The sequence below is a fragment of the Gallaecimonas zhanjiangensis genome (assembly GCF_057624825.1).
Genome location: NZ_CM172603.1, coordinates 3,564,323 through 3,621,588 on the forward strand (window position 1 = coordinate 3,564,323; position 57,266 = coordinate 3,621,588).

Here is a 57,266-nt window from a genome sequence, read left to right on the forward strand (position 1 = left end):
CAGAACAGGACTTTTCCTCATCGGCGATCCCAAGCAGGCCATCTACGGCTTCCGGGGCGCCGACATCTTTACCTATTTAAAAGCCCGCCGCGCCACCGCTGGCCGCCACTACCACCTGGACACCAACTACCGCTCTACCCAGGGGCTGGTCAGCGCCGTCAACCAGGTGTTTAGCCACCAGCCCAACAGCTTTTTGTTTGACGAAATTCCCTTTGAGGCCGTCAACGCCAATGGCCGTAAAGAGCAGTTGGTGATGAACGGCGCGCCGGTACCGGCCATGACCGGCTGGCACTTGGCGCTGGATAGCGCCGTGTCGGGCGGCCAATACCGCAAGCTGATGGCCGAGCGCTGCGCCAGCCAAATGGTGGCCATGCTCAATAGCGACGCTGGCTTTAAAAGTGAAGACACACTCACGGCGCTACGCCCAGCCGATATGGCAGTACTGGTGCGGGGCCGGGGCGAAGCCGACGCCATTCGCGCCGCCCTTTTTGCCCGTGGCGTGGCGTCTGTGTATTTGTCGGACAAAGAATCGGTGTTTGCCGCCCAGGAGGCGCGGGATTTGCTGGCGCTGCTGGCCGCCTGCGCCGAGCCGGAAGACGGCCGCATGCTGCGCGCCGCCCTGGCAGCGCCGGTGCTGGAGCTGAGCCTCGGTTGGCTCGATACCCTTAACCAGGACGAACTGCTTTTTGAGCAGCAAGTAGAGCGCTTTAAGGGCTACCAGCTGCGCTGGCACCAGCGCGGGGTGCTGCCGATGCTGCGCCAGCTATTAAGCGATTTTTCGATTCCGGCGCGCCTCCTGGCAAGCCCAGGCGGTGAGCGGTCCCTAACCAACCTGTTGCACCTGGCGGAATTGCTGCAAGGGGCGGCGGCCAAGCTCGACGGCGAGCAAGCGCTGATTCGTTATCTCGCCGAAGCAGTGGCCGACCCGGCCGCGGGCGATGAAGAAATTCTGCGCCTGGAATCGGACGCAGACCTCGTCAAAGTCATCACCATCCACAAGTCCAAGGGCCTGGAATACCCGCTGGTGTTCCTGCCCTTTGTGATGGGCTACCGCGCAGAAGACCGCCAGGGCCCTTACATCCGCTACCACGACGACAGCGGCAAGGCGGTGCTGGATATCGAAAAAACCGACGGCGCCTACGCCAAGGCCGAAAAAGAGCGGCTGGCCGAAGACATGCGTCTGTTGTACGTGGCGCTCACCCGCCCCCGCCACGCCTGCTTTTTGGGGATAGCGCCGGTGAAAATGCAGCGCCACGGCAAAAAGGGCGAGAACGACCTGCACCGGGGCGCCTTCGGGTATCTGTTAACGGGCGGTACTCCCATCGACAACGGCGCTGTCGGTGAGGCTTTTGCCAGGCTCGCCGCCGGCTGTAGCGATATGATGCTGACTGAAGCGCCTGAAGCGACCGATATGCAGTACCAGCCGAAAACCCAGCCATTGGCGCTGGTGGCAGCCCGCGAATTTAAGGCGCCACCGGCCGAGCGCTGGTATATCGCCTCTTATTCGGCGCTGCGCACCCAGGACTGGCAAAGCGATATCGCCACGCCGCTCGCCGAAAACCTCAATAACCCCGACGAGGAACAAGAGGCGCAAAGCAAGGCGCTGTCAGACTCCATCCACCAGTTCCCCCGTGGCCCCGGCCCCGGCACCTTCCTCCATGGCCTCTTTGAATGGGCCGCCCTGGAAGGCTTTGGCAAGGTCACCGAGCCCCAGGCGCAAAAACTGCTGGCCCAGCGCCTTTCGCAAAGAGGCTGGGAGCAGTGGCTGACGCCTCTGGCCAACTGGTTTGTGGCGCTTATCAATAAACCGCTGCCGCTGCCAAACGGCGAGGCGGTGGCACTGGGCACCCTTAATAGTTACCAGGCAGAGATGGAGTTCTGGTTCTCGGCCAAGCATGTGAACCTTGAGAAAATGGATCTCTTGGTACACCGCCACACCCTTGGCGGCCATGGCCGGCCCATGCTCAGCCCCGGCGAGCTGAACGGCATGCTCAAGGGCTTTATCGACTTGGTGTTCGAGCACAATGGCCGCTACTACGTGCTGGACTACAAATCCAACCACCTAGGGGACGGCGACAGCGCCTACAGCCAGCAGGCCATGGCGGAGGCCATTCGCGAAAAACGCTACGACCTCCAATACGTGATTTATCTGTTGGCCCTGCACCGCTTGTTAAAATCGCGCATCCCCGATTACGACTACGACCAGCACCTGGGCGGCGCCGTGTATTTATTCCTGCGCGGCGGCCACTGCTACTTAGACAGCCCCCAGCGCGAACTCATTGAGGGCCTAGACGCCATGTTCGAGGGAGACACCCATGCTTGAGTTACTGGATGCCTGGGTAGAACGGGGCTGGCTGCGCCGCATCGACCGCGCCCTGGTGCGCTGGCTTAAAGAGCTGGAGCCAAGCACCCCAGAGCCGCTGCTGCTGGCGGCCGCCCTTTGCTCCCACCAATATGGCCGTGGCCATATCTGCCTGGATTTAAGCGCCACCTTATTGGACGCCGACGCCACCCTCTCCCTGCCGCCCGAGGGCGATGTGGGGGAAGAGATGCCCACCAAGCCGTCTGAGCTTTTAGAGGGCGTCCAGCTTGAAAGCTGGCTGGCGGCCATCAAGGGCTCGCCCCTGGTCAGCAGTGAGGCAAGCCCGCTGGTGTTGGTGGAAAACCGCCTTTACCTGCGCCGCAATTACAGTTTTGAGCAAGCGGTGGCTGGCCATATCAGCAGCCGCCTTGCGCCCATGGAAGTGAGCCCCGAGCTTAAACCGCAGCTGGACGCCCTCTTTAGCGCGCCGGGGCTCGATTGGCAAAAGCTCGCCTGCGGCCTTGCCTTTCGCATGCCCTTTACCATCATCACCGGCGGCCCCGGCACCGGCAAAACCACCACTGTGGTGCGCCTCTTGGGCCTCAAGCAGCAGTTGGCGCTGGCCGGCGGCCAGAAGCTGCGTATTGGCCTTGCCGCCCCCACCGGCAAAGCAGCGGCAAGGCTGACCGAGTCCATTCGCGGCGCCGTAGAAAAGCTGGCGCTGCCAGATGCCGTAAAAGCAGCCATTCCGGTGGAAGTGACCACCCTTCATAAGCTCTTGGGCGTTATTCCCCAAAGCCGCCACTTTCGCCACCACCATCAAAACCCGCTGCATCTGGATTTACTGGTGGTGGACGAAGCCTCGATGGTGGACTTGGAGATGATGAGCGCCCTGTTGGACGCCCTGCCCGCCTCGGCGCAGCTTATTTTGCTGGGGGATAAAGACCAGTTGGCTTCGGTAGAAGCGGGCTCGGTGCTGGGGGACTTGTGCCAAGGGGCCGATCTGGGCGGTTACGACGCCGACACCCAGGGCTTTTTAGAGGGCCTTTGCGGCGAAAGCCTGGCGGCCTTTACCCAAGGGCAAAGTACTCTCGCCCAATGCAGGGCCATGCTGCGCGTCAGCCACCGCTTTGGTAGCGATTCTGGCATAGGCCAACTGGCGCGGGCGGTGAACCTCGGGCAAAGCGAGGCGGCGCTAAAGCTACTGCGTGAAAACCGAGACGATTTAAAGCTCTTGCCCATCAAAGACGACGGCGTGGCTCTTTCTCGCCTCGCCATCGAAGGTTACCGGGGTTATCTGCAGGTGCTAAGCGCCGAGCGCGTTAGCGACCGCGACACCTGGGCCGCCAAGGTGCTGGCCGCCTTTGGCCGCTTTCAAATGCTCTGCGCCCTAAGAAAAGGCCCCTTTGGGGTCGAAGGACTCAACCAGCAAATTGCCGAGGCCTTAAAAGCCAACGGCCAGCTGGAAAACGACCACGGCTGGTACGAGGGCCGCCCGGTACTGGTAACCCGCAATAACTACACCCTGGAACTGATGAACGGTGATGTAGGCATTTGCCTGCGGGTAGTGGAAGCCGACGGCAGCCAGCGGCTAAGGGTCGCCTTCCCGGTGGTGGGCGGCATCAAATGGGTACTGCCCTCGCGCCTTTCTGATGTGGAAACCGTGTTTGCCATGACGGTGCATAAATCCCAAGGCTCGGAGTTTGACCACACCGTGCTGGTGCTACCCGACACCCTAAGCCCGGTACTCACCCGCGAGCTGGTTTATACCGGCATTACCCGCGCTAAGTCCTGTTTTACCCTGGCGGCACCGAAGTTGGGGTTACTGGCGGCAGCGGTGGAGAGGAAGGTGGAACGTGCTTCTGGGTTGCGCGAAGCGTTTGGGTAAGTTTGCTGCCACCAGCAGGTTCGGTTTTTAACTGAAAGTTGCTTTATACGCCGGTTCCCGCACCGGCAGGCGGGGTACTTTTGTTTTGGCAAAAGTACCCAAAACCAAGGCCCATGTTCCGCTTATTCTTCGCCTCTGGTCGTTCCCGGTACACCGGTTCATACGCGCTCCCGGCACGTACTCACCTGCCTCGACGTCCCTGTCTCGGCTGCCCCTCCTCTCCCGACGGCTCAGCGCTTCACTTAACGGGCGGGAGAGCTATACCAAATAGTCCAAGAATCACTTCGGGCCAGCATCATTTAAAACATTGATTTATATGAAAATTAAATGAAAGTAGCTCTATGCTCTGCTCATAACTCTTGACACCACTACAACCAGCCTCTAAGCGATCCATAACTTCTTCAAAAGTTTTATTACCTACAGTTTATCCTTATAATTTAAAGAGTTAAAGTGCATGTAAGCAGAGTTCCGCTGCTGGTAGATACAGCACAACTAAGAATCAGAATGGGACATTGGGAACCACACCTAAGGGCGGTAGCGTCTAAAGAGACTACTCCCAACAAGAGCTATCTTACTGATTACTATGCTCTTATTTTTTCTACTTTTCTTTGCTGGCAGGTACGCCAGACACTTATTGATAAGAGCTATCACTACGAATGAGTCACTTACTATAAACTACTTTCACGCCTACCTACGTACGTACTTTTCAATCTTCAGATACCTATTTTTTAATCCTTTGTTAAAGGATATAAGTTCAACTGGCTTAGTGTCTCATTCGAGATACTAAATATCGATATATTTTATATACCGGCAAAAGCTATCTAGCAGTATATACTTGCAATTAACTCTAAAACCTCTACAAAAAGTTTAAAATATGGAAGCTATGATGACAGAAAAAACTGACAGTTGGGTTTTAAAAAACCCTTATTTCTTAAGGAAGATAGAAGTTAGCGGTCTTTTTTCAAAATGGAATATATGTTGGAATCTAAAAGACGTTAATGTGTTGGTTGGGCGAAACGGGAAAGGTAAAAGTACTCTACTACGATTGATTGATTTCACATTGAAGAATGGAGACATTCAATCAAACCAGATTACTTCACTACTGGATAAATTCACATCCATAACACTTACTTTTAATAATGGAAAAGTATGTAAAGTTTCCGAGGTTGAAAATGATATAAACGAAAGCATAACTAAATATATTCTTCAAAGTGTTTTAAAAAATAAGGATTTAAAAATCAGTGAAGAAGAAAGAAAAAGATTGAAAGAATTCATTTCAACAACTTCTGATTCAAAAACCAAGGCTAAATCACTGAGATTTGAAAATGACTTCACTACCAAAAGCAATAAAGATAGAGAACCAAGATTCTCTTTGAGTGATAATTTGTCAGTGGATTTTATTTCCACTTTCGATATGCTTTTACTTGATAGGAGAGATTATGATGAATATAGTGGAAAGGCAATATCTCAACTTGACATAATGATAGATAAAGAAATTAGCAGACTAGCTTCACTCAACCTCTCTATTATTAATGATGTTTCAAAGACATATGAAGATAATAAAAACAAAAGCTTTAACGTCATAAAGAATAACAAATTAAGCTCACTAAATATCTTCATAAAGGAATTGAATGGATTCTTTAATGACGATGGAAAATCTTTCTCTATCGAAAAAAATGGTAGTATTTCAGCATCTCTGGATGGAAAAAAATTAAACCTTAACGAGTTATCATCAGGAGAAAAGCAAATTCTTTTCCTTTTGTTAAAAATAGTGAACAGCTCTGCAAAACCATCAATAATAATTTTAGATGAACCAGAAATATCACTACATTTAAACTGGCAAGAAAAATTAATATCAACAATAAGAAAAATAAATAAGAACATCCAAATTATCATTGCCTCACACTCCCCCGGCGTCGTTATGAATGGGTGGATGGATTGCTTAGTTGAAATAGAAAAAGTGTCTTCTCTTATTGAGGAGTTCGACAAATGAAATCGACGTTCACCGACCAAATTTTTTCTAGTAATTTTAATAAAGCTTACGCTAGAATAAAAAACGACAGGATTGGTCAGATATTTATAGAAAATGAAATTGACAAGGATTTCTGGACGAAGTTCATTGGAAAAGACATATGCTCTAGATTTAATTTCAGTGTTGCTAGAGGACCAGGTCAACTAGACGATTTATCCAGAGGGAAAAGTAGATTCAAAGATCACTACAGCAATGCAAGCGAGTCAGTAATTTTTGCTGTTGATGCAGACTTTGATATTTTCCTTTCAAATAAGAGTGATATATGCAACGAACTTAAAGTAAATCCTTACATTATACATTCTATTGGTTATAGCAAAGAAAGTCTGACAAATTCTTATGTATGCCTTAATAGCTGTCTGAGTAAATATTTTTACTTTCAAGAAAATCCATATAAATTTGATTATTTCTTATCTAAATACTCAATAAAAATATACCCGTTTTTATTAAAGTATTTATATCTTTTAGATATAGAATCAACAACGATAGGACATGCTGACTTTCATAAAATGATCATTCCAAGAGATTTAATTAATCCATTCTTTGACGACAAGTGGGATCTTTTTGATAAATCCCTTGAAATTCTCAACCAGAGATTAGATATAAATGAAGACGATAAATTCAAGGAATTCATTAAAAACACTAATGAATTAGGATTAAATGAAAATAACTCTTATCAATTCATTGATGGTCATGACTTAGAAGATCGAATGATTAAACCTATAGTAGATGAAATAAAGAGAAGATTAATAAGCAAGGAGATTGAAACTGTCAAGGCGAGTGGTTTTAACGGCACTGACCTTGGGAATAAAATAAATGAAATAAGAAATTATTTTAAAGAAAAAATAAATTTTTTATCACTTAGAAACTGCGCAGAATATTGGCTAGATGATAATTTATATAAAAACCACAAAAAAGTTATCTCTACTTATTAATCGTTGTATATATAGTCAGCGCTAAATTTACACCTGTTGTATTGAACAAGGACATCCTCTCCACCATCTCAATAAAACCATCACGATAACGAAGCTACCGGCTTTGGACCTTTAGCCCGTTAAGCGCAGCAGCGCCTCACTGACGGGAGCGTGAGCTGACGCGAGACATGGATGCGAGGCGGCCAGCTTAGTCGAGCGGAGGACGCGTCGGGGCGAAGCTTGCACGGTGAAGCACAGCTTCGCAGCTGTTGAGCGTGAGCACAGGACGTGCGAACCGGAATGAGCCGCCACGGCAGGCTAACAACACACTGACTATCTGAACTCATTGGCGGAACGTGGGCCGTGGTTTTGTCTGGGCACCCCCGCTGACTTTTGGCCTCAAAAGTAGGGCGCGTGTAGGGGCTCCACCCTGCATTCAGAGCTTTGATCAGCTCTTCCAGAAAGTAATTGGTGGCACTGGTATTGAGAAACTTGGCCATAGCGTCTTCCACTGACTTGGCCCGGGGCGGGTGAGTACGGCAGCCTGTCCCTGGCACTTGTTCACTAGGCATTAAGGTGACAAGGCAAGCAGAAAAAAGCAAGAAGTACGCAACAGACCTGTCTTGTTGCCCAGTGTGGCTACTGAAGTTCGCGGGGCGTAAACCAATGCTTGTGGCCTGCGTTTAGGGCCTTTGGGGCTTCTTTAAATGGAGCGCCCTATGCCTGCTGAATAAGCTGACGAGACAAATTGCTGTGCCTTAAACGCCAAGACAAATAGCAAGTGTTAACCAGGAAATCTGCATGAACTTACGGCATCGAATCGTGAACCGTGCCTTTTGGCAGCGAGAAGCAATGGGCTCCGAGTAGGTCTTGCAAGATTAAACTTCACTCTTGTCTTGAGAATAAAGTCCCGGATAAGCTAAACACCCTTCATGCAGGGATGACCTTAGATGCTAAGTAAGCTATTTATCCTTATTCTCGCCCTTAGCACTCCAGTGCAGGCAGAGCTTTTTGAAGCCATTGACTGCACATCAGGCAAAGACCTCAACTTGGAACCAAACAAAAGGTACCAAAAACCTGCAGCCAAGTTTCAATATGACAAAACTGGTTATGCCGCTTTCTTAGCAAAGTCCAATGATGACGCCAGCATTAGGACAGTGAAAACTCGTATCACAGATATCAATACCGGCAGTTATCAAGTAACCCAAGTGCATATAATGCCTTATGCCTCAACAGTGAAAGAATTGGAGCATTACGAGGTCACCCCCTTTGTCACCTTGCGTCTTGGCAAGATGTTGCTAACAGGAGCCGACTTCGGGGAGCGAGGAGGTGAAGTGATGTTGCTAAGTGATTCGGGTAAAGCCGAGCGACTGGCTGAGGTACGAGTAGATAATATCTATCAAATGCCTTTTGGGGTAATTGTGGTCAGTACTGACCCAGGAATACGCGGCGATAAAGGTGACATCTGGTTACTGAACAACGATTCCAAACTCACCTCCTTATTCACAATCACACAACCCTATAAAAGCCACCAATTGTTAAATGGAGACATACTGCTTGCCAGTTACAGAAACCACTATGAACTTCTCACTCAAAGCGGAGAACTCAAAAGGGTGACATGTAAGTGACTAAATACAAGCTGTGCTGCCTTCGTGGAGTGCTACGCAAGCCGACTTGATAATTCAGCTATAAAAAATACTAATAACAAGAAGATATCTACTTAACTTGAGTAAACTACCATGGGTAAACTAGTTTTCTACGCCTCAGCGCTGCTCCTTACGGGGTGCCTTTACCAAGGTGAAGGCATTGCTGTTTTCGGCATAGAAAATGACACTCCTTATCCAGCACACTATACCGTTACCTGGGATAACACTTCAGCACTGTCACAAGGCAAACTTGGCCAGGGCGAACATATTGAATGGACCTCGGGAATGCGCTCACATAGCCAGAGCGACTCAATGGTAAAATCTGTATCTTCCGTACAGATAGACTTCCCGAATGGCTGCGCCGTTACGCTTAGCCAAGGAGAGATTTACCAAAGCACAATCCAAAGCCAATACACGTTTCTTTTTTCAGAGGCGTTGAAAAAGTGCCCGTAGCATTATCCAGCAAACCATGTGGCGAGTCGTCAAACCGGGTCAGTTGAAGAAACACGGCACCTAAATAGCTGTGCCGAATAGTAGATAACTCTGAGCAGCCCCGGAGTCCATGTTTTCGAGGGCTGTAGCAGCATGGAATGGCTCACAATTAGGAACTGTTATTTATAGTCACTGGCAAGAACAAGCTATTGCGCCTTGCCAACACTCCAGATTTCACTGACCTGAGTCTTTCCATCCAGTGGTGTAAATTCCTCCAACCGCCCAAGATACTGAACGGTGTAGGAAACCGGATAACGGGGCTCATCCGGCCTAATTATCAAACCGCACTGATAGGGATTTGGACGGCGCTTAGTTTTTTGCAGCGTCTCGGAAAATCTCATATGATCTTCAACGAGCCCTTGATGCTTGCTGGTATTTTCCTGCTCTAACCGCCCTAGCAGTAACTCCGTCGCAGTATCAACACGCTTCGCCATGGCCTCTTGGGCATATCCCTCAGCCAAAACCGGCAGGGAGAAAGCGACCGACAATACGGCTATCAACAACTTATGCATTTATTCCCCTAGTCCCGCATCAACTGCCCATCAGCTGAAAGATATACTCCTTTTTTAAAGGGAACAATATTCCTATATCGCTCTAAGCGTTAATTTTCACAAACCCCAAAACTATCAAAGCCATGCTGGTTGTTAGCAATACACTCCCATTCCTCACTGGCTTTTTTATCGGCTGGCACATCAAAACCCTGGCCTACAATACGCGAGAGCGTTAGCTGTGCGACCTTGTTGTCTTGCTCAGCGGCGCGTCTTAACCAATAGTATGCTTGGAGATTATCTTGTTTAATGCCGTCATCACCATGCAGATAAAAAGTACCAAGCAAGTATTGCGATGTTTCCAGCCCTGCACTTGCACTCTCTGTAAGTAATTTAACACCTTTATCTGTATCCAATGGTACAGCCCCCGGTGCAGACTCTTGCAGGTAAATCAACGCCAATAACTCTTTGCTTCTTGGCTCTTTGTTTTTTGATGCTTCGAGCAGCTTAAGGGCTTTAGGGATATTCACCGGGACATTTCGGCCCTTTAATAACACTTGGGCATAAACATATTGTGCTTGTGGGCACTGCGCAGCTGCGGCATCAACAATCATGGCAAGCCATTTATTAAAATGACCTTCGTCTCTTGAAAAAATCGTATCTTCCATACTTGATAGTGACTGACAGGCCTCCTCGCTTCCATCTTTAAGTTGTTGGCCGCTAGCACCTTTCTCTGCGAAAATCAGCAGAATGAACAATATGAAAAAAAGTCTTACATGCACCGACACACTCCCCAAAAATTGATGAATTCAACCCTTAGAAATTAATCAGAAAAGGAATTAACTCTCACTAAGTTCATAAACTCATCGAAGTTTTTGCAGACATATTTGAAAGCTCGATCATCGGGCAGTATAAAATCCAGATTAGCAAAAATAACAGCGGGTTCGCCATCAGTAAGCTGATGGTAATCTAAGCAAAGTCGGGTTTGCGGGCTACAGATAGCAAAGACAACAATATGTGAAAGATCTACTGGGCAATCAGTTCTAACTTGATCGGTATTGGCATCGATAGTATAGCTATTGCGATCATGCTTACCACGACAGCAACAAAAATTTTGCATTCTAACGATAGGGCCACCATTCACTCTCATCTTGAATTTACTTGGCCGAAACCCCTGTTTAGTCCGTAGAACCTCTTTAAGGAGTTCAGGAAAGGAGTGGCCTATCGCTTTTTCTTCTTCAGCTATTTCAATATCAGTAGCGCCAGGTATTTCCAGATAGTCATAATATTCCATAGTTTGCTCCTTGCTAAAGGTTAACGACCTTCCAATGTCTTTATAAAAATAATATGACGCCACTAAAGATACCCGATTAAGTTGATTTTTAGTAGCTTAGAATAAATATTTAACACGCATTTTCTGCACTTATCTGGCTATCAAATTTTTTCTCATCAAAGCTAACACCACGCCCTTGCGTATGCCCTGCGCAAAAGGAGGTTCACTTTGCCAACCCTTATTCTCTTCTTTGACGGCTATTGCCCGCTTTGCGTTAACGAGGTGCAGCATTTGCGCCGCCTGGACAAGCGCTGCGCTTTGCAGTTTGAAGATATTCAGCACCCAGACTTTGCCGAGCGGTGGCCGCAGATTGATAAAGCCGAGGCTGGCCGCATTTTGTTGGGGCTGGATAATTGGACACTTATCAAAGGCCTGGATGTGACCCACAAGGCTTGGTCTTTGGTGGGGCGCGGCTGGTTGACGGCGCCGCTGCGCTTGCTACGCGGCCTAGCTGACCGGCTTTATCTGTGGTTTGCCGCCAATCGCTACCAGGTGTCGGGTTGGTTGCTGCCCGGCTCTCGCTGCACCGAAGGCCGTTGCCAGCCGCCACGATGAATAATGCCCTGCCGGGCAATGCAGGGCGCTTTTATCGAGCCCAACAGTCACCCAAACATACGCTCACCAGTGTGAGCCGCCTGAACCGCTCCCCGTATCTCTTCACTCCCCCACCATTATCTATTCAGATACCACCAAAAACTTGCCTTAACCTATTGATATAGCTAACATCAAACCAAGATAAATCTATTCAAGTATCTATTCACGAATCTCGTCATGACCGATGCTATCCGTACCCTGTTGTTAACCGAAGGCCGCAGTACCACTGAACTGGCAAAGCTCAGTGGCTTGAGCCAGCCCACCGTGTCGCGCCGCTTGCGCGACATGGGTGAGGCGGTATTGGCGGTAGGTAAAGCCAGGGCCAGTCGCTACTTTTTAAGGCGCACTGTCAGCGGCCATAATCACTGGCCACTATATCGGATAGACGAAAGCGGCAAGGCGGCGCTGCTGACCACCTTGTATTCGGTATACCCGGCCGGATATCTGAGCCTTTCGCCCGACGGCAGTTTTGAGTGCTTTGAAAGCCTGCCCTGGTGGCTGGCAGATATGCGCCCCCAGGGCTTTATGGGCCGGGCCTTAGCCAGGCAAATCACGGCAACGCTGCACTTGGCAGAAGACCCTCGGGATTGGAGCGATGACGAGGTGTTAATCGCCCTTAGTACTCAGCCTCGCGATACCTTCGGCAATCTGTTGGTGGGAGAAAAGGCGTATCAGCAGTGGCTGCATGACGCGCCAACCGCCATCAATAAACCCGCTCTGCAAGGGCTTGCTGAGCAGGCCATGGCCGGTGAGCCGGTGGGGTCTTCGGCGGCCGGGGAACAGCCCAAATTTGCCTGCTATTTAGACGGTGAGCATTGCCTGGTGAAGTTCTCTGCGCCCCTTGCTAAAGAACAGGCCAGGCGCTGGGGCGACTTGCTGATTTGCGAGGCACTGGCGCTGGCCGTGCTTGATGAGGCCGGGCTTCGCAGCGCCCATTGCCACATCATCGAGCAAGCTAACCGCTATTTTCTGGCCAGTAAGCGCTTTGACCGCTGTGGCGCACTTGGCCGCCGGGGGCTGATATCGCTGGCCATGCTAGATGCGCAGTTTGTCGGTGACGCTACCAGTAATTGGCCTCGGCTGGTGGCAGCCCTTGCCAGGCAAAATGTGGTATCTGAACAGGCCGCTATTGATGCCAGCAGGGCCTGGTGCTTTGGCCGCCTTATCGCCAACAGCGACATGCACCACGGTAATCTCTCTTTCCTTTATGACGGCCAAAAGCCACTGAGCCTGGCCCCCATCTACGACATGTTGCCCATGGCCTTCGCCCCTAGCCGCCAAGGCGATATGCGTGACGAGCCACTGGCGCCCGTATTGAGCGCCGAGGTTGCCGGCGAGCACTGGCGCTGGGCCTGGCAACCGGCCCTCACCTTTTGGCAGCGGGTTAGCAAGGATTTAGGGGTCAGCGAGCCCTTTCGGCAACTGGCAATCGAGCAAGGCGCTCAGCTCCTTACCCTGAAAGACGCCCTTGAGCGCATGGCATAAGACAGCCGATCCACTCCCTAGCGACGGCCCAGCCCAGCTAATCAACTAGTTACAAAACGGCGCTACCGGCTAGCAATTGTTGCAGATAAGCTGGCGCTCAAACTGATTGTGAAGAGAAGCCAAGGATGAAGTGCCCCAAGTGCCAGGTTGAGGTGAAGCATTACTTTGCGGTGTTATCGGGCCCTGGCCGATTCCCCTGCCCCCACTGCGCCAGCACCGTGGCGCGGCGCATCAATATGCTGAAGGTGGGGCTTATCGGGCTGCCGTTGCTGCTGCTCTATATCTTTTTGCTTCAGCCTTTGCTGACGGCGGCGGGCATTGAATTTCACTATGCCGCGCCGCTGATTTTTGCCTTTGCCATGCTGAGCGCCGTTGAGCTAAAGCGCTACTAGGCTGGCGGCTGGGGCATCTATATCCATGGCTTGGGTCATGCTGCTGTTTACCCTGGCCAGCGCCGCCACCGTACTGGGTAAGTCGCCGGCCAAGGCCATGGCCTAAGGGGAAAGGGCGGTTAGCCGCGCTTTGGCACCTGAATTTGCAGCTCGCCGCGCGGGAAATCCAAGGCGTAGCCTTGCAGGAGATCCAGTACATCCACCCCCAGGGTGAGCATGGGTTGCGAGGTGTCGTCACCGGCGGAGAAATACACCGGCACATGGCTAAGGCGCATGCCGCCAAGCTCGATGCTGTCCAGCTCGGCCTTTTTCACGCCTTGGCCGCTGCTGGTGGCGCCGGTGATCTGCCCGCCGTCGCTAAAGTGCGGGTCGTCTTTGTTCCAGCCAAGGGCGTTTAACAGGGCGGGGTTGGCCAGGGTTACCGCTGCGCCGGTGTCGATAAGGGCATGAACCTCAATGCCATTAACCTTAACCGGCACTACCAGCAGGCTGCCGTCGCGGGTTTCCCCCTTGATGGTGATATCCCCTTTGGGCGCCGGGCCAGACACCTCGGCACGTAGCTCTTTGCCTTGGGCATCAAAAACCAATTTGCCCCCGGCAAAATATTCCATGCCGATGATGCCAGCTGCCGGGGTGGAGTTGGGGTTAGGGAGCTTTAAAAGGCCCACTTGGCGCTGGTCAAAAAAGCGGGAAGAAAAGCGCTCTACCGGATACATCTGCGCCTGAGTGGAGCCGGTGGCACCGTTGATGCGAAGGCCGCTGTCCATGGTGCTAAGGCCCAGCTTGTCGCCCAGCCGTGGCGACAGCAGGCTGCTTTGCGCGGCGGTATCGACAACAAAAAAATAGGGCCCTTGGTCATTCACATAGGCCTGGGTAACAGGGCGGCCACGGTTGTCGTAGCGCATCTCCTGGGCGTTGCCCGCCAGGGGAGAAGCAGACAGAGACATCAGCAACGTCAGGGTTGACAGCATGGGGTAAGCATCCGGCGATAAAGGCAGGGCTCAACGCTATCGCCAAATGCTTACCCCAATCTGGCCTACCCCAGGAAGTGGTTAAGGAGCAGCAGCGCCACCGACACGTTAATGGCACCGCCGATGCGGGTGGCGATTTGCGCGAAGGGCATCAGCACCATGCGGTTACCGGAGCTCAAAATGGCCACATCACCAGTGCCGCCCTGGCCGCTTTGGCAGCAAGAGACAATGGCCACGTCGATGGGGTACATGCCCATCTTGCGGCCCACCACAAAGCCGGTGGCCACCAGCGACAACACCGTCACCACTATGACCAGCAGGTTGGAGAGGGTGAAGGCCGCCATCAAAGATTGCCAGGGGGTAATGGCTACGCCGACGGCAAAGAGGATGGGGTAAGTGACAGCTTGTTGGAAGAAGCGATACACCATGCGCGAGCCTTCCAGCATTTTGGGCGACACCCCCTGGCACAGCTTGATCAGCACGGCGGCAAACAGCATAGCCACCGGCGCCGGCAGGCCTGTCCACTTCTGGGCCAGCATGCCCACCATGTACAGCAAGATGGCAAGCAGCGCCCCGGCGGCGATGGTAGACACATCAAACACCGGGTTGCCCTGGTCGTTGAGGTTGGCTGCGGCGTCATGTTTATCGCCCGGCAGCAGCCGGCCTTCGCCGGTCAGGTGCGGGTAGCGTTTGCCCAGTTGGTTCAGCACCCCGGCGGTGATAATGGCCACCAGGCTGCCCAGCATCACCATCGGCAGAATTTGGCCAAAGGCCACGCCCTGCTCCATATGCAGCACTGTGGCATAACCGATGGAGAGCGGTATTGCCCCCTCCCCTACGCCACCGGCCATGATGGGTAACACGATAAAGAAAAAGGTGTGGAAAGGGTCCATGCCAAGGGCCAGCCCCGCCAGCATGCCCAGGGCCATGCCTACCACTTCGCCACAGGCCATGGGCACGAAGATCCGCAAAAAGCCCTGAATAAGCACCTTGCGATTCATGCTCATGATGCTGCCGACAATGATGCAGCAGATGTAGAGGTAGAGAATGTTGGTGGATTTAAAGTAGTGGGTAACCGAGCTGACCATGGCGTCGGGCAGCAGCTGGTAATAGACCAGCGCCGAGGGGATAAAGGTGGCACAGATGGCCGCCGCCCCCAGTTTACCCAGCAGCGGCAAGCGCTTACCGAACTCACCGCAGGCAAAGCCGAAGAAGGCCAGTACCGCCGTCATCACCACCATATTGCTGGGGAACTCGCCGTCCAGGCCATCGATGAGGATAAGCACCCCGGCCAGCACAAAGATGGGCAAGGGGATGATGCCGACTTTCCAGTTATCGAGAATATGCCACCACTTCTGAGCCCAGCCGTTGCCGGGCGCAGAAGCCTGCGTAGAACTGTTGGGAATGCTCACTGCAAAAGCTCCGCTGCCGTAAATTGAATATTTTTATGGGTTGTTGGCAATCTAGAATTTAAATTCTTGGCCGACAATTCGACTAATAGCTAGTGGTATAAATCTATTTTTCGGCGATTAAAAGCCAATAAATTTAATGCACAAAATAAAGAAAATGCACTTAAATAAAATAAGAACATTCCATAAACAAAAGCCGCCACATTAAAAAACGTGGCGGCCTTTTTTATATCCCTGATGATGTTAGCAGCCGATGACCATCCGGCTTTTATCGCCCAGCAGTGGCTTGAGCAGTTTAATCAGCAGCACGGTGCCGTAGAGCAGGAACAGGAACAGCAGCAGCGACAACCCAAGACTGGCCAGCACAGTTTGGTGCTCACCCAGGTAGCCGTGCTTGAGTAGATAATAGTGGCCGTTGCCCCAAGCCAGGGCCAGCAGCGGGTGCAGGAAGAAAATGGCAAAACTGAGGTTGGCCAGCATGCAAAGGTGGTCCGATATTTTTTGCCAGGTCAACCGCTCGCAAAGGCCGATAAGCAAAATGCACAGCCCCATCTTCTGGATAAATTGCAGGTCTACCCCGCCGTATTTAAACGGCGCCTTATGGTAATTACCCAGGTGTACCCAGACTTCAGATTGCAGCCAGACAGTGGCCACCAACGCCAGCAGCGACAGTGTAAAAAGGTAACGGTAGTACTGGCGAAACCAGGGCAGGTACTGGGAATAAAGCATGCCCAGCAAGTAAAAGGGGGTGAAGTACACCATCGATTGCAATGGGTCGACGTTACCCAATGGCCGGTGCATGAAAATGGCGGTTACCGAGAACACCAATAAGGTTGTCAGCTGCGCCGCAGCGGGCAGCCGAATGTAGTGCATGTGCAGCGGCGAGCACAAAAAGGTGAGCATGATAAAGGGAATGTACCAGTGCGGGAAAAGCACATAGCCGTTTTTCACTTGCTCCCAGCCACGGCCTACCGCCGCCTGCCAGGTGCTGCCGTCAATCAGCATTGACCCCGCCAGCCCCACCAGCAGCCCCACCAGGGACACACATAAAAAGGGTAAAAAGACGTTTTGGGCCTTTTTCACCATGAAGTCTTTGTATTCAAAGCGCTTGTAAAAAATGCGGTGGAAAAAGAAGCCGGAAATAAACACAAAAACACCGGTGCCGCCACGCACCAGGTTTTCCAACCACACCGGGAACCCGTGGTTGGAATTAACCACAGAGTGGCCCAGCAAAATCACGACAATAGCCAGCCCCCGCAACAGATCGAACTCGATCAAACGGCCGCTTGGGGGTGCCGCCACTTTGGCAGCACTTTCAGAAGGAGGGGTGATCACAACAGCGCCATTCACAGTTGACACATCCAGGACCCACAACAAAAAAGAGGCTTAATACTACTCTTTAGCGCACCCGCCACCAGTGGTGCGCCAAGAATATTTTTAAATTTAGAGAGTCTTATCAGACGCGCCGCTAAAAAACGCCGCGCCAGCCAGCTACCGTTAAGCAAACCCTACAAATATTTAACCATTTCAGACAGTTGCAGCCTACTGTGGCGAAGAGCTAGCCCCGCCCAGCAATGCCTGGTATTGCCCGCATACCCGGTTACGCTCCGCCACCTTGCTTTTGTCGGCCATGGCCTGGACCCGTAAGTCTCCACATTGACGCTTCAAGGTTGCCACCTGGCCGGCGCCGTAATCGCTGATCTGCGCCACCATCAGCCGGAAATTGGCTGCCGCCTGGCAAAACATGTTTTTATGGCGCTGCTCCTGTACCTGCTGACAGAGTTCGCCAAAAAGGGCCTTGGCGTTTTGAGTGCAGTGGCTGTAGCGGCTGGCATCTTGCTGCTGGTCAAAACACACCGAGTGGCTGTCGACACGCCACAGCAGGTGGTTAAAACGCACGGTTTCGCCCCGGTAGGCCACCGCTTCGTTAACCACGGTGGTGTTCATGCCGTCCTGCCAGTAGCGGGTCAGCCATTCGGCGGGCAATTGCAACACGGATGTTAATGCCAGTAAGGCTAAGGTCATGGCGTTCTTCCTTGAACAAAAAATAAGGGCCCTGGCCAGGGGCCAGGGAGCGGGCTCAAACCAGAAAATCCATCTATTTGTTTACTTTCAATGAGTTGAAATCAATTCCAGCAACACAAACAGGCATTTGCAAATACCCGCTTACAAAGCTGCGGTTTACAGCTGGCGTCTGCTGATGTTTCATAACAGGCTCATTAATGAAGCGCAAATGTTAAGGAATAAACATGAAAAGCAAAATGCCCTGGGTGGTGGCCGCCATTGTGCTGGCTTACGCTGCCTACGTTGGCATGGTGCTGATCTTTTATCAGCCCTCGGTAGACAACATGAGCTGGGAAGACCGCCAGGCCTATAACCAGAGCAAGTTGGCCGAATTGAAACTGGGCCTGAGCACCGAGCACATCCACCAGTTGATGGGCAGCGCCGATTTCAGTGAAGCCAAGTTCAGCCAGGGCAAAGCCCTGACCATTCTGTTTTATCGCACCCACCAGACCAAATCCGATGGCATCACCACCCGTGACGAATGCACGCCGCTGCTGTTTAGCGACGACAAACTGATTGGCTGGGGCCAAGACACCTATCAGCAATACCTTGCCGCCCTGGCCGACCAACCTGCTGAGGCTTCCGCCAGCCTGACCGCCAGCCACTAAGGGGTTAGCTAGCATGGCCATCGGCCAGGTCTTTTTGCCGGCTTTTTCAATCAAACCTCCACGGCGCGCTATTAATTAAGCAGCAAAACATGGACGGGGAAGGCCTTCCCCTTACCGGCAGCTAGCGGCTGCGGTTTGCTAAGCGCCTGTCACAACGGAGGTGAATTGATGAACGCCTTATCCCTAAGCCCTCAGGGCCTGGATCTTTTAAAAAGCATCGAGACCCTGGCCCTCAAACCCTACGACGACCAAAACGGCAATGTGATCCACCAATGGGTGCCTGGCGCCACCATCGGCTACGGGCACCTTATCAGCGAGGCGCAGTGGCCCCTTTACGCAGAGGGCTTGAATGTGGCCGGCGCCGAGGCCCTTTTTAAAAGTGACCTGGCCCCTTTTGAACAAGCCGTAAACCGCCTGGTTACCCGCACCCTCACCCAGTACAAGTTCGATGCCTTGGTGATTTTGATGTTCAACATCGGCATTGGCGCCTTTAGCAGCTCGTCGGTGCTCAAATTGGTGAACGACCCCGCCACACCCACCCCTTATGCGGATTTAGAGGAGGCGTGGAAAGCCTGGAATAAATCCCAGGGCAAGTTCAACCAGGGCCTGGCCAACCGCCGCGCCGCCGAGTGGAACCTCTACAGCAAGGGCATTTACCAGCGCTGGTAAATGAGGCGAAAGCCTATGGCCCGGCACTGCGCCGGGCCACAGGTATTCAAACGAGAGGGGTTAGACGGAGAAGCGTTTGACCTGCCCTGCCAGTTGGTTGGAATTACTCAGGGTTTGCTGCACCGACTGGCTGACCTTGCTGGAGATCTCTTTTATCCGCCCTGACATCTGCGCCAGTTCGCTGAGGTTCTCGTTGATGGTCTCGGCCACCTTGCTTTGCTCTTCGACGGCGCTGGCGGTCTGGGCGCTAAGGTCGTAGATACGCTCCGAAGCCCCTTGCACCCGCTCCAGAGCCGCTTTGGCCGCCTCGGTGTGCTCTACCGTGTCCCTGGCCATGGTGACATTGGCGGAAATGGCGCTGACCGCCTTGCCAACGCCGTTTTGCAGCTCGTTGATCATGGCCTGGATATCGGTGGTAGACGCCTGGGTGCGGCTGGCAAGGGTGCGCACCTCATCGGCCACCACCGCAAAACCCCGGCCCTGCTCGCCGGCCCGGGCTGCTTCAATGGCGGCATTGAGGGCCAACAGGTTGGTCTGCTCGGCAATGCCGACAATCACATCCAGCACCGAGATAATGCGCTCAGAGCTTGCCGACAGTGCATTGATAACCTCGGCAGCGTCGCTTATCTGTAGTGACAGTTCCTGCAGCTGGCTGGTGGAGTTGTCCAAAGACGCCATGCCGCTGCGGGTCATGCTGGCCAGCTGCTCGACTTCGGTTACGGTGCCAGTGGCGTTTTGGGCCACTTCGCGGGTAGCGGCGCTCATCTCTTCAATGGCGGTAACGATAAGCTCCAAAGACTGGTTTTGCTTGTCGCTAAGGTCGGCGGATTGGTCGGCCCCTTTGCCGATATCTCCCATTTCCCTGCGGATACCGTCGCAACCGGCCTTAACCTTCATGATGAGCCCGGCCAGTTTGCCGACAAACTCGTCCACCTCGCGGCTCAGCTCGCCGGTTTCGTCCCCGGCCTTGTTGTTGATGCGCCGGCTAAGGTCGCCGTCCCCCGAGCTTATCTCCCGCACCCCACGGGTGACCTTGTTGATGGCCAGGGCAATGTTGCGAGGCGCCAGCCAGGCCAGGGAGATACTGCTCAGCAGCACCAAGCCAGCCAGTACCAGCACCACCTTTTTAAAACTGTCGGCATAGGCGTTGCTTTGCGCCTTTTCATCGGCAGCGATGGCGGTTATCAGCTCTTCAGATTTGTCATAAAGGCCGCGCAGGCGCGAAAAATGCTGGCTATTGGCGCCAGCCAAGAGGGCCGAGGCCTTGGCAAGGTCAGTGTCTTGCAGCGCCATCACTTCTTCACTGCTTTGCTGCCAGGCACGGTAAAAGGCGTCAAAGTCCCCCAACAGCTGCTGCACCTGTGGCAGGCCAGCGGCCATCTGGCGAAAGCTGTCCATCCGCTCGAAAGCCTGGCGGGCATTGCTGCGGGCGTCTTCGGCCAGGGCCGGGCTGTGGGCAGGGTCATAGACCAGGTTACTCAAAGCCAGGCGCGACTGGTAGAGGTCCCGGTCGGCGTTTTGGATAAGGCTAACTCCCGGTGCATAGCGCCCAACATTGTGCTGAAGGTACGACACCAGCAGGTAAGTACCCACGACCACAACCAAAAACACGGCACTCATTACCGAGAATGCCAGGGTGTACTTGCCTCTGATGGTGGTAAAAAGCCCCATGATGAAAGATCCTTCTTCCGTGATTGTGTGGCAGGTGGTGCCGGTGGCAGGATAAGGGCCTTTTCATGGGCCCTGATGGTTAAATAGACAATCCCATGTTTAATTCAAGGCGATATGCCAAATATGGCGCCAAAAGTGCGGATTTAAGGCAGAGGAACGACAACTGGCCATGCTGAAATACCTGCAGGGGTATCCCGAATCTATTCAAGCTCAAGCCCGAGATCTCATCGATAACGACAAGCTCGGCCTCTACCTCGAGCGAAAATACCCCGAGCGCCACCAGGTGCAGAGCGACAAGGCACTTTACCAACTGGCGCGGGAGCTAAAAGAGCAGTACATGCGTAACGCCCCGCCACTGGCCTCGGCGCGCTTTGATGCCAAGCTCAGCCCGGTCAAACACACCCTGGGGCTGCACACCTACCAGGCCCAGGTGCAGGGCAGCAAAATCAAAACCCGCAACAGCCTGACCATCGCCGCCCTGTTTCGGGAGGGGCCGCCGGAGTTTTTAAGCATGATATTGGCCCACGAGCTGGCCCATTTTCAGGAAAAGGACCACAACAAGCGCTTCTACCAGCTGTGCTGCCATATCGAACCGGCTTATCACCAGTTGGAGCTGGACACCCGGCTCTGGTTGACCTGGCGCGACAGCCAAAAATAAAGCCCCGCATTGCGGGGCTTTTTTCAACCTTTCTTCAAAAGGTAATCAATCAGCTCGAAGTAGCGTTTAATCGCATCACCCTCGCCTTCCGGGGGCGTCAGCAACTTGTATTTACCGGCCACCACCACGGTAGGCACCGCGGTCAGGTTGATGCTTTGCTCCTCTTTGAGGGTGCGCTGCAGGTTGTTCATGGTTTCGAAGCTGGTCATGGCTTCGTTAAAACTCTTCTGGTCGATATTGTGGCTCTTTAAGAAGCCGTTGATATCGTTTTGGTCGGGCAGGCGCCGCTCTTTGGTCTCCAGATTGTGGTAGAAGTCCATCAGCGGGGCAAACAGCTTGCCGTTGCCGGTTTCATAGAGTGCGAAAAAGATATGGGCATCCAGCACCCAGCGCTTGGGGCCGATACCGGGCTTGCGCACGATTTCGACGTTGGGATGGTCTTTTTCATACTGGAGCATGTAGGGGTTGAGGGCCTGGCAGTGCGGGCAGCCCAGCCACAGGTATTCAACCAAAAAGGGTTTGTCGGTATCGACGGTGACAGGGGTCTTCAGTACCTCGTAATCGGTACCTTCTTTAAAATCCACCCCGGCAGCAAAGGCCTGGCCCATGGCGGTAAATACCAGAACCAGGCCGGCCAATAGCATCTGATGACGTTTCATAACAGCTTCCGATGATAAAAACCTTATGCTGCCCAATAGTGCCGGCAGATACCAGTTTTTGTTCGCCGAGGCTGCCGGGTCAGTCTTGGCGCCGCACCTGGCTGGCCAGCCGCTCCACCGCTTCTACCGCCCGCTGGGCGCCACCGCGAATACCGAGGATCATGGCATCAGCCTGGCGGGCCAGCTCGGCGCCCTGGGTGGCGTTATCCAGGCAGCCTTCCATATCGGTAATGGCGCCGTCTGTACCCTGCTGAATTTGGGTGATCATCTGGGCGATTTGCGCCGTGGACTCGGAGGTGCGCTTGGCCAGCTTGCGCACTTCATCGGCCACCACCGCAAAGCCCCGGCCCTGATCGCCAGCGCGGGCCGCCTCGATGGCGGCATTGAGGGCCAGCAGGTTGGTCTGGGCGGCGATATCGCCGATGGTCTCGATGATGGAGGTTATCTGCCGAGACTGCTGGCCAAGCTCACCCAAGGACTGGGACGATTGCCCAAGGCGCGCGGCGATGTGCTGCATCTGCGCGGCTGCCTCTTGGATGATACCGGTACCCTTTACCGCCATTTGCTCTGTTTCTACTGAAATATCAAAGGCCTGGGAAGCTTGCTCGGCCTCTTGCTGGTGGCGCTGCACCTGATTGGTGACATCGGAGGCAAACTTGACGATGCGGGTCACTTTGCCTTTGTCGTCGACGATGGGGTTGTAGCTCGCTTCCAGCCACACCGCGTCGCCACGGGCGTTGCGCCGCTCAAACTGGCCGGAGATAAACTGGCCGCGCTTGAGTTTGTCCCAAAAGGCGCGGTACTCGGCACTGCGGGCATAGCCTGGCTCGCAAAAGAGGCTGTGGTGCTGGCCCTGAACCTGCTCCAGGCGATAGCCCATGGTGGCCAGGAAGTTGTCGTTGGCGTCGGTGACTCGCCCTTCGGTGTCAAAGGAAATAACCGCCATCGCCTTATGCAGGGCCGACAGCTGGCTGCGGGCCACCTGGCCACTGCGGACTTTCTCGGTGACATCAAAGGCCAGCTTGACGATGCGCTGCACCCGGCCGTTTTTGTCCAGCAAAGGGTTATAGGAAGCTTCAAGCCATAGGGTCTCACCGGCCCGGTTGCGCCGCTCAAAGCGCCCGGCGGCAAACTCGCCCCGGGCCAGCTTGTCCCAGAACTGGCGGTATTCGGGGCTGGTGGCAAAGGCCGGCTGGCAGAACATGCGGTGGTGCTGGCCCTCTATTTCTTCCAGCCGGTAGCCCATCAGGTTCAGGAAGTTGTCGTTGGCCTGCAATACCCGCCCGTCAGGGGTAAAGCTGATCAGCGCCTGGGCGCGGCTCAGGGCGGTGATGATGGCCTCCTTGTCTGCCAGTGACCGCTCCATGGTCTCGACCTTTTCTTGCAGTAAACGTGAGCGACGAAGCAGCATAGCAGGGGCCCTCAGAGTAAGGAGGCGAAATTGTAGAGAAAACAGGCGGGTTTACAGCTGGTTTTATTTTGTTCTGCGATCAACTTGGCATTTTGTAAACATCGAGATTTAGATAAGCCTTAACGATGATTGGGGTCGATACGGCGCCCGGCCGGATAAGGATCATCGCCCTTGCCGCCATAGCGGCGGCTCCTCGGGTTGCGCCAGGGCCACCTGGTTGCGGCCGCCATGCTTGGCCATATACAGCGCTTTGTCGGTGCGGCTCAGCAGCCCGTCCAGCCCCTCATTGGGGAGTAAGGTAGCTGCGCCGATACTCACCGTCAGCTCAAGCTGGGGCGCCAACCGCTTGGCTACCGCCAGCCTCAGCGCCTCGGCATAATGCAGCAGCTCGTCTTCTGCCATGGCCGGCAGCAACACCGCAAACTCCTCGCCGCCCAGGCGCACCGGGTAACCGGGGGCGCTGCTTCTGCCGAGCAACGCGCCAAGGTCACGAAGCACCGCATCGCCAGCGCTGTGGCCAAGGCTGTCGTTCACCGCCTTGAAATGGTCGAGATCCAGCATCAACAGCGATAACCCCTGGGCCTGCATCCGCTCAGCCTGTATTTGGAAGAAGCGGCGGTTACCAAGCTGGGTAAGGGGGTCAAAATGGGCCAATTGCTCCAGCTGCCCCTGCACCCGGACAAAATGCTCAAGCAACCGAAAAAAGCCTAGGGCGGTAATGGCCATGCCCAGCACCCGCACCATGTCCTCTCCCCAGGTGGCCAGCCACAACGGCTGGCGGGTGATTTCGTCCATTACGTCCACGCTGGCGCTCATCACCCACAGGCTAAAGCCCAGGGTCAGCAGCAAATAAATGGGTTTGGGCAGGTCCACCATCTGGGTAAAGACCAGGGTGACCAGGATGATAAGAAACACCAGCAGCTCGGCAATGCCGCTTGGCATCCACAATTGGCGAATGGGCAGATGGGCCAGCCACAGCCAATGGGCCGCCACCAGCAACACCAGGCAGCAAAGCAGCAAGGCCAGGTAGAGGCAGCGGCGCGGGGTCAGGGATTTTCGGGATAACAGCATTGCCAATTCCATAGCGGCAGATGCCTGCAAGCATTGTCCCGGCCGGGTTCTTATGCAAGTCGGGCGCTCTTTACTTTGCTATTGGCACAAAGCTGTATACTATCCGCGCGCCCCTTCGCCCCGCCAACCCAGGAACCGCCGTGAGCCACAACGATTTCTCCACTCTGCCTTTAAACGACGCCCTGGTGGCCAACCTGGCCGGCCTTGGCTACCAGTCCATGACCGCCATCCAGGCCCAGAGCCTACCGCCCATTTTGGCCGGCAAGGACGTGATAGCCCAGGGCAAGACCGGCTCCGGCAAGACCGCCGCCTTTGGCCTCGGCCTTTTGCATCACCTGGACGTTAAGCAGTTTCGTATTCAGGCACTGGTGCTGTGCCCCACCCGCGAACTGGCCGACCAAGTAGCCAGCGAGATCCGCAAACTGGCCCGCGCTATTCACAACATCAAGGTGCTGACCCTCTGCGGCGGCATGCCTTTTGGCCCGCAAGTCGGTTCCCTGGAGCACGGCGCCCATATTATTGTCGGCACCCCGGGCCGGGTGGACGACCACCTGCGCCGCGGCACCTTGCAGCTCAATCACTTGCGCACCCTGGTGCTGGACGAAGCCGACCGAATGCTGGATATGGGCTTTAGCGAGGTGATTGACGGCATCATCCAGCAGACCCCGGCCAGCCGCCAGACCCTGATGTTCAGCGCCACCTTCCCGGCCGAGATTGAAGCCATTGCCCGGCGGGTGATGCGCAGCCCCGAGCGGATAGAAGTCAAGGCCGGCCACACCCCGCTCAGCATCAACCAGCAATTTTTCCTGGTGGCGGACGACACCCAGCGCCGCCAGGCGGTGCAGCTGCTTATTCAGCAATATCGCCCGGCCTCGGCGGTGGTGTTTTGCAACACCAAGCGCGAAACCCAAGACTTGGCCCAAGCCCTCAGTGGCCGCGGTTTTAGCGCCCTGGCCCTGCATGGCGACCTGGAACAAAAGGACCGCGACCAGGCCATGGTGCGCTTTGCCAATAAAAGCGCCACGGTGCTGGTAGCCACCGATGTGGCGGCCCGGGGCCTTGACGTAGAAGCGCTGGATCTGGTGATCAACTACCACCTGGCCTTCGAGCCTGAAGTACACGTACACCGGGTGGGCCGCACCGGCCGGGCCGGCAACCAAGGGGTGGCCTGCACCCTGTTCAGTGCCAAAGAGAGCCACCGGTTGATGGCCCTGGAAGAAAAGCTGGGTATCGAGGTGGCAGAATCGCCCCTGCCCGACGCCGATCTGCTGCGCCAGCCGCCCTACAGCGCCGAGATGGTGACAGTGCAAATTGACGGCGGCAAACGCCAGAAACTGCGCCCCGGCGATATCGTTGGCGCCCTCACCCGCGACAAGGCCCTGGAGGGCGATCAGGTGGGTAAAATCCAGGTCTTTGAAGACTGGGCCTTTGTGGCGGTGCCGCAGGCCAAGGCCCAGGTGGCGCTCAAGCAGCTTGGCCACAGCATCAAGGGCAAGCGCTTTCGGGCACGGCTTATCACCAGCTAAGGCTTTGTTAATACAAGGCCCCCATGCTGGGTTTCTGGCAGCCGTGCCAGAAACCATTAACGGGTACGCCTTATGAATATCAATGCAACCAATAATGCCCAGGTTCAACAACTGGCCACGCAGCAAGCCCAGGCACAGGCGCCGGTGCAGCCACAGCAAAGCGCCGCCCCTGACAACGATGGCGACAAGGATGATGGCGTTATGACCAGCTCCCGCCCCCAGGGGCCGCTGGGTAACACCATCGATGTCGAAGCCTGATTGGCTTTAGTCACAAAAAAAGCGCCCTAAGGCGCTTTTTTTATTGGGGTTTCGGGCCTGAAGGCCGGCGCCGACGGCGCCTTTGCTGGCCTTCACCGGCCGGGCCTTGCTGGCCCTGACGCTGGCCACGGTGCTGGCCTTGAGTCGGGGCGTCGCTCTTGGGCGAGCGCTGGCCGTCTTGGTGGGCCTTGGGCTTTTTCGGCTTTTTGGGGCGCTGCGGCCGGGTATCAAGGCTGGTCTCGGGCAGCAGGTTTATCGGCTCAAATTCCGGCAACTTCTCGCGCGGCAGCACCTGGCCTATCAGCCGTTCGATGGCTTTGAGCTCTTTCATCTCTTCGCTGCACACCAAAGACACCGCGTGGCCGCTGGCGCCGGCGCGGCCGGTGCGGCCGATACGGTGCACGTAGTCTTCAGCGACGTTGGGCAGGTCAAAGTTCACCACTTGGGGCAGTTGGTCGATGTCCAGACCGCGGGCGGCGATATCGGTAGCCACCAGGGCGCGCACGGCGCCAGCCTTGAAGTCGGCCAGGGCTTTGGTACGGGCGCTCTGGCTCTTGTTGCCGTGGATGGCGGCGGCGGTGATCTGGGCGCTTTCCAGCTGTTTGGCCAGGCGGTTGGCACCGTGCTTGGTGCGGGTAAACACCAGCACCTGCTGCCAGTTGCCGTCGTCAATGAGCTTGCACAGCAGCGGCGCCTTGCGGTTTTTGTCCACCGGGTAAATGGCCTGCTCTACCCGCTCGGCAGTGCTGTTGGGCGGGGTAACGGAGATCTCTACCGGGTTGTTGACCAGGCCCTTGGCCAGGGCGCGGATATCGTCAGAGAAGGTAGCGCTGAACAGCAGGTTCTGGCGCTTGGGCGGCAGCAGCGCCAGGATCTTCTTGATATCGTGGATAAAGCCCATGTCCAGCATGCGGTCGGCTTCGTCCAGCACCAGCACTTCAAGCTGTTTAAAGCGCACGGCGTTCTGCTGGTACAGGTCCAGCAGGCGGCCAGGGGTGGCCACCAGCACGTCGGCGCCGCGGCGCAGCCCCATCATCTGCGGGTTTATCTTCACACCGCCAAATACCACTTGGCTGCGCAGCGGCAGATGCTTACCGTAAGTTGCCACGCTCTCGCCTACCTGGGCGGCCAGCTCCCGGGTGGGGGTCAGCACCAGGGCACGTACCTGGTTGCCCTGCACCTTGTTGCCGCCAGCCAACAGGTGCAGCAGCGGCAAGGTGAAACCGGCAGTTTTACCGGTGCCGGTTTGGGCCGCTGCCATCACGTCCTTGCCTTCAAGAACGGCAGGAATGGCCTGGGCCTGGATCGGGGAGGGATGCTGATAGCCTTGTTCGGCTACCGCATCAAGAAGAGCCGGGTTCAATCCCAGATCAGCAAAAGTGAGGCTTTGGGTCATCAAACAGCCAGGGCGATAAAAAGGATGGCGGATAGTAACACCATGGGCACCAATAACCGAAATAACGGATAGAAAAAAGGCAGCCCTGGGGCTGCCTTTTCATCAAGCCGGGCCGATTTACAGCACGGCCAGGGCGGCCTCGTAGTTGGGCTCGTCGGCAATTTCGCTCACCAGTTCGGTGTGCAGCACGTTGTTGTTTTCGTCCAGCACCACCACAGCGCGGGCAGCCAGGCCGGCCAGAGGGCCGTCGCCGATGGCAACGCCGTAGTCTTTGAGGAACTCAACGCCGCGCAGGGTAGACAGGCTCACCACCCCTTCGATGCCTTCGGCGCCGCAGAAACGGGCCTGGGCGAAAGGCAGGTCGGCACTGATGCACAGCACCACGGTGTTGGCGAGGCTGGCGGCTTTTTCGTTGAACTTACGCACGGAAGTGGCGCAAGTGGGGGTGTCAACGCTTGGGAAAATGTTGAGGATCTTGCGCTTGCCTGCGAATGCTTCCAGGCCTTTGTCGGACAGGTCGCCCGCAACCAGCTTGAACGCCGGGGCGGTGGCACCCTTGGCGGGCAATTCGCCATTCACAGAAACCGGGTTGCCTTGCAGAGTAACGGTTGCCATAAAAACTCCTTGATTGATTCTGGCCTTGTAAGGGAGCCAATGCCCCCTTGCTGCCGTGCCAGTCTGGGCCAGAGTGCTTCACTCCACAAGCCCTGACACGCAAAAAACTTATCGCAATAATCGATTACCCAGTAACAGCAAAACGGCTGTCGAGCCGCGAGTAGCCCATGCCAGCGCCCTTGTGCACCTTCAGCTGCACCGGAATGCGATCTTTAAGTGCCTCGACGTGGCTGATAACGCCAATCATCTTGCCGTCGGCATTGAGGTTATCCAGGGCGTCCAGGGCCAGCTCAAGGGTGTCGGCGTCCAGGGTGCCAAAGCCTTCGTCGAGGAACAGCGAATCGATGGCGCTTTTTTGGCTGACCAAGTCTGATAACGCCAGCGCCAGCGCCAGGCTCACCAAAAAGCTTTCGCCGCCGGAGAGGGTGCGGGTGTCGCGGGCCACATCGGCCTGCCAGCTGTCCAGCACCTCCAGGTCCAGCTCGGCGCCGGCCTTGCGGCGCAGGCCATAGCGGCCGTGGAGCCTGTCGAGGCGCTGGTTGGCCAGATGCACCAAATGATCCAGGGTCAGGCCCTGGGCAAAGCGGCGGAACTTGGCGCCGTCAGCCGAGCCAATCAAACCGTTAAGGTGCTGCTGGATATCGAGCTCGGCCTTTTGCGCTTGCAAAGTGGCGGCCAGCCCCCCCAGCTCCTGGCGGGCCTTGGCGTCACTTTTCAGGCGGGTGTCCAGGGCGCCGTCCTGGCTGGCAAGCTCGCGCAGCTGCTCGCGAAGCTTAAGCTCCTCGGCCTGCAAGGCCTCCAGGGTGGCGCCATCGGCTTTGTCTTTACCCAGTACCTGCAAGCGCGCTTTCAGATCCTGCACCCGGCTTTGGGCGGTAATAAGGGCGTCGTGCAGTCGCTGCTCCAGCTCCGTAAGGCGCTGCTGCTCGTCAGCAGGCAAGAGGGCGTCGTGAAAGGCCGCTTCGTCTTTGAAGGGACTGTCTTTAAGGCCCTGCTGCCACTGGCCCAGGGCCTCGCTCTGCTGGCCATCGAGCTCTTTGAGGCGCTGAAGTAGCGCTTGGTGTTCGGCGGCCAGGGTCTTTTGGCTATCCAGCAGCGCCGTATAGCGCGGCTCCAGCTCGCCAAGCTCAACACCTGCAGGGGCCGCGTCCAAGGCTTGCCGCTCACCCAAGCGCTGGCGCCAGCGGCCAAGGGCTTCGTCCAGGCGCTCCTGGCGGGCGCCGTGCTGCTGCACTGCTTTATCCAGTTGCTGCTGGCGGGCCTGGGCTTCTTGATAGGCGCCAATGCGCTGCTCGCAGCTCTCTTGCCACTGGCCATCGGCCGCCAGGCCTTTGGCTTCGAGGCTGTTGGCAAAGCGTTGCTGGCTATCAGTAAGGGCCTCGCCTTCTTTTTGCAGCTGCCGGGCGCTGTCGTCCAGTTGGCGCTGCTGCTGCTCAATGCTTTTTTGGGCAAAGCCCAGCTGATCCTGGGCCTTATCGGCATCGAATTTGGCTTGTTGCCAGCCTTGCTGGGCGGCATCGGCAGCGCTGGCGGCGGCCTTGATGGCGGCCATGGTGCCGTCCAGCTCCTCAAGGGCCTTGTTAAGCGCCGCCAGGCTTTGGCCGCCCAGTTGCTGCTGGCCTTCGCCAAGGCTTGCCGCCAGTTGCGCGCTTTCTTGTTGCAGCTGCGCCAGCCCCTTCTGGTGCTGCTCTATCTGCACCCCGAGACTGGCGCCGCTGTTTTTAACCTCGTCGAGTTCTTCTGTCAGCGCCTTTAAGCGGCTGGCGGTGCCTGATTGGCTCAGGGCGCTGTAGTCGCTGATGCCGGGGTGCTGGGCGCTGCCGCACAGCGGGCAAGGCTCGCCGGCTTTGAGGTGCTGGCGGTAATGGGCCAGCTCGCCGATGAGTTTTTCCTGCTCGAGGAGCGTTTCTTTGTCTTTGACCTGCTCGCGCAGCACCTTGTAGCGCTCACGCAGCTGCTCACGCTGCTGGCCAAGGGCCTGGATGCTGCGCTCGGTATCCGCGATGTTTTGGCGCAGTTGCTGCTGGCGCGCCTCGCCCTGCTGCTGGGCCTGGGCCAACGGCAGCAGCCGCTGCTGGGCCTGCCAATGGCTTTGCCATTCATCGAGGCTATGGCCGTCCAGGCGCTGGGCCAGGTTGTGTTGGGCTTGCTGGAGATGCTGCTCGGCAAGCGTTGCCTGCTGCTGGGTATCGCTCAGGCGCTGCTGCTGGCCAATAAGGGCCTGACGGCCGGCGTCCACCTGCTGCGCCAGTTGCTGCTGGCGGCTTTGGCCTTGCTCAAAACGTTGCTGCTCAAGGCCAAGCTGCTGCTGCCATTGGCGCCAGCTGCCGAGCTCGGCGGCCAGGGCGCTGTCTTGCTGATGCTCGCCAAGCCAGGTTGCCAGGCTTGCCAGTTCTTGCTGGCAGCTCGCCAATTCGCCGGCAGCGGCGCCGAGCTGCTGGCGGGCCAGGCACTCGCCCTGCTGGGCCAGTTGCTGCTCTTGCTGGCCCATGTCTGCCAATGTGCGACCAAGCTCTTGCTCGCGCTCGCGGCCGGTAGCAAGCTCCTGGCCCAGCTGCTGCCAATGGCGGTAAAGGGGCCGCAGCGCCTCAGCAGGTTTGGCGGCTTTGAGTTTTTTAAGGCTCGGTTCGGCCTGTTGCCACTGGGTTTGAGCTACTTCCAGTTGCGCACTGGCCTGGGCCATCTCGGCGGTGGCGCCGTCCAGTTGTTTGCGCCAATCCAGTTGGGTGCTCACCTTACGCAGCTGCTCGTTAAGGCCCTGCTCTTGGGTGCGAAGGGCCGCCAAGGCCTCGCCCAGCTGCTGACGCTCCTCATCAGTGAGCACCGCAATTTGCCCAGCCCGGGCTTCCAGCACCTTGACCTCTTCGGCCAGGGCGCGGGTCTCTTCAAACACCTTTTGGGAGAGCTGGCCGTAGATGTCGGTGCCGGTCAGCTCCTCCAAAAGCTCGGCGCGCTTGTTGGCGTCGGCGTTCAAAAAGGCGGCAAAGCCGCCCTGGGCCAGCAGCATGGACATGGTAAAGCGGCCGAAATCGAGGCCGGTCAGCTCTTCGGTGAGCTTGAGCTTGTCGTTGATTTTGTCGGTGAGGATCTCGCCATCAAGGCGGGCCAGCTCCACCTTGGGGGGCTGCAACTTGCCGTCGGGGTTGTCGCGGGCGCGGCGCTGCTGCCAAAAGGCCCGGTAACCCTGGCCTTTGACCTCGAATTCCACCTCCGCCAGCGCCTCGCTGGTGTGGCGGGTCATCAGCTCGTTGCTGGACTGAGACACCGTCTTCATGCGCGGCGTCTCGTGGTAAAGGGCGAGACAAATGGCGTCCAGCAGGGTGGTTTTGCCGGCGCCGGTGGGGCCGGTGATGGCAAAAAGGCCGTTGCCAGCAAAGGGCTCGGCGCTGAAGTCGATTTTCCACTCCCCTTTGAGGGAGTTGAGGTTTTTAAGGCGCAGGCTGAGGATCTTCATTTGGCCTCCCTAAGGGCGGCCAGGGTGGCTTGGTAACGCTCGGTCAGTGCCAGGTTAAGCTCGCCGCTCAGACCCTCGCTGGCCAGACGCCGGGCAAAGACTTCTTCGGGGTTGAGCTCGTCGAGGGTTTCGCGGTGCTCCCGGATGATGCCCTGCTGCTGTTGGCGCTCGCGGCGAAGACGCAGCAGATCCGCCGGCAAGCCGTCCAGCTGCTCGGCCACCCGTGCTTGCAGGTCACTAAGATACTGCTGGCTAGAGAGCACCACTTCCAGCCACAACCGCTCGCCATCGGCCAGGGTTTCAGTCAAGGGCTGCACCTGGGCTCGGATGCCTTCCAGCTCAGAGCGCACGCTGGCCAGTGGCTGAAACCGGGGCACGGCTATGGGGGTCACCGAACGCAGGGCGCCGTCTAGCTCCACCAGCAGCACTTCTTTTTGCTGGCGCGCTTCGTCAAAGCTCAAGGGGATAGGCGAGCCGCTGTAGCGAATGTGCTCAAGGCCGCCCACCTTCTGGGGCCTGTGGATATGGCCAAGGGCAATGTAGTCGGCCGGCGGGAAAGCATTGGTGGGAAAGGCTTCCAGGCTGCCCACGTAAATCTCCCGCACCGACTCCGAGGCGCTGGCACCGACCGTGGTGAGATGGCCTGTCATCACCACCGGCAGGCCGCGGGCTTTGGCCTGTTCATAAAGCCCTTGGTAATGGGCCTGAATGGCCTGCTGCATGCCCAGCAACTTGGCCTGGCCGTCTTGCCCCGCTTCGCTTTGCAGCAACTCGCGAGGCCGCAAAAAGGGAATGGCGCAAAGGGTGGCCGCCGCCTCGCCACTGGCACCATGCAGGGTAAGCAGTTGGTTGGCAGCGCCCTCCCCCACCGAGGCCACCACCTGGGTACCCAGCGCCCCCAGCAGCGCCTGGGATTCTTCCAGCACCGCCACCGAGTCGTGGTTACCCGCCAGCACAACGAGTTGACACCCTTGTTCCTTCATCCCCAGCACCAGGCTGTTGTAAAGTTCTCTTGCATAGCTGGGCGGAGTGCCGGTATCAAAGATATCGCCAGCAATAACAACCACATCCACCTGGTTGGCGGCAACGGTATCAAGCAGCCAGGCGATAAGGGCGCCATGCTCGGCCTGGCGGGTTTTACCCATGAAGTGCTGGCCCAAGTGCCAGTCGGAGGTGTGAAGGATCCGCATCGATTCAAGATTGCCTGAAGTTTGGTCGCTACTTTACTGGGGTTTCTCTGCCGTTGCAGCCGCCGAGGCTACAGCGCGGGTTGTAGGGCGCCCGGTTCGTCAGCAAACATCTCAATTTAAACAATACCTTATCACCACCCGCCGCCAATGTGCGGGTCTTTGACGTGTGAGAGAAGTGGATGCTCAAACAGCTGCTGTACCTGAATGACGAGCAAGGCAATCTGCCTACCCCCCCTTGGCGTATCAGCGTGCTACGGATCCTCACCCTATCGGGGCTGCTATTGGTGTTAGGCGTTGCCGCGCACAGCAGCTACAAGGCATGGCAGCTGGGGGCCTATCACGTGCTTTATATCGTGCTGGGCTTTTATGTGGTGCTGCTGGGCGCCGCCCTTTTTGCCCGGCGCCGTTACCGGCTGGGGCGAATATTGCTGGCCCTTTGCGTTGTCGGCGCTGGCGCCACCATGCAGTTTTTCATCAAGGATTTTGACGAAGCCAAGCTTGGCGCTATTTTCCTTTACTCGCTGCCCATCGCCATGTTGATGCTGTGGGGCAAGAAGGCGGCGGTAGCGGCCATGGCCTTTAACCTGCTGCCCTTTGCCTACCTGGTGTATAACAAACCGCTGCTGCATTGGGACGCCGTCAATATCGACCTACCCAGTACCCCCATCTACATAAATCTGCTGCTGTTTATCTTCTTTAACCTCTGCCTGCCGCTGGCCTTGATGCGGATGCTGAGCGCCCTGCAATGGACCCACGGCCGCCAGCAAGATCTTAACCGCCAGCTGCAGTTGTCGATGCTGCTGTATCGCGACCTGTTTGATAACGACACCCACCCGGCGTTTATTATCAACCAGAGCCAAAAAGTGATGCGCCAGAACAAGGCTCTTGCCCGCTGGCTTAAAAAACATCGCTTGAGCATTAACGCGCTGCTGCCAGCGCTGTCGTTACCGCCCGATAACTGCAAGCAATTGCCCAGGCTGGTGTCGGTGCAAAACGGCCAGCAACGCATGGTGGAACTGACCAAGACCCGCATGGCCAACCCCCAGTACCACCTGCTGCTGCTTGAAGACCTTACCGAAGCCTCCCAGCTGAAAATGCAGTTGGCCGACGAACGGGTACAAAACCGGCGCCTGCGCTGGCACGACACCAGCACCGGCATGCTCAACGAACAAGGGGTTGAGCATTGGCTGGCCCGCAAACCCCGGGCGGCGGTTGCCATCATGCAGCTGTGCAACAGCCCCGGCATCCGCTTCCGATACGGCAAACCGGCCAAAGATCAGGTACTCAACAAGACCGCCGCCAAGGTTAAGGCGCTGCTCCCCAAAGGCGCCATCGCCGGGCGTATCGGCCGTGGCACCCTGGTGTTTTGCCATCCCGTTATCCAACGCGATGCGCTGCTGGCTATGGTGCAGGGCATTGAAATGCAGCTGGACAACAGTATTCGCCTGGACGATGGCACCCTGTGCGAAACCGAGCGCCACTGGAAGATTGCCTCCCACCCCGGGTTGCTACCGCCCGGCCACCACATCAGCAGCCTGGCGGTGCACCTTTACGGCCAACCTCTTACCGCTGGCGACGTGACCTTGTTGGATACCAGCGCCCTGCAACGCTTCGACTCCCAGCACCAGTTGGTGGAAGACCTGCGTACCGCCCTTGCCAGCCACGACCAGCTCTACCTGGATTATCAACCCCAGTGCGACACCGAGGGCAACATTGTGGCCGCCGAAGCGCTGCTGCGCTGGCGCCACCCCAAAGAAGGCAATATCAGCCCGGCGGTGTTTATTCCCCTGGCCGAGCAAAGCGGCAATATCGGCCGCCTGACCCGCTGGGTGGTCAGCCAAGCCTGCGCCCAACTAAAAAGCTGGCAGCAACAAGACATCAACCTGCGTCTGAGCGTGAACCTCTCGGTGCTGGATTTGATAGACGAGCGTTTCACCCACTGGCTTATCGAGCATTGCCGGGAGCAGCAAATCGATAACGCCATGCTGGAGCTGGAGATCACCGAAACCGCCCTGGCTGACCTTCGCCAGACCAGTAAATCGTTAAAAATTCTGAGCCAGGCCGGCTTTCCCCTGGCCATTGACGATTTTGGTACTGGCCATTCGTCTCTTACCCGCCTGACCAACCTCGATGCCGACATCATCAAGATTGACCGCGATTTTCTGCGCGCCGTACCGGGCCAGGACCGCAGCGAACGGATGCTCAAAGCCATTATCGAGCTGTGCCGCTCCACCGGCGCAGAGCCTTTGGTGGAAGGGGTAGAAACCCGCCAGCAACTGGACTGGCTGTTGGCCCAGGGCTGTAAATTCTTTCAGGGATTTTATCTCTACCGGCCCATGCCGCCCCGTACCCTGGCGCAGCTATTGAAGGCCACCAGCACTGCCTGACACATAAAATTCATTAGAAGCAGAACAATAAATTCCGTTTAACGGTTGAAATTTGCACGCAAAACCGCTGAAATAGATAGGGCACTAATAATATTTAGGAGCCTTGTTTTGTATACCTTCAAAGTTCGCAACATCTTGGGTGACCACTGCGTATCGCGCATTCAGCAAGCCATCATGACCGGTGACGCTGAAGCGCAGGTACGTATTGATCGCGACGAGAACCGCATTACCATCATCAGTAACCAAAGCCGTAACCAGCTGGCCCAAGCCTTGCGCGGTACCGGTTTTCCCGCTCTGCCCTGATGTGAGAGCTATGGTTAGCCTTCTATAGATTTGAAATCATTAGAAGCCTGATAATAGCTATTACCCACCGCCCTTCGGGGCGGTTTTTCGTACCCGACAACTTGGCAAATAAACTTTAAAAAACAAAGCGCTTGCCTTGCTGGCTAAAGTAACGACAATGCAGTTATAAGCTTGTAAACAACAAGGCGGAATTACGATGCATTCGCTGGTACCCAGTGACCTGTCCCTGCTGCTGGTCGAACCCTCAGACACCCAACGTAAAGTGATACTGCGCCACCTGGCCGGCGAAGGCATCGAGACCGTCGATGAGGCCAGCAACCTGGCCCAGGCCCTGGATAACATCCGCACCAACAAGCCGGATCTGGTGCTGAGCGCCCTGCACTTTAACGACGGTACCGCTCTGGAGCTGGTACGCACGATGCGCAGCGAAGCCGAGATCAAGGACACGCCTTTTGTGCTGGTGTCCAGCGAGCGCCGCCCCGACGAGCTGGAAGCGTTTAAGCAGTCCGGGGTGGCCGCCATCCTGCCCAAGCCTTTCACCCACGAGCAGCTGGGCCTGGCCATCAATGCCACCCTCGATTTGCTCTCGCCTCAAGAGCTGGAGCTGACTCACTTTGATACCCACTCGCTGAGGGTACTGGTGGTGGATGACAGCCGCATGGCCCGCCGCCATATCCAGCGGGTGCTGGAAAACCTCGGCATCAGCCACATCACCGAAGCGGTGGACGGCGAAGACGCCATTGCCCAGCTGCAAAACCAGATGTTCGATCTGGTGGTCACCGACTACAACATGCCCAATATCAATGGCCGCGAACTGACCGAGCATATTCGCCAGCATTCCGACCAGTCCCACCTGCCGGTACTGATGGTGACCAGCGAAGCCAGCGGCGCCCACTTGGCCAATATTGCGCAGTCAGGAGTCGACGCCATCTGCGACAAGCCTTTCGAGCCCGCCGAAGTACGAGCCATGCTCTACCGGTTGTTGGAGCAATAACATACAGGCATGAAAAAGCCCGCCGATTGGCGGGCTTTTTGTTAGCGGCTGACGATAAGCATGGTACCGATGACCGTCACCACGGCCCCCAGCCAGGCGCCTTTGGCTGGCGCCCTTTTTTGCACCACCCACAGCAGCGGCAGGATAACCACCGGGCTTACCGAGCTCAGCATGGCCACCAGCCCCACTTCACCGTAGCGAAGGGCGTACAGGATGAGGGTCATGCCCACTCCCATGGACAAAAAGCCGTTGATGGCCACCTTGCCCAGCACCGCCCAATTGATGGGCAGCCTGGCCTTGGCGATAGCGGCGCCACTCCAAAGCAGCAACAGGTGCAGGCCAAGGGCAGTGCTCATGCGTACCGCCGAGGCCGACACCGCGTCGATATCCCCGGCCATCACCGGTTTGACCATCAAGGTGGCGCTGGCTTGGCAAAGGGCCGAAAGCAGCCCAAGGGCCACCCCTACCGCCAGCTTGCCGTTGTCCTGCTCCCAATGGTGGCTCTCCCCTTCGCGGCGGCCAAACAGCACCGCGCCCATAACGCCGCTGGCCACCAACATGCATCCCACCAGCGTCAGGCCCTTGAGGGTTTCCCCCAGCACCAGATACCCCAGCAGCACCGAAAACAGCGAATGGCAGGCAAAAAGCACCACGGCCCGGCGCGGCCCCAGGCAATTCATGGCGGCAAAAAGGGCGGTGTCACCGATAAAAATCCCCACCAGCCCCGACAGTGCCATCACCTCGATGCTGCTGCTATCAAGGCTTTGCCAGCCGCCACTGACCAGCGACACCGACCACAGCATCAAGCTGACACAGGCCATACGCCAGCGCGAAAAGGCAAAGGCCCCCAAATGGCGAGCGGCGGACGCAGAAAAGAGGCTGGCAACAGCCCAGCAGCAAGCCGCCGCCAGGGCAAGGGATTCAAACAGCAAGGGGAATGTCCACTAAAAGGCAAAGGCGCCAGTGTAGCTGACAACAAAAACGGGCGCTGCATTAGAACAAGCAGCAGCGCCCGCCCTAGCCTGCACTACACCAGTGAGGCTGGTGCCTTGGATGGCAGGTTATATCTCAGCGATTACTCCTCAATGGAGCGATAGATATTGGGATAGTTAGCTTTAAACTCCTCACCTCGGGTAAACCAGACATCGTCCCAGGTGAATTGAATATTTGCCCAGAAGGGATCCCAGCGCGGCATCGCATCGTTTGCTTGGCTCATCAGTGTCCATTCGTCACGAGTCTTAAAAGAGGCAGACCCGAAATTGGCATTACGCAAGGTATCTCGAAACCACTTATTGTTTCGATAGCGGTCCCACTCGTCTGATGTCCACCAGTGCAGAGCTGAGTAATAGCTGATGATATCCGGCGCATAAAACTCCCCCCAGTTGCCTTTGAATTCAACATGCGCTTTGTCATTTGCATTGGCATGCCTGAACGCGTGAGTGCCTGCGCCATCTTTGTGGTAAACGATAAGCGGGTGGCCCCAATGCTTTTGCACTTCGCTGTAATGCTTCGTCGTATAGTGTCCGTGCGCACTGGTACTGACATGAGAGACAAACTCGTTGTACTGACCGTTGTCCTTCCATACCTGCCCGGTCCAGATGATCACCGTTTCCACGTCATGGCGATGCCCACCGAGAAATGATCCCCCTACCGCCTGGTCTTTTTCAAAGTAGAGTTCATAGAAGTGGGCACAGCGAAGATTCCAACCGCCATCGCCATAGTCTCGGTGGCACAACTGCCGGTGCAAGGTATTCGCGAATTGGCCAAAGTTACTGTCTGCGCATTTCCCTTGTGGTGTACCGGTAGCACTTAACCCAGGGTTTTGAGAGAGGTTGTTATAGCGGTCGAATGGCGTAGCCGGATAACAACCGTCTCCATCAAAATCAAACATCGGATGATATTTCTCAACCATGCTTCGATTGTATGCAGTGACAGAGCGGTCAAACCGAGCCAATTCATTGGCGCTTACTGGTACCAAAAAAACTACGCTAAAAAGCGAAAACAACAATACGTTATAAAAAGACAACAGTTTTTTACTCATAGATTTCCCTTCTTTTGATTAACAGCTGAAGAGAAATTATCTGACGAAAAAAGCACTTACCCTACTGATAAAAGAAACAGGTTTCCCGAAAAAATGAATTCTTCATATGATATTGCATCCATATCAATACGCAAACGAAGCTAAATTAGCCACTAATTTATAAAACATTTTCCCATTGGCCACTACTACCGGCTCGAAAAACAGCATTAATAAAAAGCTGGTTTTGATATGAGCTTTCCAAAGACAGCACTTCCGTATCCAAACCCATTACTGCATCAGCAAAGGCTTCAGCCTGTAACTTATACTGTCGGCCATCCTGAAATCGATAAATCTTAGACTCATTATGCGAACGGTTAGTCAATTCAACTTCCTCAGGCCCCCATCGATTAGCGTTAAAAGGCGATTTCACCTCGATATATCCGTCGGTGCCATGGAAAACCATTAATTGCCGTTCGGCAAGTTGTGTAGCAATATAAAAGCTTAAATCAAAGCTTCCAAAGTCTGCTTGAATACTTGAATAAGTATCGATACCAAATAAATCATCGTACTCAATACTTGCCCGCACACGTCGTGGCTCTAAACCTGTCGAGAACCGGGTCGCCATTATCGGATAGACACCGATATCAAAAAGGCCACCACCACCCAGACCAGGCTGATTCCTCATATCGTCTGCACTGCGATTAAAGTAAGAAAAAACACCTTGCACATGTTTTAATCTTCCAATTGCGCCCAAGGCGATGAGTTCACGAACTTTTTTCCATACAGGTGAATAAGTGATCATGAAACCCTCAGCTATAGTCACCTTTTTTTCATCACGGACCGCTATAAGTTTCGCTATGTCGTCTGCGCTAAGAGCAATGGGTTTCTCACAGAGTACATGTTTACCTGCATGCACCGCCTTCATGACCCATTTCATATGATGGGATGTTGGTAATGGAATATAAATGGCATTGATATAACAGCAATCGAGCATTTCTTCATAAGATGAGAAACGGAGTGGAATAGAAAAACGGTCCGCTACTGCTGATGCTTTAGATATATCCCGACTGGCAATGCCATTAACAATACAGTTTTTTGCATCCAGTATCGCTGGGATCACATGATCCTGAGCTATTTTTGCTGTTGAGATTACACCAAAACGCAGCATGCAATATTATCCTTAGCTTAGGGTGTCGGAGCAACCTTTGGATTAGAACTGAACCACCCTCTCCGGTCTTGCCAGTTTCCATACTCATCTACAATAGCGCCTTCTGCAGCGGCCTTAAGAAAATGCCAGCTTTCCAGCTTTTTAAGAGATAGAATTTCGCCTTGGTGCTGCACAACCACATTTTGGCTCTTTATTTTCCCAAAGCTTTTTGGAATATCGGGAAGTGATACTGAAGGTTTGCCAATGTTCGAGAAGTTATAAACCCAGCCCTGCATAACACGCCAAGACTCATGCTTCGCTGGCATCTTTGGTGCACTGAGGATTGGCATATGTTTATGCTCGGGAATCATCTGGTCAGGAAGCAGGAACATCGTCATGGCATAATAGCCGTACGTCGTGTTGTTAACCCAGGTAATACTGGCTAGGCCGACATGTTCATAATCACCCAGGCCAAAATCATTAACCCATAATTGCTTACGCAGCTCAGGCGTTAAAACTTGACCATAGTGCTTCATTAATTGTGCGATGGCATCTTTAGCCACTTCTTTTTGAAAGACGCCATTCACGTAAAAGTCCTTATTGGTGAAATGATGGACTTTATTTTCTACTTCAGAGGCTTGTACTGATGGAGAGAAAGACAAAAATTGCAAAGCTATGTAAATAGAAAAGATAAAAGCCTTGCTTGTCACTTTGATATGAAGGTTCACACATACCACCTTAGTAGATATATAGAATTTCACCCAATCTAACATTGGGTAAAACTCATAGTGAAATTCAATATAGTGATGGCATTAATCAGTTCTATAGATAAGTAGCTATATACCTTGCTCCAAAATATCCATGAATTCTTTAACAGGCCGCTCATGTATTTTATCACTGTTGGGGCCATCACTTAGCCATACTACGGCCAGCTCCCAGCATAGATTTTCTTCCTTTAACTCTTTGAATTCCAATTTATCTCCTCTCGATGAAGCTACATCTTCCGGTAACAATGCAATACCCATGTCTTTTTCAACAAGCCCTATCAAGGTCTCAAGATCACTCACTTCAAAAGTTATCTTTCTTTCGACATTGTGCATATCAAAGAACTTATCATTGATGTCACGCGTTCCCTGACCACGTTCAAAATCAATAAAGCTCAGCTTAGATAAAGCTGAAACAGAGACACTACCGTCATCAATTTTAAAAATTCCGGAATCCTTCGCATAAACAACCACAATTGAATCACAAGCAATAATCTTTGACGCCAAAAGGTCAGAAACTTCTTCAATTGGCATAATGGCCAGATCCACTTGCTGGTTCTGTACTTTTTCGTTTAGTTCAGAAGATGACCCCTGACAAAGCTTAACATCAAAATCAGGAAATTTATTGATAAAGTTCTTAAGAAGAATAGGCAAATCAATGAAAGGAGGAATACTCTGCACGGTCCCCACTGAAATAGACCCTGATTTAAGAGATACGATAGCCTCCACTTCCTGAGTCGCTTTGCTAACATAACTCATTATGTTCTTTGCATACTTTAAAAAAACACGCCCCGCCATTGTCAATCTGACTTTGCGGGTTGAGCGGATAAACAAGGAGGTTCCCAGCTCATCTTCTAACTGTTTAATCGAAGTTGATAGGGCAGATTGCACGATATGCATAGCTTGTGCAGCACGAGTAAAATTTTCGTACTCGGCTACAGCCAAAAAATGCCGGATCTGTCTAAGCTCCACGATTTATCTCCTGAATAGATTAAAGCCATCAATACAATGAATTTCTCATTAGATAATAGAATTGAGAACATCATAGAAAGGAGTCAGTAGTCATCATTACAACACTCGCCTAACTATTAACAGAGTTTATCTAATTTTCCACCCATCGCAAGTGTTGATAGCAGATAAAACAAGGTGAATTTAGTGAGTTACATTCCTTCAGAGTCTCGATATAAAGGCAACATGCAATACCGAAAAACCGGTAACAGCGGATTATTCTTACCAGCCATTTCACTAGGTCTGTGGCATAACTTTGGCGGCCATGACCGGCTCGAAAATTGTCGTTCTATTTTGCATCATGCATTTGATAATGGCATTACTCATTTCGACTTGGCAAACAACTATGGCCCGCCTCCTGGATCGGCAGAAGAAAACTTTGGCCGAATATTGAAATCTGACTTTGGTCGATATCGTGATGAAATGATTATCTCGACAAAAGCCGGATGGGAAATGTGGCCCGGCCCTTATGGTGGGATTGGTAGCAGCAAAAAATATCTGGTGGCCAGCCTTGATCAGTCTCTCAAAAGGATGGGAGTAGATTATGTCGATATTTTTTACTCTCACAGGGTTGATCCTAATACTCCGTTAGAAGAGACAATGAGAGCACTTGCCCAGCTGCACCACCAAGGTAAAGCCCTTTATATTGGGATTTCCAGCTACTCGCCAGAATTAACAAAACAAGCTGCAGCTCTACTTAAAGAGGAACGTGTTCCGTTATTTATACACCAGCCAAATTACTCGATGTTTAATCGCTGGATAGAGAATGGCTTGCTTGATACGTTGAACGAGTTAGGTACCGGCTGTATAGCCTTTTCTCCTTTAGCTCAAGGATTTCTGACATCAAAGTATTTATCTGGTATTTCAGAAGGCTCCCGCGTCGCTCGTGGCGGTCTGAATAAAGACTTGATAACAGATGAAGTGTTAAACCGTATAAAGCAATTGAACAATATCGCTGAGCGGCGTAACCAAACTTTGGCTCAAATGGCCATTGCTTGGGTACTCCGGGATAAAAGAGTGACCTCGGCACTGATTGGAGCAAGTTCAGTAGAGCAGCTGAGAAACTCTCTTGGAAGTTTAAATAACATGCACTTCACTCAAGAAGAACTCGATGAGATTGATCTGTATGCAGTAGATGCCAACGTCGACTTCTGGAAGTCATCCAGCACTATTCGTTAGTAATTGCTTGGCTACTCCAAATTTTCACCAACTTAACAGCACTTGAGGTATTCATGAAAATCGTTCCTTTGACTTATGCTGCAATACTGTTGGCATCATCATTCGCATCCTGGGCAAAGGACGATAGCCAACAATCCGTAACGGCTTTGGATGAAGCTGGTAGCCACCTTTACAAGAGCAACTGCGCTATATGCCACGGTTCAACGACTCGCTCTATGTATGCTCATGCCAGTGCCCGCTTTGAAACGGTGGGCGAGTTGTACGATTTTATGTCTCAGCGTATGCCTGCCAGCGCACCTGGCTCAATGGCCAGTGATGATTATGTAAAGATCCTCAACTATCTGCTTCATTCTAATGGCCAAACTACGGCAAGCCGTGTTGATAATTCGCAAACCGCGCACACCTCCAAAGAGAAGCTAGGCAGGTAGGGCTAACAACTTTAGAGAAACAAAAAAAGAGAGCCTAATGGCTCTCTTTTTTTACATATCCAAACTAAGCCTTTTATTAAAGTCAGCAATCACTTGCTCTTTTTTATATTTAGCTGGCTTTGGTTTGTATCCGAGCATTTTTCTTGCCTTTGAGATATCAATGAATTTGACATCAGCATCGACAATGCTGAAAGCCTCGTACCAAAACTCATTGGGATTACTTATAGCAAGATCGGTTGCTTGAATAACGTTATCAATACTGACATGAGCGCCAATATTAACTTGGTCAACCGGTCCATAACGTAAGGCAATCACTTGCACTTTCTTATTCAAGCCGTACCAAGCCAGCTCCTGCTCAGCCATCACTTTCGATATATGATATGACAGATCCACATCCCGGGTTTTAGTCAGGTCCTTGGCCTTAAGGTATTGGGAAACAAACTTCTGCCCCTCGGTAATGGGATAATCAAAAGGAATGCCACCTTCAATCCCGTAGATGGTTGTCGAACTTGCATAAACAACTCGTTTCACACCGTCTTCGGCTGCTGCTCTGACGACATTCAGAGTACCTTGAACATTCGTGCGAAAGTAATCTTCAAAACTCTTACCTGGCACCGGCCGAGGAATGGCAGCTTCATGAACAACAACATCCACTCCCTTCATTCTTTCCTTTAATTTGTCGTAGTCAAGAATGTCATCCCCATCAACCAAGTCATATCCAACGATGTCATATTTATCTTGAACCGCTTTGACAAAGCGGCTACCAATATATCCTTTGTATCCGGTAACCATGACTTTTAATTTATGCTTGGCCGGTAGCGGGCTGTCCTCTGCATGAGACACACTAGTTACACCGAGAGCCGACATCACAACCAGCAATGTCGCCCCAAACTTTTTCAAGTTGATATTCACAGTCTTTATCCTCATAGGTGGAGTTGGCCGCACCACTTATTGCAGTAGATTGTTACTGCATTTTTGGTAATGCAGTTGGACTTTCACAAACTCAATCCAGACAGTGAAATTCAAATTTTTAATGGCATTTATCGCTATCGTAGATAAATGCCAGTAGGCCAAATTAAGTTGCGATAAGTCACGACTCTATAAGGGGAAAATGACTTCGCTTACGGCCGTTACCTCCTCCGTATGGCGATAACCTTCCCATCAGCCATTAACGCCAATAGTTTTGTCGTAGATCTGGATCAGCCCGTTGCTTGTTGCTGCTCGGAGATCTGCCACAGCCGGTCTTGCTCGTCGAGGTTGTTGTCCTGCTGCTCGCGCTTTTGTTCAAGCTCGGTCTTGATACGCAGGTAACTGGCCTTGATGGCACCGCAATCTGGGCCGGGTGGCAGGGCCATGGCGCGGCTACGCAGTGCTTTTATCATGTCGATGACATGTTGGCGGTGGCGGTATTCGTGGCGGTGGATGTGCTCGTAGAACGCCTCCCAGCGGGGTTTGAGCTCTCGGGGGGGGTCGAGCCAGCGGGGCAGGCTGATGGTGACCTTGAGCGTCACCTCCATGGCGCTTATCCAGCAGCGGCGCTGGTCGCTGGCAAAGGCCACTTTGTATGAGGCGTTCCAGGCGGTTTGGGCCCAGGCCTTGTTGCCCTTGCCGGGACGGTGGCGCACTACCTCAAGCAAGGCGTCCCAGCTGTCGGCCTTGATGGGGTAATAGGCAACCTGCTCATGGTAGTGAACATCGGGGTCTTGGAAGGGCGAGGCAGCCAGCAGCAATAACGACAGCATCACAGGGCCTTTGTTGAGAGCACGCCTTCACCTTAGCAGCAAAGAAAAAGGCCGCAAACGCGGCCTTGAATCATTTGAGCTGGGCGGCATGGAAGCGAAGGTGCGCCTCCATGAAGCTGGCCACAAAAAAGTAGGAGTGGTCGTAACCGCTCTGGCGATGCACGGTCAGCTCGGAGCCGCTTTGCGCGGCGGCGGCTTCCAGGGCTTCTACCCGCAGCTGCTCCTCAAGGAAGTTATCCTTGAGGCCCACATCTACCCGCACCGGCCAGGGCGCCTTGGCGTCAGCCAGCAGCAGCGAGGCGTCGTAAGACTCCCAGTCTGCCGGGTTATCGCCCAGGTACGCGCCAAAGGCTTTTTTGCCCCAGGGGCAATTGACCGGGTTGCTGATGGGCGAAAACGCCGACACCGAGCCGTAAAAATCGCGGTTACGCAGCGCCAGTACCAGGGCGCCGTGGCCGCCCATGGAGTGGCCGCTGATGCCGCGCCGGCTGCCAAGGCCCAGGGCCTCGATAAGGGGCGGCAGTTCCTTGACGATGTAATCGTCCATCCGGTAGTGGCTGGCCCAAGGCGCCTGGGTGGCGTTGACATAAAAGCCAGCGCCTTTACCCAGGTCATAGCCTTCATCGTCGGCCACCGCTTCGCCACGAGGGCTGGTGTCCGGCGCCACGATCGCCAGGCCCAACTCGGCGGCCAAGCGCTGGGCGCCGGCCTTTTGCACGAAGTTCTCGTCGGTGCAGGTAAGCCCCGACAGCCAATAGAGCACCGGGGTGTGACTGCCAAAATCCGGCGGCAAAAATACCGACACCGTCATCTCGCAGCCCAGTACCGCTGAGCCATGTTTATAGCGGCGCTGCTCGCCGCCAAAACACAGATGGCTTTCAATCAGTTCCATAACGGCTCCTTAGAACAGGATCACGGAGCGGATGCTCTTACCCTCGTGCATCAGGTCGAAGGCCTTGTTGATGTCTTCCAAGCCCATGGTGTGGGTCACGAAGTCATCCATGGGGATCTCGCCCTTGAGGTAACGCTCCACCAGGCCCGGCAGTTGGCTGCGCCCTTTTACGCCACCAAAGGCGCTACCGCGCCAGACGCGGCCGGTCACCAGCTGGAAGGGGCGGGTGCGAATTTCCTGGCCAGCGCCAGCCACACCGATGATCACCGACTCGCCCCAGCCCTTGTGGCAGCACTCGAGGGCGGCGCGCATTACGTCAACATTACCAATACATTCAAAGGAATAGTCGACACCGCCGTCGGTCAGATCGACGATCACCTGCTGGATAGGGTCGCTGTAGTCTTTGGGGTTGATGCAGTCGGTAGCGCCCAGTTTCTTGGCCATCTCGAACTTGTCGGGGTTCAAATCGATACCGATGATGCGGCCAGCACCAGCCATCTTGGCACCGATAATGGCGCTAAGGCCGATACCGCCCAGGCCGAAAATGGCCACGGTGGCACCCGGCTCTACCTTGGCGGTGTTGAGTACGGCGCCGATACCGGTGGTCACGCCACAGCCCAGCAGGCACACCTTGTCCAGCGGCGCTTCTTTGCTGATAACGGCCACGGAAATTTCCGGCAGCACGGTGTATTCGCTAAAGGTGCTGGTGCCCATGTAATGGAAGATGGGCTTGCCGTCCAGGCTGAAACGGCTGGTGCCGTCGGGCATCAGGCCCTGGCCCTGGGTGGCGCGCACCGCCTGGCACAGGTTGGTTTTGCCAGACAGGCAGAACTTACACTTGCCGCATTCGGCGGTGTACAGCGGAATAACGTGGTCGCCCACTTTGACCGAAGTCACGCCGGGGCCGACCGCTTCAACAATACCGGCGCCTTCATGGCCGAGGATGGACGGGAAGATACCTTCCGGGTCGGCGCCGCTCAGGGTAAAGGCGTCGGTGTGGCAAACACCGGTGGCCACCAGCCGTACCAGCACTTCGCCTTCTTTGGGCGGCGCCACATTTACGGTTACCAGTTCCAGGGGCTTTCCGGCGGCAACCGCCAGCGCAGCACGGGATTTGATCATGGACAACTCCTTATTGGTTTGTGGCCATTGTATTGTGGTCTGATGCTGAGATAATCACCTCAAATACAAAACAGATTTTCAGCACGGTAAAGATGAGCCGATTCGATGGCCTTGAAGCCCTGGTGGCGGTGGTGGAGCAGCAAAGCCTCTCTGGGGCAGCGCGGATGCTGGGGGTGTCGGTGGCCCATGTCAGCCGGCAGTTAAAGGCGCTGGAAAAGCGCCTGGGCAGCCAGCTTATCAAACGCACCACCCGCCAGTTGATGGTAACGGACTCGGGGGAGCTTTATTACCAGCATGCCCGGGCGCTGCTGGACGGCCTGGAGCAAGCCGAAGACGCCGTATCCACCCTGGAGGGCCACTTGCAGGGGCGGCTTCGCATCACCGCCTCCACCGCCTTTGGCGAGCGCTATGTGGCGCCGGCGGTGATGAGCTTTCTCGGCCAATACCCGGAGCTGAAAATCGACCTTATCCTCAGCAACGCCAACCTGGACTTGGTAGCCGATGGCATCGATTTGGCCATTCGCCTGGGCAAACTGGAAGACTCCAGCCACATTGCCCGCAAGTTGGCCCCGCGCCGGCTCTATATCTGCGCCAGCCCCGCTTATCTTGCCGCCCACGGCACGCCCCAGAGCCTTGATGAATTGCACCAGCACAGCTGCCTGTTGGGCACCCTGGGTTACTGGCAAGGCCGCACCGGGCCCATTCAGCCCGACGCGCGACTGCGCATCAACTCGGGGCAAGTGCTGTTGGAAGCGGCGCTGGACGGCCTGGGGCTGGTGCAACTACCGGATTACTACGTGCTTGAGCACTTCAAAAACGGCACCTTGGTGGAGCTATTACCGCAACTGAAACCGAGAGAAAGCGCGGTGTGGGCCCTGTACCCGGCACGCCTGGCCCAAACCCCGAGGGTGGCGCGCTTTATCGCTCACCTTGAAGCACACCTGCAGGCGGTGCTGCCCGGTTAATCGGCCCCTTCTTCGGCACCCTCTTCGGCCTCGGCAAGCTGGTGAAACCGTAAATAAGCGTGTAGCAGCACCGTCATGCATACAGCCAGCAGCGCCAGGTCGAGATGAAAGAGGCCCTCATAATGCTCACGGGACACCGCCGGCAACAGCGGTAAAAAGGCCATCAGCGCCAGGGCCGCCACCGACAGGTAAAAGCTGCCGATGGCCGGGTAGCTCAACATGCGCCGGCCAATCAGCGCCATCATCAGCACCGTCATCGACTCGGTCAGCAGCGGCAGCGCCAGCCACAGATTGGCGACGCAGCACAGCATCAGCGCCAAGATAAGAAAGCGCAGCAGGCTGTGGCAATTAAACTGCCAGGCCACCAAACCCACCAGCAGCGGCATCGCCAAATTCTCCCCCAGCTCCATCAACACCTGGTGTTTGAACCCCAGTTCCAGCCAGCCGGCAAAACCCAGCAAGGCGGTGCAGGCGCTCAGGGCCAGCGCCGCCAGCAAAGCCAGATACAAGGGTTTTATCAAGCGCTGCAAAGGCGCACCGCGCAAGGTGATAACGCAGCTCACCAAGGCGGCAATCAGCAGCAGTTCTGAGAGTAAGGCATAGAGTTTCATGAAGATTTTCAGCACTCAAGCGGCGCCTATGGCCCTAGCTAAGGTGTAGCAATGCTGGCTGGGCGGCGCAAAAAGCTTGAGTCGACTCTGGCTGTTACCGGACAATGCCCGGCAACCATAACGATGACAAAAACAGGCCCAAGACGTAATGCGCCTTTTGATGCTGTTTGTGCTGCTGGCCCTTGCCAGCGGCCAGAACCTGGCTGTAGAAAGTTTCAGCAAGGCCAAACGACTGGCAACCGAGCTGTACCAGTCCCACCCCGAAACCTTCTATTGCGGTTGCGACATCGACTGGCACGGAAAAAAAGGCGTGCCGGCCCTGGGTAGCTGCGGCTATCAGGTTCGCAAGCAACCCAAACGCGCCAACCGCATCGAGTGGGAACACATCATGCCGGCCTGGGAATTTGGCCATCAGCTGCAATGCTGGCAAAAAGGTGGCCGCAAAGCCTGTAAAAAAGACAAGCGCTTTGAGCGCATGGAAGGGGACCTTCACAACCTGGCACCGGCCATAGGCGAGGTGAACGGCGACCGTTCCAACTTCCGCTACGCGGCCCTTACCGGTAAACCCAACCAGTACGGCGCCTGCACCATGCTGGTGGACTTCAAGGGCGGCCGCGCCATGCCCCCAGAGCGGGCCCGAGGCAGCATCGCCCGCACCTACTTTTACATGGAAAAAGCCTACGGCATTCGCATCTCCCGCCAGCAGCGGCAACTGTTCACGGCCTGGAACAACCTCTACCCTGTGAACAGCTGGGAGTGCCAGCGCAACCAGAAGATCAAAGCGGTGCAGGGTAACGACAACCCCTTTGTTACCCAGGCCTGCCTCAAACTCGCCCGCAAGGAGCAATAATGCGAAACCCGCGCATTTATGAACCCCAGCCCCTGAGCCAGGGCCAGACCCTGGCCTTGAGCGAAGACGGCGCCAACCATGTGGGCCGGGTGCTGCGCATGCAGCCGGGCCAGGAGCTGCGCCTTTTTAACGGTGACGGCAACGACTACCACGCCGCCATTACCGAAGCCGGTAAAAAGCAGGTGCAGGTCACCATCACCGGCGCCGAGGCGCTGGCCAACGAATCGCCACTGCGCATCCATCTGGGCCAGGTGATCTCCCGGGGCGATCGCATGGAGTTTGTTATTCAAAAGGCGGTAGAGCTGGGAGTGAGCGAAATTACCCCGCTCTTTTCCGAGCGCTGCGGCGTTAAGCTCCAGGGCGAGCGGCTGGACAAAAAGGTCGGCCAATGGCAAAAGGTAGCCATCAGCGCCTGTGAGCAATGCGGCCGCGCCACGGTGCCGGTGATAAACGAGGTGGCCATGCTGAGCGACTGGGTGGCAGAGCCCTTTGACGGCCACAGCCTGACCTTGAGCCCCTACGCCAAAGGCGGCATTGCCAGCCTTGCCAAGGCCGGCGGCGCCCGGCTACTCATCGGCCCCGAAGGCGGCTTTACCGACGACGAAGTGGCCATAGCAAGCCAGGCCGGTTTTACCGACGTACTTTTAGGCCCCCGGGTTTTGCGCACCGAAACCGCTGCCCTGGCCGCCATCAGCGCCCTGCAACTGACCCTGGGCGATCTGGGATAAGGAGTAAAGATGAAGATCGGCATAGTGATGGACCCCATCGAGGCCATCAACACCAAAAAAGACACCACCTTTGCCATGGCGCTCGAAGCCCAGCGCCGCGGCCACAGCCTCTATTACATGCAGATGCAGGATTTAATGCTCGAAGACGGCGAGCCCCTGGCACGGATGACCGAATTTACCGTCAAGGACGATCCCAAGGATTACTACCGCCTGGACGAGCCCCAAACAGCCCCCCTCAAGGAGCTGGACATCATCCTGATGCGTAAAGATCCGCCCTTTGACACCGAATACATCTACGCCACCTACATTCTGGAGCGGGCCGAAGAGCAAGGGGTCAAGGTGGTCAACAAGCCACAGAGCCTGCGCGACTGCAACGAAAAGCTCTTTACCGCCTGGTTCCCCCAGTTTACCCCCACCACCCTGGTGACCCGTTCGGCCGGCAGGCTCAAGGCCTTCCACGCCGAACATGGCGACGTAATTTTTAAACCCCTGGATGGCATGGGCGGCGCCTCGATTTTCCGCTTAAAGCCCGACGAAGCGAACCTTGGGGTGATCATCGAAACCCTCACCGAGCACGGCAGCCGTTACTGCATGGCGCAAAAATACCTGCCCGCCATCAAAGACGGCGACAAACGGGTGCTGGTGGTGGCCGGCAAGCCGGTAGAGCACATGCTGGCCCGCATTCCCCAAGGCGGTGAAACACGTGGCAACCTGGCCGCCGGTGGCCGCGGCGAAGTGCGCCCCATCTCTGATGCCGAGCGCCATATCGCCGAGACCCTGGGGCCGGAGCTGATGAAACGCGGCCTTTATTTTGTGGGCCTTGATGTGATTGGCGACAAGCTCACCGAAATTAACGTCACCTCCCCCACCTGCGTGCGGGAAATTGAGGCCGCCACCGGCATCAATATCTGCGCCCGGCTGTTCGAGGCCCTGGGGGCCTGAGGCCGACCGTAAAAAAGGGCGCCGTTGGCGCCCTTTTTTATTGCCCGAACCAGCGGGCGATGGCGGCCTCGGCCGCCGCCACATCGGGCGGGCTGCCAGCTGGGCTGACCCAGGCAACGATGCCGTCGGGCCTTATCAGCATGGCGCCAAGGCCCAGATTGTCCTTGGCATCCAGGGCCAGGTACTCAAGCCCAGCCCTGCCCCGGCACAAGCTGGCCAAGTCCCTATCGTCCCCCAAGGCCACCAGCAGGCCCTGGCCATTGGCCATCTTGGGGCCAAGGCGGCTGCCATCTGTCAGCTCCAGATCCGGGGCGCTGGCCCCCACCAGCGGGTGGCTGTCGCCAAGGTCATAACGCAGGGTCAGGCCCCACAGCTTACCCAGGAAATGGTTGGCGCCATCATCGGTTTGGATAAGGTCGCGAAGCAGCTGGGCCAGTGCCTCACCCTGGGGCCCCGGCGCCATGCAGGCCACTTGGGCGCGGGTCCAGTCCAGCACCCAACTGGCCACCGGGTGGCGCTCAGCCTGGTAGCTGTCAAGGAGCTCCGCCGGCGCCCTGCCCTTGATAGTGGCGGCCAGCTTCCAGCCGAGGTTCAGGGCGTCACCGATACCGGCGTTAAGGCCCTGGGCACCAAGGGGCGAGTGAATATGGGCGCTGTCGCCGGCCAGCAGCACCCGGCCTTGGCGATACTGGGTAACCTGCTTGCACCTGTCGGTAAAGGTGGCCGCCATCTGGATGCTGTTTACGGTGACATCAGTGCCGCTGACCCGGCGCAGCACCGCTTGAAAATGCGCCACCGTCACCTCCTGGCTGCGGTCAAAGCGGCCGCCATCGTATTCCATCACCCCAAAATGGCCGGGGCTGGCCTGCACGTACATGCCATTGGCGGTGTACTGAAAACCCAGGGTGAGCTTCTCCGGGTCGGCCAACTCACAGTGCACGCTATAGCCGGTGCAGTTAGCCTCGGTGCCGACAAATTCAAACCCGGCCAGCTTTCGCACCTGGCTGCGGCCACCGTCGCAGCCCACCAGCCAGCGGCCTTGGTAATGCTGGCCACCGGCCTGCACCGCCACCTGGTCCGTGCCCTGCTCCAGGGCCGTCACCTCGGCGCCATACACCACAGTCACGCCGCGCTTGGCCACCAGATGGTTAAGGGCAGTGCAAATACGCTCCATGTCGGTTCTGGCGGGATAAAGCGCCGGCCCGGCCAGGCGGTAAGGAAAGCGCGCCAGCTCCAGCTGGCTGGCATTGACCATGATGCCGGCAAAGTGGCCGCCAAACTGAAAGGGAATGGCCTTATCCGGGCGCTGGGGGCGCTGGTCGGCGTCGTCCACTAGGGCGTCCAATAGCCCGCGGCGGTAGAAGGCCTCCACCGAGTTGCTGTTCACTCCGCGCATGCCAAGAGGCTTGCGCTTCCAGGGCATCTGGGCACTGGGGTCTTTTTCCAATACCAGCACCGACAGGTTGGCCAGGGCCAATTCGTGGGCCAGGAAAAGCCCCACCGGGCCAGCCCCGGCGATGATGACGTCATACAGCTTGTTCATGAAAATTCCTTGCAAGAGCGGGCCTTGGCCCGGGAATAAAAAGGGGTAGCCGGACTCAGGCGGGGCCAAACCAGCGCACCAGCGCCGCCTCGGCGGTGGCCAAATCGGCGCGGCCTTCGGCCAGCCAGGCCACCACCCCGTCCGGCCTTATCAGCAGCGCCTTGAGACCAAGGGTGTCCTCGGCAGTGCCCGCCAGGTAATCGAGCCGGCCCTGCCAGGGGCGGCACAGGGCGCGAAGGGCCGGGTCATGGGTAAAATCCAGCAGCAGGCCGCGGCCGCTATGGAGCCTTGGCCCCAGGCGGCCACCGCTCAACTCAAAGTCCGGGGCGCTGGCCCCCAGCAAGGGGTGGGCGTCGCCCAGCTCATAGCGCTGGGCCAGGCCCCAGATGCGGCCGATAAAGTAATTCGCCCCGTCCTGGCTCTCGATAAGGTCCTTAAACAAGGCCCCCAGGGCGCGCCCTTGGGTTGACGGGGCCATAACTGCCGCTTGGGCCCGGCTCCAGGCCAGCACCTGGCTGGCGACCGGGCACCGCTCCGCCTGATAGCTGTCCAGCAAACCGGGGTTGGCCCAACCGTTGATGCAGGCTGCCAGCTTCCAGCCCAGGTTGATGGCATCGCCAAGGCCGGTATTGAGGCCCTGGCCTCCCAAGGGAGAGTGGATATGGGCGCTGTCGCCGGCCAGCAGCACCCGCCCCTGGCAATAACGGCTGGCCAGCTTGGCGCGGTCGGTGTGGCTGTGGGCCTGGTGCAGGGCTTTGATGGTGACATCAGTACCGCTTACCCGGCGCAGCAGAGCCTGGGCGTATTCGAGATCTATGGGCTGGTTGCGGTCGAAACGGCCCTGGTCGAACTCGGTCACCATCACCAGCCCTTGGCCAGCCTTGGCGTAAAAGCCAGCCGGGGTGGTTTGAAAACCTGGCTTGAGCAGCTCTGGGCCGGCCAGCTCACAAAGCAGCTGGTAGCCGGTAAAGCTGGGCTCGGTGCCCTCAAAGGCGATGCCCGCCAGCTTACGTACCTGGCTGCGCCCGCCGTCACAGCCCACCAGCCATTGGCCGGCAAAGGTTTCGCCGCCAGTCTGGACTTGCACGCCACCGCCATGCTGCAAGAGGCCCTGCACCTCGGCGCAATAGCGGATGCTGACCCCAAGGGCCAAGGCTCTTTCGGTCAGGGCCCGGTTGAGGGTGGCAAGGTCGGTGAGCGCCGTGCCAAAGGCCGGCCCTGCCAACAGGTAGCGCCAGCGGGACGGGGTAAACCGTTCTGCGTTGATGGGCAGGCGAGCAAAATGGCCGGCGGAGCGAAAGCCCTCATTGGGCTTGACGTGCGCCAGCGCCGCGCCGGTATCGGCCAGCGCGGCGCCCAGCAGGCCCCGGCGATACAGGGCCTCCAGGGAAGGCGTGTTCAGGCCCCTTAGCCCCAAGGGTTGGGCCTTAATGGGATTGGTATCGGCAGGGTCTTTTTCCAACACCAGTACCGCTAGGCCAGCCAGACCCAGCTCCGTTGCCAGGAATAGCCCCACGGGGCCGGCGCCGGCAATAATCACATCAAACTGGCTGTGCAAGGTCTCTCCCAGGTTGGCCAAAAATAGAACCGCTATAAATTTATAGTCACTTAAAAATTTGATCAAGTTAAATTTTGACGGCATCATGGGCACCGTCATCAGGGGAGCCAACACAGTGGGACTGAGAGAACAGAAGAAAAAGCGCACCCGCAAAGCCATTTCCGACATGGCCACGCTGCTCTTTATCGAGCGCGGCTACCATCAGGTCACCACCGCCGAGATCGCCGAAAAGGCCGGGGTGTCGGTGCCGACCCTGTTTAATTACTTCCCCACCAAAGAAGCTATGGTGTTTGATGAAGACCGGGCCATTGAGGCGGGCCTCATCGACACTGTGGTCAAGCGCCGCCCCGGGCAAAGCATTGTGGAAGCGCTGATTGAAACCGGCTTTAGCGGTATCGATGTGGACCACGCCGAACACCAGCAACAGGTAGCAAGCTTTATGGCTCTGGTGGATAACACCCCGGAGCTCAGCCGCTACGCCAAGGACATGTGGCTGCGTCACGAAGCGTCGCTGGCTGGCGCCATCCTGGCGTCAAGCCAAGCGCCCATCAGCCCATTGCAGGCGCAGGTGATTGCCCATTACATCCTCGATGCCTTCCAACGGGCCATTCGCACTCAGGACCCCAACGGCACCCTCAAGGCGCTGCTGACCTTGCTTGCCGATGGTTGGCGCGGTTAGCCAGAGAATGGTCACGCTTTACACGCCAAAGCCCGCCTGCCCTTGAAAAGCCCTGCACCCGCCCCAAGTTAGCTATTTACTGCTGGTCGTAAATGGCCATACTTGGGGAAAGCTCTGACAGGTGCTGCCGATGCGTAGTTTGCAAAATCACTTTCTGATTGCCACGCCTGCCATGCGTGATCCTTACTTTGCCCGCACTGTGACTTACCTTTGCGAGCACAATGACGAAGGGGCCATGGGGCTGGTGGTCAATCACCCGGTCAACATCACCGTGACCGACATGCTGCGCCAGCTCGAGCTGGTGGAAGAAGACGAGCCCGAAACCCTAAGCGGCCGCTATGTGTTTTCCGGTGGCCCGGTGAACCCCGAGCGGGGCTTTGTTATTCACACCCCCAAACGCGGCTATACAGCCAGTTTGTCCCTGGGTGAGGAGTTGATGGTCACCACCTCGGTGGACATTCTCTCGGCCCTTGGCGGCGAGCACGGCCCAGAGCGATTTATGGTGACCCTCGGCTACGCCGGTTGGGAAGCCGGGCAGCTGGAAAAGGAGCTGGCCGACAACTCCTGGCTGCTGGTGCCTGCCGACGGCGATTTTGCCACTGAGCTGCTGTTCAATACCCCGCCCTCCAAGCGCTGGCAAAAAGCCTGCGAACACCTGGGCTTTGATATCTGGCAACTGTCCAACGACGTAGGCCACGCCTGATGCCCAAAACCGTTATTGCCTTTGATCATGGTGCCAAGAGCATCGGTGTGGCCGTGGGCCAGGATGTCACCGGCTCGGCCCAGCCCTTGGCCGCCATCAAAGCGGTGGATGGCCAGCCCAATTGGGAGCTGGTGGAAAAAGTCCTCAAAGCCTGGCAGCCCGATCTGCTGGTAGTGGGCCTGCCGCTCAACATGGACGGCACCGAACAAAACACCACGGCCAGCGCCAAGAAATTTGCCGGGCGCCTCCATGGCCGTTTTGGCCTGGAAGTGGCAACGCAAGATGAGCGCCTGACCACGGCGGCGGCGAAGGAGTGGCTATTTGAGAACGGCGGCTACAGCGCCTTGGAAAAAGGCAAAATCGACTCGGTGTCGGCCTGCCTTATTCTCGAATCCTGGTTTGAAAGCCAGTACTGATAGCGATTGAAAAAGGCGCCCTGGGGCGCCTTTTTTATCGGTCGATGGTGACGTTGTCCAAGGACGTAGTCTTGCCCGTTTCGTTCTGGCTGAGCTTTATCATCAGGCGCAGATCGTTGGGCGAGTCGGCATGGTGCAGGGCGTCGGCGTAGCTTATCTCGCCCTTGGCATAGAGCTCGAACAGGCTGCGGTCGAAGGTCATCATGCCCAGCTCCCGGGAGCGCTCCATGCTGTCTTTCAAGAGGTGAATGTCACCTTTGCGGATCTGCTCTGAAACCAGCGGCGAGTGCAGCAAAATCTCGGCCGCCACCATGCGGCCAGAGCCATCTCGTTTGGGCACCAGTTGCTGGGCGACAATGGCCTTGAGGTTAAGGCTCATGTCGAACAGGAACTGCTCGTGCTTTTCACGGGGCACCAGGTGCAGCACCCTTTCTAGCGCCTGGTTGGCGTTGTTGGCGTGCAAGGTGGCCATACAGAGGTGGCCGGTTTCGGCAAAGGCCAGGGCAAACTCCATGGTCTCCTTGGTACGAATTTCCCCAAGCAAAATCACATCCGGCGCCTGGCGCAGGCTGTTTTTCAGCGCCACCTCGAAAGACTCGCAATCGATGCCCACTTCCCGTTGGGTGATGATGGAGCGTTTGTGCTCGTGCACGAATTCGATGGGATCTTCGATGGTGACGATATGGCCGCGGCTGTTCTCGTTGCGATAGCCCACCATGGCCGCCAGGGTGGTGGACTTACCAGTACCGGTGGCCCCCACCATCAGCACCAGGCCGCGCTTGGTCATCACGATGTCTTTGAGGATGGGCGGCAGATCCAGCTCCTCGATGGAGGGGATCTTGGTTTGGATGCGGCGCAGCACCATGCCGGCGGCATCGCGCTGGGTAAACACCGACACCCGAAACCGCCCTACCCCTTTGACGCTGATAGCAAAGTTGGCGTCTTTGTGGTCACGAAACTCATCAAGCTGGCGCTCGTTCATCACGCTTTCCACCAGGCTCTTGGCCTCGGCCATGGAGAGGCGCTGGTCGGCCACAGGGCGAATTTCGCCGTTGATCTTCAAACAAGGCGGCAGGCCGGAGGTAATGAACA

The 57,266-nt window shown here is 55.8% G+C and carries 53 protein-coding genes and 1 pseudogene (2 of these 54 running past the window's edge); 26 read left to right on the forward strand and 28 right to left on the reverse strand.

Annotation, left to right across the window (positions count from 1 at the left end; translation table 11 throughout):
- From recB to AC22G1_RS16875, 6 genes are all read left to right on the forward strand, one after another.
- Nucleotides 1-2,323, forward strand: partial view of an exodeoxyribonuclease V subunit beta gene (gene recB / locus AC22G1_RS16850; protein ID WP_487314393.1) — the 3' portion only. It extends 1,304 nt beyond the left edge of the window; only the last 2,323 of its 3,627 coding nucleotides appear in the window; its start codon lies beyond the left edge, outside the window; the stop codon is at nt 2,321-2,323.
- Nucleotides 2,316-4,190, forward strand: a complete 1,875-nt coding sequence (recD, locus tag AC22G1_RS16855; RefSeq protein ID WP_487314394.1) for an exodeoxyribonuclease V subunit alpha — start codon at nt 2,316-2,318, stop codon at nt 4,188-4,190. Before recB ends, recD begins: the two co-directional genes overlap by 8 nt.
- A gap of 886 nt (nt 4,191-5,076) precedes the next feature.
- The gene (locus AC22G1_RS16860) at nt 5,077-6,183 is read left to right on the forward strand and encodes an ATP-binding protein (RefSeq protein ID WP_487314395.1); all 1,107 of its coding nucleotides are present in this window, start codon (nt 5,077-5,079) and stop codon (nt 6,181-6,183) included.
- The gene (locus AC22G1_RS16865) at nt 6,180-7,154 is read left to right on the forward strand and encodes a hypothetical protein (RefSeq protein WP_487314396.1); all 975 of its coding nucleotides are present in this window, start codon (nt 6,180-6,182) and stop codon (nt 7,152-7,154) included. Before AC22G1_RS16860 ends, AC22G1_RS16865 begins: the two co-directional genes overlap by 4 nt.
- Before the next feature lie 929 nt (nt 7,155-8,083).
- Complete coding sequence (locus AC22G1_RS16870; RefSeq protein WP_487314397.1) at nt 8,084-8,761, forward strand: hypothetical protein; 678 nt, start codon at nt 8,084-8,086, stop codon at nt 8,759-8,761.
- 111 nt (nt 8,762-8,872) lie between these two features.
- On the forward strand, nt 8,873-9,232 hold the full coding sequence (locus AC22G1_RS16875) for a hypothetical protein (protein WP_487314398.1): 360 nt from the start codon (nt 8,873-8,875) through the stop codon (nt 9,230-9,232).
- Nucleotides 9,233-9,417: 185 nt separating this feature from the next.
- Here AC22G1_RS16875 and AC22G1_RS16880 read toward each other — a convergent pair whose 3' ends face one another.
- From AC22G1_RS16880 to AC22G1_RS16890, 3 genes are all read right to left on the reverse strand, one after another.
- Complete coding sequence (locus AC22G1_RS16880; RefSeq protein WP_487314399.1) at nt 9,418-9,783, reverse strand: hypothetical protein; 366 nt, start codon at nt 9,781-9,783, stop codon at nt 9,418-9,420.
- An 89-nt stretch (nt 9,784-9,872) separates the two neighbouring features.
- On the reverse strand, nt 9,873-10,517 hold the full coding sequence (locus AC22G1_RS16885; RefSeq protein ID WP_487314400.1) for a tetratricopeptide repeat protein: 645 nt from the start codon (nt 10,515-10,517) through the stop codon (nt 9,873-9,875).
- Between the two features lie 65 nt (nt 10,518-10,582).
- Nucleotides 10,583-11,053 carry an SMI1/KNR4 family protein gene (locus AC22G1_RS16890; protein ID WP_487314401.1) on the reverse strand — a complete coding sequence of 157 codons (471 nt, stop codon included), beginning with the start codon at nt 11,051-11,053 and terminating at the stop codon, nt 10,583-10,585.
- 207 nt (nt 11,054-11,260) lie between these two features.
- Here AC22G1_RS16890 and AC22G1_RS16895 point away from each other — a divergent pair, with 207 nt between their 5' ends.
- The 3 genes from AC22G1_RS16895 to AC22G1_RS16905 all read left to right on the forward strand — a co-directional run bounded on the left by AC22G1_RS16895 (nt 11,261) and on the right by AC22G1_RS16905 (nt 13,563).
- The gene (locus AC22G1_RS16895) at nt 11,261-11,647 is read left to right on the forward strand and encodes a thiol-disulfide oxidoreductase DCC family protein (RefSeq protein ID WP_487314402.1); all 387 of its coding nucleotides are present in this window, start codon (nt 11,261-11,263) and stop codon (nt 11,645-11,647) included.
- Nucleotides 11,648-11,863: 216 nt separating this feature from the next.
- Nucleotides 11,864-13,171 carry a type II toxin-antitoxin system HipA family toxin YjjJ gene (yjjJ, locus tag AC22G1_RS16900; RefSeq protein ID WP_487314403.1) on the forward strand — a complete coding sequence of 436 codons (1,308 nt, stop codon included), beginning with the start codon at nt 11,864-11,866 and terminating at the stop codon, nt 13,169-13,171.
- 125 nt (nt 13,172-13,296) lie between these two features.
- Nucleotides 13,297-13,563, forward strand: coding sequence for a hypothetical protein (locus AC22G1_RS16905; RefSeq protein WP_487314404.1), 267 nt, complete (start codon nt 13,297-13,299; stop codon nt 13,561-13,563).
- A 119-nt stretch (nt 13,564-13,682) separates the two neighbouring features.
- On the opposite strand, the gene AC22G1_RS16910 is transcribed toward AC22G1_RS16905, so the two are convergent.
- The 4 genes and pseudogenes from AC22G1_RS16910 to AC22G1_RS16925 form a co-directional block, all read right to left on the reverse strand.
- Nucleotides 13,683-14,534, reverse strand: a complete 852-nt coding sequence (locus AC22G1_RS16910) for an aspartyl protease family protein (RefSeq protein WP_487314405.1) — start codon at nt 14,532-14,534, stop codon at nt 13,683-13,685.
- 65 nt (nt 14,535-14,599) lie between these two features.
- Nucleotides 14,600-15,892: pseudogene (locus AC22G1_RS16915) on the reverse strand (2-hydroxycarboxylate transporter family protein); the annotation flags it as partial.
- Between the two features lie 294 nt (nt 15,893-16,186).
- Complete coding sequence (locus tag AC22G1_RS16920; RefSeq protein WP_487314406.1) at nt 16,187-17,221, reverse strand: acyltransferase family protein; 1,035 nt, start codon at nt 17,219-17,221, stop codon at nt 16,187-16,189.
- Between the two features lie 264 nt (nt 17,222-17,485).
- Nucleotides 17,486-17,968, reverse strand: a complete 483-nt coding sequence (locus tag AC22G1_RS16925; RefSeq protein ID WP_487314407.1) for a hypothetical protein — start codon at nt 17,966-17,968, stop codon at nt 17,486-17,488.
- Nucleotides 17,969-18,192: 224 nt separating this feature from the next.
- Between AC22G1_RS16925 and AC22G1_RS16930 the strand changes: the two genes are divergently transcribed.
- Complete coding sequence (locus tag AC22G1_RS16930) at nt 18,193-18,615, forward strand: DUF3192 domain-containing protein (RefSeq protein WP_487314408.1); 423 nt, start codon at nt 18,193-18,195, stop codon at nt 18,613-18,615.
- 168 nt (nt 18,616-18,783) lie between these two features.
- Nucleotides 18,784-19,284 carry a lysozyme gene (locus AC22G1_RS16935; protein ID WP_487314409.1) on the forward strand — a complete coding sequence of 167 codons (501 nt, stop codon included), beginning with the start codon at nt 18,784-18,786 and terminating at the stop codon, nt 19,282-19,284.
- Between the two features lie 60 nt (nt 19,285-19,344).
- Here the strand turns inward: AC22G1_RS16935 and AC22G1_RS16940 are convergent, their stop codons facing one another.
- Nucleotides 19,345-20,955 (reverse strand): methyl-accepting chemotaxis protein, encoded by a 1,611-nt coding sequence (locus AC22G1_RS16940; RefSeq protein ID WP_487314410.1) that lies wholly within the window; start codon nt 20,953-20,955, stop codon nt 19,345-19,347.
- Between the two features lie 163 nt (nt 20,956-21,118).
- Here AC22G1_RS16940 and AC22G1_RS16945 point away from each other — a divergent pair, with 163 nt between their 5' ends.
- Nucleotides 21,119-21,613 carry a YgjP-like metallopeptidase domain-containing protein gene (locus tag AC22G1_RS16945; RefSeq protein ID WP_487316744.1) on the forward strand — a complete coding sequence of 165 codons (495 nt, stop codon included), beginning with the start codon at nt 21,119-21,121 and terminating at the stop codon, nt 21,611-21,613.
- A gap of 23 nt (nt 21,614-21,636) precedes the next feature.
- Here the strand turns inward: AC22G1_RS16945 and AC22G1_RS16950 are convergent, their stop codons facing one another.
- The 3 genes from AC22G1_RS16950 to AC22G1_RS16960 form a co-directional block, all read right to left on the reverse strand.
- Entirely contained in the window at nt 21,637-22,272 is a 636-nt protein-coding gene (locus AC22G1_RS16950) for a DsbA family protein (protein ID WP_487314411.1), read from the reverse strand.
- A 79-nt stretch (nt 22,273-22,351) separates the two neighbouring features.
- Nucleotides 22,352-23,683 (reverse strand): methyl-accepting chemotaxis protein, encoded by a 1,332-nt coding sequence (locus AC22G1_RS16955; protein WP_487314412.1) that lies wholly within the window; start codon nt 23,681-23,683, stop codon nt 22,352-22,354.
- Nucleotides 23,684-23,845: 162 nt separating this feature from the next.
- Nucleotides 23,846-24,754, reverse strand: coding sequence for a GGDEF domain-containing protein (locus AC22G1_RS16960; protein ID WP_487314413.1), 909 nt, complete (start codon nt 24,752-24,754; stop codon nt 23,846-23,848).
- A 140-nt stretch (nt 24,755-24,894) separates the two neighbouring features.
- Here AC22G1_RS16960 and dbpA point away from each other — a divergent pair, with 140 nt between their 5' ends.
- Both dbpA and AC22G1_RS16970 read left to right on the forward strand, forming a co-directional pair.
- Nucleotides 24,895-26,280 (forward strand): ATP-dependent RNA helicase DbpA, encoded by a 1,386-nt coding sequence (dbpA, locus tag AC22G1_RS16965; RefSeq protein ID WP_487314414.1) that lies wholly within the window; start codon nt 24,895-24,897, stop codon nt 26,278-26,280.
- 72 nt (nt 26,281-26,352) lie between these two features.
- Nucleotides 26,353-26,538: a hypothetical protein gene (locus tag AC22G1_RS16970; RefSeq protein ID WP_487314415.1), complete on the forward strand. Its 186-nt coding sequence runs from the start codon at nt 26,353-26,355 to the stop codon at nt 26,536-26,538.
- 40 nt (nt 26,539-26,578) lie between these two features.
- Here the strand turns inward: AC22G1_RS16970 and AC22G1_RS16975 are convergent, their stop codons facing one another.
- From AC22G1_RS16975 to sbcD, 4 genes are all read right to left on the reverse strand, one after another.
- The gene (locus AC22G1_RS16975) at nt 26,579-27,934 is read right to left on the reverse strand and encodes a DEAD/DEAH box helicase (protein ID WP_487314416.1); all 1,356 of its coding nucleotides are present in this window, start codon (nt 27,932-27,934) and stop codon (nt 26,579-26,581) included.
- Between the two features lie 117 nt (nt 27,935-28,051).
- Nucleotides 28,052-28,549, reverse strand: coding sequence for a thiol peroxidase (gene tpx / locus AC22G1_RS16980; protein ID WP_487314417.1), 498 nt, complete (start codon nt 28,547-28,549; stop codon nt 28,052-28,054).
- Nucleotides 28,550-28,673: 124 nt separating this feature from the next.
- Entirely contained in the window at nt 28,674-32,003 is a 3,330-nt protein-coding gene (sbcC, locus tag AC22G1_RS16985; RefSeq protein WP_487314418.1) for an exonuclease subunit SbcC, read from the reverse strand.
- Nucleotides 32,000-33,193, reverse strand: coding sequence for an exonuclease subunit SbcD (gene sbcD / locus AC22G1_RS16990; protein WP_487314419.1), 1,194 nt, complete (start codon nt 33,191-33,193; stop codon nt 32,000-32,002). Before sbcD ends, sbcC begins: the two co-directional genes overlap by 4 nt.
- A gap of 179 nt (nt 33,194-33,372) precedes the next feature.
- Here sbcD and AC22G1_RS16995 point away from each other — a divergent pair, with 179 nt between their 5' ends.
- The 3 genes from AC22G1_RS16995 (at nt 33,373) to AC22G1_RS17005 (ending at nt 36,877) form a co-directional block, all read left to right on the forward strand.
- Nucleotides 33,373-35,580 (forward strand): EAL domain-containing protein, encoded by a 2,208-nt coding sequence (locus AC22G1_RS16995; RefSeq protein ID WP_487314420.1) that lies wholly within the window; start codon nt 33,373-33,375, stop codon nt 35,578-35,580.
- A gap of 108 nt (nt 35,581-35,688) precedes the next feature.
- Complete coding sequence (locus tag AC22G1_RS17000; protein WP_487314421.1) at nt 35,689-35,883, forward strand: heavy-metal-associated domain-containing protein; 195 nt, start codon at nt 35,689-35,691, stop codon at nt 35,881-35,883.
- A gap of 196 nt (nt 35,884-36,079) precedes the next feature.
- Nucleotides 36,080-36,877 (forward strand): response regulator, encoded by a 798-nt coding sequence (locus AC22G1_RS17005; protein WP_487314422.1) that lies wholly within the window; start codon nt 36,080-36,082, stop codon nt 36,875-36,877.
- Nucleotides 36,878-36,918: 41 nt separating this feature from the next.
- Here the strand turns inward: AC22G1_RS17005 and AC22G1_RS17010 are convergent, their stop codons facing one another.
- The 5 genes from AC22G1_RS17010 to AC22G1_RS17030 form a co-directional block, all read right to left on the reverse strand.
- Nucleotides 36,919-37,809 carry a DMT family transporter gene (locus AC22G1_RS17010; protein WP_487314423.1) on the reverse strand — a complete coding sequence of 297 codons (891 nt, stop codon included), beginning with the start codon at nt 37,807-37,809 and terminating at the stop codon, nt 36,919-36,921.
- A 143-nt stretch (nt 37,810-37,952) separates the two neighbouring features.
- Nucleotides 37,953-38,918, reverse strand: coding sequence for an NPP1 family protein (locus tag AC22G1_RS17015; protein WP_487314424.1), 966 nt, complete (start codon nt 38,916-38,918; stop codon nt 37,953-37,955).
- Nucleotides 38,919-39,075: 157 nt separating this feature from the next.
- Complete coding sequence (locus AC22G1_RS17020; protein WP_487314425.1) at nt 39,076-40,065, reverse strand: Gfo/Idh/MocA family protein; 990 nt, start codon at nt 40,063-40,065, stop codon at nt 39,076-39,078.
- 17 nt (nt 40,066-40,082) lie between these two features.
- The gene (locus AC22G1_RS17025) at nt 40,083-40,772 is read right to left on the reverse strand and encodes a cupin domain-containing protein (protein ID WP_487314426.1); all 690 of its coding nucleotides are present in this window, start codon (nt 40,770-40,772) and stop codon (nt 40,083-40,085) included.
- Between the two features lie 108 nt (nt 40,773-40,880).
- Entirely contained in the window at nt 40,881-41,780 is a 900-nt protein-coding gene (locus AC22G1_RS17030) for a LysR family transcriptional regulator (RefSeq protein WP_487314427.1), read from the reverse strand.
- A 222-nt stretch (nt 41,781-42,002) separates the two neighbouring features.
- On the opposite strand from AC22G1_RS17030, the gene mgrA reads away from it, so the two are divergent.
- Together mgrA and AC22G1_RS17040 are read left to right on the forward strand one after the other, a co-directional pair.
- Nucleotides 42,003-42,995 carry an L-glyceraldehyde 3-phosphate reductase gene (gene mgrA / locus AC22G1_RS17035; RefSeq protein WP_487314428.1) on the forward strand — a complete coding sequence of 331 codons (993 nt, stop codon included), beginning with the start codon at nt 42,003-42,005 and terminating at the stop codon, nt 42,993-42,995.
- Nucleotides 42,996-43,048: 53 nt separating this feature from the next.
- Nucleotides 43,049-43,423 carry a c-type cytochrome gene (locus AC22G1_RS17040; protein WP_487314429.1) on the forward strand — a complete coding sequence of 125 codons (375 nt, stop codon included), beginning with the start codon at nt 43,049-43,051 and terminating at the stop codon, nt 43,421-43,423.
- Between the two features lie 51 nt (nt 43,424-43,474).
- Here the strand turns inward: AC22G1_RS17040 and AC22G1_RS17045 are convergent, their stop codons facing one another.
- From AC22G1_RS17045 to AC22G1_RS17060, 4 genes are all read right to left on the reverse strand, one after another.
- Nucleotides 43,475-44,335: an NAD-dependent epimerase/dehydratase family protein gene (locus tag AC22G1_RS17045; protein ID WP_487314430.1), complete on the reverse strand. Its 861-nt coding sequence runs from the start codon at nt 44,333-44,335 to the stop codon at nt 43,475-43,477.
- Nucleotides 44,336-44,622: 287 nt separating this feature from the next.
- Nucleotides 44,623-45,165 carry a DUF922 domain-containing protein gene (locus AC22G1_RS17050; RefSeq protein ID WP_487314431.1) on the reverse strand — a complete coding sequence of 181 codons (543 nt, stop codon included), beginning with the start codon at nt 45,163-45,165 and terminating at the stop codon, nt 44,623-44,625.
- A gap of 70 nt (nt 45,166-45,235) precedes the next feature.
- Nucleotides 45,236-46,057 carry an S-formylglutathione hydrolase gene (gene fghA, locus AC22G1_RS17055; RefSeq protein WP_050657942.1) on the reverse strand — a complete coding sequence of 274 codons (822 nt, stop codon included), beginning with the start codon at nt 46,055-46,057 and terminating at the stop codon, nt 45,236-45,238.
- 9 nt (nt 46,058-46,066) lie between these two features.
- Entirely contained in the window at nt 46,067-47,185 is a 1,119-nt protein-coding gene (locus tag AC22G1_RS17060; RefSeq protein WP_464949434.1) for an S-(hydroxymethyl)glutathione dehydrogenase/class III alcohol dehydrogenase, read from the reverse strand.
- Between the two features lie 86 nt (nt 47,186-47,271).
- Here AC22G1_RS17060 and AC22G1_RS17065 point away from each other — a divergent pair, with 86 nt between their 5' ends.
- The gene (locus AC22G1_RS17065; RefSeq protein WP_487314432.1) at nt 47,272-48,144 is read left to right on the forward strand and encodes a LysR family transcriptional regulator; all 873 of its coding nucleotides are present in this window, start codon (nt 47,272-47,274) and stop codon (nt 48,142-48,144) included.
- Here the strand turns inward: AC22G1_RS17065 and AC22G1_RS17070 are convergent.
- Nucleotides 48,141-48,770: a hypothetical protein gene (locus tag AC22G1_RS17070; RefSeq protein WP_487314433.1), complete on the reverse strand. Its 630-nt coding sequence runs from the start codon at nt 48,768-48,770 to the stop codon at nt 48,141-48,143. The genes AC22G1_RS17065 and AC22G1_RS17070 overlap by 4 nt on opposite strands.
- Before the next feature lie 133 nt (nt 48,771-48,903).
- Here AC22G1_RS17070 and AC22G1_RS17075 point away from each other — a divergent pair, with 133 nt between their 5' ends.
- Genes AC22G1_RS17075 through gshB form a run of 3 tightly spaced genes read left to right on the forward strand, consistent with a single transcriptional unit; the run spans nt 48,904 to nt 51,275 of the window.
- Nucleotides 48,904-49,605 (forward strand): endonuclease, encoded by a 702-nt coding sequence (locus tag AC22G1_RS17075; RefSeq protein ID WP_487314434.1) that lies wholly within the window; start codon nt 48,904-48,906, stop codon nt 49,603-49,605.
- Nucleotides 49,605-50,333 (forward strand): 16S rRNA (uracil(1498)-N(3))-methyltransferase, encoded by a 729-nt coding sequence (gene rsmE / locus AC22G1_RS17080; RefSeq protein WP_487314435.1) that lies wholly within the window; start codon nt 49,605-49,607, stop codon nt 50,331-50,333. The genes AC22G1_RS17075 and rsmE overlap by 1 nt, the downstream gene beginning before the upstream one ends.
- Nucleotides 50,334-50,360: 27 nt before the next feature.
- A complete protein-coding gene (gshB, locus tag AC22G1_RS17085; protein WP_487316745.1) occupies nt 50,361-51,275 on the forward strand; it encodes a glutathione synthase in 915 nt (304 codons plus the stop codon).
- 37 nt (nt 51,276-51,312) lie between these two features.
- Here the strand turns inward: gshB and AC22G1_RS17090 are convergent, their stop codons facing one another.
- Together AC22G1_RS17090 and AC22G1_RS17095 are read right to left on the reverse strand one after the other, a co-directional pair.
- A complete protein-coding gene (locus AC22G1_RS17090) occupies nt 51,313-52,818 on the reverse strand; it encodes an FAD-dependent monooxygenase (RefSeq protein WP_487314436.1) in 1,506 nt (501 codons plus the stop codon).
- A gap of 55 nt (nt 52,819-52,873) precedes the next feature.
- Entirely contained in the window at nt 52,874-54,376 is a 1,503-nt protein-coding gene (locus tag AC22G1_RS17095) for an FAD-dependent monooxygenase (protein ID WP_487314437.1), read from the reverse strand.
- A gap of 115 nt (nt 54,377-54,491) precedes the next feature.
- On the opposite strand from AC22G1_RS17095, the gene AC22G1_RS17100 reads away from it, so the two are divergent.
- The 3 genes from AC22G1_RS17100 (at nt 54,492) to ruvX (ending at nt 56,174) form a co-directional block, all read left to right on the forward strand.
- Nucleotides 54,492-55,055, forward strand: a complete 564-nt coding sequence (locus AC22G1_RS17100) for a TetR/AcrR family transcriptional regulator (RefSeq protein WP_487314438.1) — start codon at nt 54,492-54,494, stop codon at nt 55,053-55,055.
- Nucleotides 55,056-55,227: 172 nt separating this feature from the next.
- A complete protein-coding gene (locus tag AC22G1_RS17105) occupies nt 55,228-55,758 on the forward strand; it encodes a YqgE/AlgH family protein (RefSeq protein WP_487314439.1) in 531 nt (176 codons plus the stop codon).
- Nucleotides 55,758-56,174 carry a Holliday junction resolvase RuvX gene (gene ruvX, locus AC22G1_RS17110; protein WP_487314440.1) on the forward strand — a complete coding sequence of 139 codons (417 nt, stop codon included), beginning with the start codon at nt 55,758-55,760 and terminating at the stop codon, nt 56,172-56,174. The genes AC22G1_RS17105 and ruvX overlap by 1 nt, the downstream gene beginning before the upstream one ends.
- A 34-nt stretch (nt 56,175-56,208) precedes the next feature.
- Here ruvX and AC22G1_RS17115 read toward each other — a convergent pair whose 3' ends face one another.
- On the reverse strand, nt 56,209-57,266 hold the 3' portion of the coding sequence (locus tag AC22G1_RS17115) for a PilT/PilU family type 4a pilus ATPase (protein WP_487314441.1). 52 nt of this gene lie beyond the right edge of the window; only the last 1,058 of its 1,110 coding nucleotides appear in the window; its start codon lies off the right edge, out of view — the gene reads right to left on this strand; its stop codon occupies nt 56,209-56,211.

Bases quoted from the DNA above. Each gene is read 5' to 3' on its own strand.
- gshB (WP_487316745.1), top strand. From the start codon at position 50,361: ATGGACCCCATCGAGGCCATCAACACCAAAAAAGACACCACCTTTGCC.
- AC22G1_RS17075 (WP_487314434.1), top strand. From the start codon at position 48,904: ATGCGCCTTTTGATGCTGTTTGTGCTGCTGGCCCTTGCCAGCGGCCAG.
- AC22G1_RS16875 (WP_487314398.1), top strand. From the start codon at position 8,873: ATGGGTAAACTAGTTTTCTACGCCTCAGCGCTGCTCCTTACGGGGTGC.
- AC22G1_RS17020 (WP_487314425.1), bottom strand. From the start codon at position 40,065: ATGCTGCGTTTTGGTGTAATCTCAACAGCAAAAATAGCTCAGGATCAT.
- sbcC (WP_487314418.1), bottom strand. From the start codon at position 32,003: ATGAAGATCCTCAGCCTGCGCCTTAAAAACCTCAACTCCCTCAAAGGG.
- AC22G1_RS16870 (WP_487314397.1), top strand. From the start codon at position 8,084: ATGCTAAGTAAGCTATTTATCCTTATTCTCGCCCTTAGCACTCCAGTG.
- AC22G1_RS17040 (WP_487314429.1), top strand. From the start codon at position 43,049: ATGAAAATCGTTCCTTTGACTTATGCTGCAATACTGTTGGCATCATCA.
- AC22G1_RS17015 (WP_487314424.1), bottom strand. From the start codon at position 38,918: ATGAGTAAAAAACTGTTGTCTTTTTATAACGTATTGTTGTTTTCGCTT.
- AC22G1_RS16975 (WP_487314416.1), bottom strand. From the start codon at position 27,934: ATGACCCAAAGCCTCACTTTTGCTGATCTGGGATTGAACCCGGCTCTT.
- tpx (WP_487314417.1), bottom strand. From the start codon at position 28,549: ATGGCAACCGTTACTCTGCAAGGCAACCCGGTTTCTGTGAATGGCGAA.
- AC22G1_RS16935 (WP_487314409.1), top strand. From the start codon at position 18,784: ATGAACGCCTTATCCCTAAGCCCTCAGGGCCTGGATCTTTTAAAAAGC.
- AC22G1_RS16910 (WP_487314405.1), bottom strand. From the start codon at position 14,534: ATGCTGTCAACCCTGACGTTGCTGATGTCTCTGTCTGCTTCTCCCCTG.
- AC22G1_RS16995 (WP_487314420.1), top strand. From the start codon at position 33,373: ATGCTCAAACAGCTGCTGTACCTGAATGACGAGCAAGGCAATCTGCCT.
- AC22G1_RS17065 (WP_487314432.1), top strand. From the start codon at position 47,272: ATGAGCCGATTCGATGGCCTTGAAGCCCTGGTGGCGGTGGTGGAGCAG.
- ruvX (WP_487314440.1), top strand. From the start codon at position 55,758: ATGCCCAAAACCGTTATTGCCTTTGATCATGGTGCCAAGAGCATCGGT.
- AC22G1_RS16880 (WP_487314399.1), bottom strand. From the start codon at position 9,783: ATGCATAAGTTGTTGATAGCCGTATTGTCGGTCGCTTTCTCCCTGCCG.
- AC22G1_RS16890 (WP_487314401.1), bottom strand. From the start codon at position 11,053: ATGGAATATTATGACTATCTGGAAATACCTGGCGCTACTGATATTGAA.
- sbcD (WP_487314419.1), bottom strand. From the start codon at position 33,193: ATGCGGATCCTTCACACCTCCGACTGGCACTTGGGCCAGCACTTCATG.
- AC22G1_RS16860 (WP_487314395.1), top strand. From the start codon at position 5,077: ATGACAGAAAAAACTGACAGTTGGGTTTTAAAAAACCCTTATTTCTTA.
- mgrA (WP_487314428.1), top strand. From the start codon at position 42,003: ATGCAATACCGAAAAACCGGTAACAGCGGATTATTCTTACCAGCCATT.
- AC22G1_RS17090 (WP_487314436.1), bottom strand. From the start codon at position 52,818: ATGAACAAGCTGTATGACGTCATCATCGCCGGGGCTGGCCCGGTGGGG.
- AC22G1_RS16905 (WP_487314404.1), top strand. From the start codon at position 13,297: ATGAAGTGCCCCAAGTGCCAGGTTGAGGTGAAGCATTACTTTGCGGTG.
- AC22G1_RS17050 (WP_487314431.1), bottom strand. From the start codon at position 45,165: ATGCTGTCGTTATTGCTGCTGGCTGCCTCGCCCTTCCAAGACCCCGAT.
- AC22G1_RS16960 (WP_487314413.1), bottom strand. From the start codon at position 24,754: ATGCTGTTATCCCGAAAATCCCTGACCCCGCGCCGCTGCCTCTACCTG.
- AC22G1_RS16950 (WP_487314411.1), bottom strand. From the start codon at position 22,272: ATGAAACGTCATCAGATGCTATTGGCCGGCCTGGTTCTGGTATTTACC.
- yjjJ (WP_487314403.1), top strand. From the start codon at position 11,864: ATGACCGATGCTATCCGTACCCTGTTGTTAACCGAAGGCCGCAGTACC.
- fghA (WP_050657942.1), bottom strand. From the start codon at position 46,057: ATGGAACTGATTGAAAGCCATCTGTGTTTTGGCGGCGAGCAGCGCCGC.
- AC22G1_RS17105 (WP_487314439.1), top strand. From the start codon at position 55,228: ATGCGTGATCCTTACTTTGCCCGCACTGTGACTTACCTTTGCGAGCAC.
- AC22G1_RS16865 (WP_487314396.1), top strand. From the start codon at position 6,180: ATGAAATCGACGTTCACCGACCAAATTTTTTCTAGTAATTTTAATAAA.
- AC22G1_RS16925 (WP_487314407.1), bottom strand. From the start codon at position 17,968: ATGACCTTAGCCTTACTGGCATTAACATCCGTGTTGCAATTGCCCGCC.
- AC22G1_RS16940 (WP_487314410.1), bottom strand. From the start codon at position 20,955: ATGGGGCTTTTTACCACCATCAGAGGCAAGTACACCCTGGCATTCTCG.
- AC22G1_RS16955 (WP_487314412.1), bottom strand. From the start codon at position 23,683: ATGCTGCTTCGTCGCTCACGTTTACTGCAAGAAAAGGTCGAGACCATG.
- AC22G1_RS16930 (WP_487314408.1), top strand. From the start codon at position 18,193: ATGAAAAGCAAAATGCCCTGGGTGGTGGCCGCCATTGTGCTGGCTTAC.
- recD (WP_487314394.1), top strand. From the start codon at position 2,316: ATGCTTGAGTTACTGGATGCCTGGGTAGAACGGGGCTGGCTGCGCCGC.
- AC22G1_RS17005 (WP_487314422.1), top strand. From the start codon at position 36,080: ATGCATTCGCTGGTACCCAGTGACCTGTCCCTGCTGCTGGTCGAACCC.
- rsmE (WP_487314435.1), top strand. From the start codon at position 49,605: ATGCGAAACCCGCGCATTTATGAACCCCAGCCCCTGAGCCAGGGCCAG.
- AC22G1_RS16970 (WP_487314415.1), top strand. From the start codon at position 26,353: ATGAATATCAATGCAACCAATAATGCCCAGGTTCAACAACTGGCCACG.